Origin of the sequence: Pedobacter sp. BAL39 (assembly GCF_000170795.1) — a bacterium.
Classification (GTDB): domain Bacteria; phylum Bacteroidota; class Bacteroidia; order Sphingobacteriales; family Sphingobacteriaceae; genus Pedobacter.
On record NZ_ABCM01000002.1, the window covers coordinates 403700 to 461370 of the forward strand.

The window sequence follows — 57671 nt, forward strand, 5'->3', positions numbered from 1 at the left end:
GCCCAGTGAATATTCATCAGATCCCGGAGATACCGGATAAAAGCCCAGGGAAGAAAACATATACCATGCGCTCATCTGGCCGCAATCGTCATTTCCACCAAGGCCATCAGGTGTAGACTTATACTGCATTTTCAGGATCATACGTACCCTTTCCTGCGTTTTCCAGGGTTGACCTGCCCAGTTGTAGAGGTAGGCAACATGATGTGCAGGCTCATTTCCATGTACATAACCACCAATTATCCCTTCCCTTGTAATGTCTTCCGTATCGGCAAAGAACTCATCCGGCAAGTGCATGGTAAACAAGGTGTCCAGACGTTTTGCAAATCTGGTTTTTCCACCCATCAGTTCAATCAATGCATTCGGGTCCTGGGGAACGAAGAAACTGTAGTTCCAGGTATTTCCTTCAATAAAGCCCTGTCCATGAGTGCTCTTGGTGTCAAAATCCTTCTTAAATGTACCATCGGCCATCTTTGGGCGCATGAAACCAATACGTTCGTCATACACATTCTTCCAATTCTGCGAGCGTTTGGTATATTCCTCATAAACTGATGTTTTGTTGAGTTTCTTAGCAATCTGTGCAATTGCCCAGTCGTCATACGCATATTCCAGCACGTTTGATACCGAAGTACCGCTTAGTTCCGCCGGAATGTATCCTAAGTCAATATATTTACCTATTCCCTCGTAGTCACGGTGATTTGAAGTTACGATACAAGCTTCCAGTGCTTTCTCCGGATCACCGTTATAAACTCCTTTAATGATCGCATCTGCAACCACCGAAACACTGTGATAACCGCTCATACACCAGTTGTCATTTGCGTAGTGCGACCATACCGGAAGCATTTTTAGTGCACTCTGGTCGTAATGTGCCATCATGGATTTTACCATGTCATTGTTCCTCGAAGGCTGCACAATGTTGAAAAAAGGATGCAGCGCTCTGTAAGTATCCCAAAGTGAGAAGGTGGTGTAATTGGTGAAGCCATCAGCAGTATGTACATTCTGGTCCAGTCCTTTATATTGTCCGTTTACATCTCCATAGGTTGTCGGATTGATGAATGCATGATACATAGAGGTGTAAAAATTTACCTTATCATCTTCTGAAGCACCAATATTGATTTTGTTCAATTCTTTATTCCATTCCGCCTGGGCCTGCGCTTTCACTTTTTCAAAATCCCAGCCTGGAGTTTCAGACCTCAGGTTCTCCAGTGCGTTATCCTGACTCACCGGTGAAATCGCAAACTTAATCTTCACTTTTTCATTTTCGGTAGTAGCAAAGTCAAAGTGCATGCGGATGCGTTTACCGGCAATCTCAGGGAAGTTATTGTTCTGGTCAAACTTACGCCAGAACCCTCCATATACTTGTTTTTTATCGAAGTTCTTCTGACCATAACCTTTAAAAGGTTTAGAGAAAGTCATGGCGAAATATACTGTTCTTGTTCTCGCCCATCCGTTAGTCTGGCGGTATCCTGTAACCAGGGTATCATTCACCACACGCACATAAGTCCAAACGTTTTTATCATCGTAGTTATAAATGCCCGACATCAGGTCCAGAATGATGTGCGACTGGTCGGACTTAGGGAAAGTATACTGGTGCATACCCACACGTTTACTGGCAGTCAGTTCCGCCACGATGTTGTCGTCATCCAGTTTCACTTTATAATAACCAGCTTCCACCACCTCATTGTCGTGCGAATAAACAGACCTGAACCCACTTTTAGGGTCTGCTGCCGTCCCTGGGTTCATCTGCAGTTTACCCTGGGTAGGCATGATTAAAAAATCACCAAGATCAGAGTGGCCCGTGCCGCTGAAATGGGTATGACTAAAACCTACAATATTTTTATCCTCATACTTGTACCCCGCACAGTATTTATATACATCACCGTTATATTTTCCATTCAGCTCATAAGAAAGCGTATCAGTATCGGGGCTGAGTTGTACCGACCCGAACGGAACAGTTGCTCCGGGAAAGGTATGTCCCATTTTCTGGGTGCCAATGATCGGCTTTACATATTTAACTAAATTCTGCTGCCCAAAGGTGACGATACTCGGGAACAGGAGACAAAGCATCAGGGTTTTCTTCATGGTTTTGAGTTGATATCTTTTTTGTACGGTGTCTAAGATAGAAATAATTGATAAAAAAACGGACTAATTGTTCTGCTATAACGTTTAACCCTCCATTTGTTACCTCCTCCTTTTTACAAGGAACTGACTCCGTAATGAGTAATGTATCATTAAAAACCGTTATTTTTGCATTTGAATAAATTGTAATGAGTAAACACGGTAGAATATTGGTAGCCATGAGTGGCGGGGTTGACAGTTCAGTTGCTGCAGTAATGCTGCATGAGCAGGGTTACGAAGTTATTGGACTAACCATGAAAACGTGGGACTATGCAACTTCAGGCAGCAGCAGTAAGGAAACAGGATGCTGCAGTCTGGACAGCATCAACGATGCGCGTACATTAGCTGTAAATTATGGCTTCCCACATTATATATTAGACATCAGGGATGAGTTTGGCGATTATGTCATCGACAATTTTGTAGATGAATACCTTGCCGGACGCACCCCGAACCCTTGTGTGTTGTGCAATACGCACATCAAATGGGAGGCACTGCTTAAGCGTGCCAACAAGCTGGACTGTGAATTTATCGCTACAGGACACTATGCCAATGTCAGGCAGCACGATAACGGCCGCCATGTGATCTCCAAGGGGCTTGATGAGAACAAAGACCAATCTTATGTACTCTGGGGTGTATCACAGGAAAACCTGGCGCGTACGAAGTTCCCTTTGGGATCGTTCGCTAAGTCTGAAATCCGTCAGATGGCCCTGGATATGGGACAGGAAGAGCTCGCAAAGAAAAGTGAGAGTTATGAAATCTGCTTTGTGCCAGACAATGACTACCGCTCATTTTTGAGACATAAGGTGGGTGATCTGGAGGAACGCGTGGCTGGCGGAAATTTCATTACCAGTGATGGTATGGTGGTTGGTCAGCATAAAGGTTATCCTTTTTATACCATCGGACAGCGTAAAGGACTGGGTATTGCTTTTGGAGAACCGATGTTTGTCACTAAAATTCTTCCTGAGAGCAACACGGTGATGTTGGGAAGAGCAGATGAGCTGGAACGTGGAGAAGCATTGGTAAGGAATCTGAATCTGATCAAATACGAAAATATCCTGAATCCAATGGATGATGTGATCACAAAAATCCGTTATAAGGATGCAGGTACCTTAAGCACCATCGTTCAGGAAAAAGATAAAATGCGTGTAGTGTTTGATCACGCTGTGTCGGCGATCGCTCCCGGACAATCGGCAGTGTTTTATGAAGGCAACGACCTGCTTGGAGGTGGCTTTCTTTGCTAATAATATTAAACGACTAAAAAAAGATGCCTGGATACTTAAGTAATCAGGCATCTTTTTTATCGCTATATTTTTAGATTAAGCAGATTGATATGGATTTGCGGTCAGAAGAAGTGGCTAACCAGGTTCGTTAGAAATGGTGTATGGCGCCGCTGTTTTGATGCGCTTTCCCTTATAACGTTCAAAGTAGTAGTCTACCCTACCCAGATTAATCCCTGCAAATCCGACCTGGTTGATGGTGGTAATTTTACCGTCCAGATTTTGTACATCCTCAGGAACAGGCATAAAAGTGTGCGTATGGCCTCCGATGATCAGGTCGATGTTTCTTGTGTTTTTAGCCATCCGCTGATCAGAATCCTTGTCGTATTCATATTTGTAGCCAAGGTGAGATAAACAGATGACAAGATCGCATTTTAGGTCATTCTTAAGGACTGCAGCGGTATCATTTGCGGTCTTAATTGGATCAAGAAATACCGTATCGCCGTAATTTTTTGTACTCACGAGGCCTGACAGCTTAATGCCGATGCCGAATATACCGATCCTAAGACCTTGTTTCTTAAACACCTGATAAGGCACCGTGGATTTATTCAGCAAGGTGTTTGAAAAATCATAATTGCTGCAGATGATGGGAAAGTCCGCATGCGGCAGCTGTTTATGAAAACCTTCCAGCCCATTGTCAAAATCATGGTTTCCCATGGTTGCAGCATCATAGCCCATAGCAGCCATCAGTTTGATCTCCAGCTCACCACCAAATTTATTGAAATAAGGGGTGCCCTGGAAGATGTCTCCCGCATCCAGTAACAGCACATTCCTTTCTTCAGCCCGAATTTTACGTATCAATGCTGCACGGCGTGCTGTGCCCCCAAGGCCTGCATATTTCGACCCATCCATTGGAAAGGGCTCTATACGGCTATGCACATCATTAGTATGAAGGATGGTCAGCTTCAGCAGATCACCCGATGCCAGTGCCTCCAGCGGATTGAGCTGCAAAGCGGCGGCAACAGCAGCCACCCCACCTGTTCTCAGGAAATCCCTTCGGTTAGTCTTTAGTAATTCTTCCATCTAGTTTGGGGTTTATTGTTTTTCCTGCAGCCTGGTTTTCTTTGACATAGGTGACGAGTGCATCACGCATGCGCACTCCGAGTACCTCTGTTGATAAGGGGTGTTTGAAGCTCTGTACATTATCACCACCAAGTGCCAGGTAATCTGAGGTTAATATCCTGTAGTTCTTATTCCGATCATAAGGTTTTCCCTGAATGGTCACATCGGCAGGTTTTCCATCTACGATGCGCATCCGGATACCTGCAACCGGCTGACCATCTGTGGAGGCAATAAAATTGAGCAGATTTTCTACATCCGCAGGTGCCAGCTCAAACACCATCATTTCATTATCAAAGGGCATCACCTCAAAAATATTTGACAGCCTGATGTCTCCGGCAGGAATGTCTACCCGTAGACCGCCCTTTGTCGAGGGCATGGCGAAGTCAATGTTCTTGTCGTATTTCAGCGCTTCATGAAACATGGCATCTGAAAAGAAATTCCTCAGCAGGTTCTCCACGGGTACATCTGTTTTCGACATGAGTACATCCGCATGGCCGATTACCGCATTCATTTCCTGGTCTACCTGAACTTTATAGGGCATATAGCTTTTGATCAGGCTGCTATCTTCCTGCTGGTCCTTGTCTATATGATATTCTGCGCGACTGCTGCTGGTTAGCAGATAACTGCTCTGGCATGAGGTCAGAAAGAGTAGCGGCAGAAAGACGATTAGGGACGAAGTATTACGAATCGTTTTGTTACACATCATTATCCTGCAAAGTTAAGCGATCTGTGCCAGCTTAACATTAAAAAAAAGAGAAATCCTGATTAAAAAAACTTCCAAAGGTAGATAGAAAATCAATCCTATCTTTTCGTTGAAACTAATCATTCAGTCAGGTAATTGCCAAATGAAAATCCTCGCAGATATCTTTTTAAGAAATAGAAAACAGTCTTTTTGGGGGAAAAGTATGGAGGTTGACAAGGTACTCCTCGCCCTTTGAGGCATATTCAGCAGGCTTTTTTATGGTTTTTGTATAGCCCTATACCTTACACGAGCTATCTGAACACCTTGTGAATACCTTGTCAACACCTTGTCAACACCTTGTCAGTAGCGAACAAGACCCGAACAAGGGGCGATCAAATGCCGAGATTATTTCTTCATTTACTGCAGAAAAGGATTTATCGTAAATCAAGATAAATCCTTTTCTGATTCGCCTGCAAAAATATGTTCCAACGGAAATAAACGCAGGTGGTTACTGAGTTCCTTAAAGATTTTTTGTCAGCTCAGCGCTCATTGGTGTCACTTTTGAACGGAAACGATGTACCAGCTGGCCTTTTTCGTTGATCAGGAATTTCTCAAAGTTCCAGTTGATGTCACCTTTAAAATCAGGGTTTTCTGCTGAGGTAAGGTATTTAAACAAAGGATTGATGTCATCACCCTTCACACTTACCTTTTCGCTCAATAAAAAGGTAACACCAAAGTTCTTTTTACAGAAATCCTGGATTTCAGAATTGGTAGCCAGCTCCTGTCCGCCGAAATTCCCTGCAGGAAAACCAATCAGCACCACTTCTTTGCCATATTGCTGGTGTAATTTTTCCAGGTCTTCATATTGTGGCGTATAACCACATTTCGATGCTGTGTTTACGATTAAGATCTTCTTTCCCTTAAACTTTGAAAGTTTAACCTCCTTACCGTCTATGGTCTTGAAGCTAAAATCATATACGCTTTTAGCCGGCGGTGTAAAAAAGAGGCTCAGCATAATTAATAATGTATTCATAGTTATCTTTTTTTATGTGAATATACGAAGGTAGGCAGAAATAGATTCCCTGTATATAATTAAAAGGTAAAGATTGTCACCATTATGGCACCAAACCGCATGTGGATATTTTAAGAGTCCAATTGTTAATAACTCTTCATTTAGGGACTTATATGGTGTTTTGCAGCACATTAAACCCGGCTTTTCAAAATTATTTCCATATAAAAAACAGCAGGTATTTTGAATTTCGCCTTATTTATAGCTTTATTTGCAGAAAAACGTTCTGAATGGCGAAGAATTTATTAATAGTTGAGTCACCCGCAAAAGCTAAGACCATTGAAGGGTATTTAGGTAAAGATTTCCTTGTTAAATCAAGTTACGGACATATTCGTGATTTGGTAAAGGGAGACATGGCTATTGACATAGCCAACAATTTTGCCCAGACCTACGAAGTGCCGGCAGATAAAAAGCAGGTGGTAGCAGAACTTAAGAAATTAGCAAAAGAAGCAGAGATGGTATGGCTCGCGTCCGATGAGGACCGCGAGGGAGAAGCCATCTCATGGCATTTATATGAGACCCTGGGTCTCAAGGAAAACAAAACAAAGAGAATTGTCTTTCATGAGATCACGAAGCCGGCTATATTGAAAGCTATAGAAACACCGCGCACCATCGATTATAACCTTGTGAATGCGCAGCAGGCACGCCGTGTACTCGATCGTCTGGTAGGCTTTGAGCTTTCTCCTGTCTTGTGGAAGAAGATCAAACCTTCACTTTCTGCAGGACGTGTACAGTCTGTCGCAGTGCGCCTGATTGTTGACCGTGAACGAGAAGTAAATAAGTTCAACGCGTCGGCGGCATATAAAGTGGTTGCACAGTTTTCTACCGGAAATGGTAAAGAAACAGTAAAGGCAGAGTTGCCCCAGCGTTTTGAGCAGGAAGCAGACGCAGAAAAATTTCTGAATGACTGTATCAAAGCAGGATTCAGCGTTGATGCACTGGAAACCAGACCAGCGAAAAGGAACCCTGCTCCTCCATTTACGACTTCTACCTTACAACAGGAGGCCTCACGTAAGCTGGGCTACTCCGTGTCACGGACCATGCAGGTGGCACAACGCTTGTATGAAAGCGGACGTATTACTTATATGCGTACCGACTCCGTCAACCTGTCAGAGACCGCTTTGTCGGCAGCAGCATCAGAAATCAAAACTGCTTATGGTGATAAATACCACCAGATCAGGACTTATAAAACGAAATCTGCGGGAGCGCAGGAGGCACACGAGGCCATCCGCCCTACCTATTTCAACCACCATACTATCCCTGGTGACAGCGCTGAGCAGCGTCTGTACGAGCTGATCTGGAAACGTTCCATTGCTTCCCAGATGAGTGAGGCACAGTTTGAAAGAACAACGGCACAGGTTGCCATCAGTACGCGTCCGGAGCATCTTGTGGCTGAAGGAGAAGTACTCAAATTTGATGGCTTCCTGAAAGTATACCTTGAATCCAGTGATGAAGAGGAAACCGATGATGCTTCAGGCAACAACATGTTACCTCCGTTAAGTAAGGGACAGGAGCTTTTCCTGAGAGAAATGAATGCTACAGAGCGTTTCTCACGCCCTCCAGCAAGATATACCGAAGCCAGTTTGGTGAAGAAACTGGAAGAACTGGGAATTGGCCGCCCCTCAACTTATGCGCCGACGATTTCCACTATTCAGAACCGTGGTTATGTGGTGAAAGAAGACCGCGACGGTCGTCAGCGTTCCTTTGGTGCGATTGTACTTGCCAATGGTGTTGTGACCAAACAGATAAAAACAGAAATTACAGGGGCAGAAAAATCCAAGCTCTTCCCTACAGACATTGGTGAGGTGGTCAATGACTTCCTTGTTGAACATTTCAAAGGCATTGTCGATTTTAACTTTACTGCGAACGTAGAGAAGGAATTTGATGAAATTGCACAAGGGCTTCAGGAATGGACGAAGATGCTCCACTCCTTCTATACACCTTTCCACGTGGAGGTAGAAACTACGCTGGAAAATGCAGAACGTGCAAACGGCGAACGACTCCTTGGAGTAGATCCTGTATCGGGTAAGAACGTTTACACTAAAGTCGGTAAGTTTGGCCCACTGGTGCAGATCGGCGAAAATGATGACGAGGAGAAACCGCGCTATGCCAGCCTTGCAAAATCACAATCTGTGGCGACAGTAACGCTTGAAAGTGCGCTGGAACAGTTCAAACTACCCTTCCAATTGGAAGATTATGAAGGTAAAGAGGTTTCTGTAGGTGTAGGACGCTTTGGTCCTTATGTTAAATGGGGCGACAGTTATATTTCTATTCCTAAAAACGAAGACCCTCTGTCTGTCGACAGGGACCGTGCCATTGCCATTATCGCTGAGAAGATGGAAGCCGATGCGCCGGTTGCAGAGTATGAAGGGTTGCCAGTTACCAAAGGTAAAGGCCGTTTCGGGCCGTTTATCAAATGGAATGACCTGTTCATCAACGTACCTAAAGCGTATAACTTTGATTACCTTTCAGCCAATGACATCAAAGAACTGATCACTAAAAAAGTGGAGAAAGAAGCCAACCGCTTCATACAGCAATGGACTGCAGAAAAGATTGCCATTGAAAACGGACGTTGGGGTGCCTTTATACGTTTCGGTAAAGACATGCTGAAGCTCGGGAAAAATCCTGCAACAAATGAAAAATATAGCCAGGAAGAGCTTGCTGTCATCAGCCTGGAGGATGTGAAAAAATTAATTATAGAGCAGGTGCCAAATGCATTTGAGCCTAAAACAAAGAAAAAGGCAGCAGCAAAAAGCAGTACAACAGCGAAGAAAAAACCTGCAGCAAAGAAAAAATAGACACAGTCTGATTTTTAAGGATATTAAGATATGAAAAAAGACCTCCCTGAAAACATAGTGGAAGATGTAGCCATCGCCGTCGTGCTCATCAGTGAAAGTCCAGGTGTTAAAAACTGGACCGTGTATCTTGTTAACCTTAAAAATCAACTGATCAATAACGTACTGATCAGCTCCAAAGGTTACGGTGAAAAAGATGGCAAGCAGGTGAAAACATCCGTGCTCAGGCATTTTCTTGGCGACATCAACGCGGCGTCCTGCTCAGCGATAGAAGCAATAGACCCGGAAGTGTTTGGCCTAACCAATGAGTACTGGCTCAGTTATTACATTGACGGGGTCATTTATGATAAAAAGTTCATCTTTCTTCCGGAAAGTATTGTGGATGAAAACCTCATTCGTATTCCTCTTGTCAACATGCCTGGCGTGATGATCAAATAAAAATCAGGCTATAATTACAGCATTTCCAGCGCTGTTCTGATCTCTTAACAAAAACCGTTTAATCAAAATTATAATGCCGATATCTTTTTCGATAGCCGGAAATCTGACTTTGGAGAAAACTGTTTGACTTCCGGACATTTTTACCTATTTTTCGTACACATCTATTTACTATAAAAAACGTGCATGAAATTTAACCCTTCTCTGTTTATTCAAAAGAATAAAACTGGCATCATTGCGGCCATCTTTATCCTTCTCGTTCTCGGCGTATCGGCAGTCTTTCTTTTCAAGAAAAAAAGGCCTGACGATTACAACCAGGCTTATTCAAAATATATCGAATCCTACACCTCAGGTACGATCTCCAAAAAGAGCCTGATCAGGGTGCACCTCACCAATCAGGTGAAAACAATGAGCGACATCGGTGTGCCGGACAACCGGGACCTGTTCAGCTTCTCCCCTTCTATTAAGGGTAAAAGCTACTGGATCGATGCCCAGACTGTTGAGTTCCGTCCGGACGAAAACATGGAGCCTGGCGAAACCTACGAAGCGACTTTTAACCTTCAGAAAGTAACAGAAACTGAAGAAGCACAAAAGGAGTTTGAGTTTAGCTTCAAGGTAATTAACCCGGGCATGCTGCTCACTCAGAACGGCCTGGTGTCACAAAATAACACGTCCTTGGATTTCATGAAGGTCAGTGGCGAGGTGACCACTTCTGATGCTGAAGAAGGCAAGCAGATCGAGCAGTCTTTAAAGATAGATTTCGACCAGAACTTAAAAGTTAAATGGCAGCACAACCCTGCAAAAAACAGCTCTTCCTTTACTATTGATAGCATCCGCAAAGGGAAATCAGAAAAAATGCTGAAACTTAACTGGTCCGGTAAATCCATAAATGCCGACAATAAAGGTGAGGAAACATTGCAGGTCCCTGCAGTCGGCGTATTCAAGATTTTAGACATCAGAGCAGTACAGGATCTCGAAGATTATGCTTTGGTGCAATTTTCTGAACCCGTCAATGTGGCTCAGGACCTGAATGGCTTACTCAGCCTTGGGGAGCTGACAGACCTCCGGTTTACCATTGACGGAAGTCAGGTGAAAATATATGCACCAACACCGCTTGAAGGTAATTACACATTGACGGTCAATGAGGGCATTGAAAATATCAATAGCAAAGTCCTTCAGACCGGTAAAACGGCTAATGTGGTCTTTGAGAATAAAAACCCATCGGTAACCATCGCCGGCAGTGGGTCCATCATTCCGAACTCCGGCAAATTGGTACTGCCTTTTGAGGCAGTAAACCTGAAGGCGGTAGATGTGACCATCATCAAGGTATATGAAAACAACATCCCTCAGTTTTTCCAGACCAACGGCTACCGGGATGGGTCTGAACTTCGCCGCGTTGGAAAACCAGTGCTGCAGAAGACTATCCGTCTTGACGAAGACCGTTCGCTGGACCTGCATAAAAAACACCGTTTTACCCTGGATCTCGATAAGATCATGAAAACTGAACCCGGTGCCATGTACCGTGTGACAATTGGTTTCAGGCAGGAATATAATGCATTTAAATGTGCAGAAATACAAGATGATGCTGCTGAGTCGGACGGTGAATATTATGGTTACGGAGAAAAAATTGATGAGGATGATGACTTCTGGGAGCGTTACAACAGCTACTATCCGGAGCGCTACAGCTGGTCGGACCGTGATAACCCCTGCACTCCATCCTATTATACCAACGACAAATGGGCAAGCAGAAACCTGATCGCCTCGAACATCGGGCTGATTGCGAAACGTGGCAACGATAACAGCATGCTGATCATCGCTACTGACCTGCTTACGGCCAAGACCATGAGTGGCGTCACCCTCGAGCTCCTGGACTACCAGCGTCAGGTGATCCATACGATTCAGACAGATGGAGATGGCATGGCTGCATTCGATCTTAAAAGAAAACCTTTCCTGCTCATTGCAAAACACGGTGACGAACGTGGTTACCTTAAGCTTGACGATGGAAGCTCACTCCCGCTAAGCCGCTTTGATGTGGGTGGAGATGTGGTACAAAATGGACTTAAAGGTTTCATCTATGGGGAACGTGGCGTATGGCGTCCCGGAGATTCTGTATTCCTGTCATTCATCCTTGAGGACAAACTCAAAAAACTTCCTGGTGCTTACCCAGTGACCTTTGAATTATACAACCCACAGGGCCAGCTGGTAAAAAGAACCATCAATGGTAAACCGCTGAATGGTTTTTATGCCTTCCGTACCGCTACAGAGTCCACGGCACCTACAGGAAACTGGCTGGCGAAAGTAAAAGCCGGTGGCTCGACATTCTCCAAGACGATCAAAATCGAAACGGTGATGCCCAACAGGCTGAAAATCAACTTCGACATCGGTAACAGGCCATACCTTGGCATCGGTGCCAGCTCCACAGCTTCCCTAGCTGCGAACTGGTTGTTCGGAGCGCCGGGGAAACACTTAAAGGCCAAAGTAGACGTCAACCTGAATACAATGGAGACCACGTTTAAAGGTTTCAGTGGTTATCAGTTTGATAATCCTACCGTTTCATTTGAATCGCAGGTGAAAACGATCTTCGAAGGCACGCTAAACGAAAACGGCACAGCTGTGGTAAATACCAACCTCAATGAAAACAACAGTGCACCGGGTATGCTTAGGGCAAACTTTACTACCAAAGTTTTTGAGGCAGGTGGTAACTTCAGCATCGATAATTTCAGTATTCCCTATCATGTTTATGACAACTATTACGGTGTAAAGACACCCGAAGGAGACAAGTTAAGTGGGATGCTGGTGACCGGCAAGGACCATGAAATAGATATCGTTAATGTTGACCGCAATGGAGCCTTACTCAAAGGATACAAAACGGTGGAAGTGGAACTTTATAAAGTACAGTGGCGCTGGTGGTGGGAACAGGACAATGAAAGCTACCTGGCCAATTTTACCCAGAATTCCTATAACAAGCTCATCAAAAAGGCTAATGTCGCCCTTAGCAATGGTAAAGGTAAATGGAACCTGCGCATCGACGAGCCAGAATGGGGTCGTTACCTGATCCTCGTCAGAGGCAGCAATGGTGGCCACGTAACCGGTAAATCCGTGTACATAGACTGGCCAGGATGGGCACAGCGTGAGCAGGGGAACAACCCAACGGAAGCTTCCATGCTTTCCTTCACTGCCAATAAAACGAAGTTTAAGGTTGGCGAGGAAATTGTTCTGACCATTCCTTCAGGGAAAGGTGGACGTGCGCTGATCTCCATTGAAAATGGAAGTAAGGTATTGAAAACCTTCTGGACCGATACCGAAGCCGGCCAGACACAGGTTAAGTTCAAAGCAGAAAAGGACATGGCTCCTAACGTTTTTGCCAATGTGACGTTATTGCAACCGCACGCACAGACCGCGAATGACCTTCCGATCCGGATGTATGGTGCCATCCCACTATTGGTTGAAGATCCCCAAACGATCCTGAAGCCGGTCATCAGAATGGCCGACAAGATCAAACCGGAAACTGAAAGCAGTCTTACGGTTTCAGAGCAAAATGGCAAGGCCATGACCTATACGATCGCCATCGTAGACGAAGGGCTGTTGGACCTGACGCGCTTTAAAACTCCTGACCCACATGGGATCTTTTATGCACGTGAAGGACTGGGCGTGAAAACCTGGGACCTGTTTGACTATGTCCTTGGTGCCTGGGGCGGCAACCTGGAAAGGATCCTGAGCATTGGTGGTGACGGGAGCATCAACAAAAACCTAAACCCCGCAAAGGCCAATCGGTTTGTACCTGTGGTGAAATACATGGGGCCTTTTACGATTGCTAAAGGTGAAAGTAAAACCCACCGCTTCAAGTTGCCTCAATATATAGGTGCCGTACGTGCCATGGTGGTTGCAGGACAGGACGGTGCCTACGGTGTCGCGGAAAAATCGGTACAGGTTAAAAAACCACTCATGTTGCTCGCAACACTGCCGCGGGTAATTGGGCCTGGGGAGCGTTTTACGCTACCTGCAACGGTCTTTGCGACCGAGAAGAACCTTAGGAAGGTAACCCTTCAACTTCAGACAACGAACTTACAGGTGGCGGGCAGCAAGGTTCAACAGCTACAGTTTAACCAGCCGGGCGAGCAGATGGCTTATTATGAAATTACCGTACCTGAAATCACTGGAGTTGCCAAATTAAAACTTATCGCTAAAAGTGGCGCAGAGCAGACGAGTTATGATGTAGAGTTAGACATCAGAAATCCAAACCCTTACGTTACTAATGTATTATCGGCCATCGTCAACCCTGGAGAAAACTGGTCTACAGGTTATCAGCCTGTGGGTATGGCGGGTACCAACTCAGGTAGCCTGGAACTGTCGTCCATTCCTCCTGTTAACCTGAAAAAACGACTGTCCTACCTGATGCAATATCCCCATGGATGCGTTGAACAGACGACTTCCAGCGTATTCCCTCAGTTGTTCCTGGACAAGCTGAGCCCGATGACCGAACAGCAGAAGGCCAATAAGGAACGGAATGTTAAAGCGGGCATCAACAGGCTAAAGGGCTTCCAGACTACCGACGGAGGTTTGGCTTACTGGCCAGGCAGCCCTTCTTCCGATGAGTGGGGCAGCAACTATGCCGGCCACTTCCTCGTTGAAGCACAGGAGGCTGGTTACACCCTGCCTGTAGGCATGATCGATGAGCTGTTGAGGTACCTCAAGGTTAAGGCCGCTAACTGGTCGCCAAACAGTACCAATTTCTACGGAGGTGACCTGTCGCAGTCCTACCGCCTGTACGTGCTGGCGCTGGCTAAAAGACCGGAGATGGCCGCGATGAACAGGCTCAGAGGTTTCCAGTACCTTTCGGTAAGTGCCAAATGGCGTCTTGCTGCAGCCTACAAACTGGCCGGGCAGACAGAGGCCGCCAATAACCTCATCAAAGGACTGACCTTTACAATTGAGCCCTATCAGCAATTGGGTGGTACCTATGGCTCAGACCTGAGAGACCAGGCCATGATCCTGGAAACCATGACGCTGCTTGGACGTAAAGCTGATGCAGCAAAGCTGATTCAGCCGCTGGCAACCAGGCTGGGTCAGAATGAATGGTACAGCACCCAGACCACGGCTTACAGTCTTCTTGCGGTGGCTAAATTCTGTGGTGCCAATGCAGGCAGCAACTCGTTGAAATATGACTTTACCATCGACGGAAAGAAAGGATCGGTGAATACCAAACAGTTCCTGAGCACCAATAACCTGACTTTCAAAGGCTCCTCAGTATCGGTCAGCAATACCGGCGACCGGGTCTTGTTTGCGAGGATCATCCTACAGGGACAACCTTCGGCGGGTCAGAATGATTTTCTGCCTAACAATGCAGATGCGCTCGATATGGATGTTAATTATAAACTTTTGAATGGTAAAGTACTTGATCCTTCAACCCTGAAACAAGGCACTGATTTCTATGCGGAGGTGACCATAAAAAACCCTGGTAAGATGGGCTATTATGAACAGATGGCACTGACACAGATTTTTCCGTCAGGTTGGGAAATCATCAACACGAGGCTGAACGACAATGAGAGTATCATTGCATCGTCTCCGTATACTTACCGTGACATCAGGGATGACCGTGTGTTTACTTATTTCAACCTGCGTGAGTTTGAGGCCGTAACCTATAAGGTATTGCTGAATGCGTCTTATATTGGCAAGTATTATCTGTCGGCCGTACAGTGCGAAGCCATGTACAACAACAACATTACAGCTACTGCTTCGGGTAAATGGGTTCAGGTGATCAAGTAAGATGTTGAAAAAGTTTCCTTACGAACCAAAACTACTGGTCAGCGATGTATGCTGTGTAATACTGCTGCTGTGGTTTTGGTTCGCTTTACCGGCAAGATTATTTAAAAGCCCCACTTCTTATGTCATTGAGGCCGCTAACGGGACACTGCTCAGCGCCGCTATTGCCAGTGATGGACAGTGGCGTTTTCCGGCAGTAGACAGTGTGCCTGAGAAGTTTGCCAGTTGCATCATCGCGTTTGAGGACAAGCGTTTTTACCACCATCCGGGTATGGATGTCATGGCAATGGGACGTGCAATGCGCCAGAACTTCATGGCCGGTGCTGTTGTTAGTGGCGGCAGCACGCTGACCATGCAAGTGATACGCCTTTCAAGACGTGAGTCCCGCACGTTTACACAGAAAATTATTGAACTCCTCCTGGCCTTCAGACTGGAACTTAGTCATTCAAAGACCGAAATCCTTTCGCTGTACATGGCCAATGCCCCTTTTGGGAGTAATGTGGTAGGCCTGGAAGCCGCTTCCTGGCGCTACTTTGGCCGACCCGCAAATTCATTGTCATGGGGAGAAATGGCCACGCTTGCCGTACTGCCCAATAGTCCTTCGCTGGTGCATCCGGGAAAAAATGCTGCCCGTCTGATCAAAAAAAGAAACGACCTGCTGGATAAAATTGCGTCGATGGGCATCATCGACCCTGCTACAGCTAATCTGTCTAAGCTGGAGCCTATTCCAGGCAAACCACAGCCGCTGCCGCAGCATGCACCTCACCTGCTCAACAGGTTCAAAGAAGAACGCAGACAGCTGAAGGTAGCGGGAACAAGGATGACCTCCACTGTCGATTACGACCTGCAGCTAAAAGTAAATGCCATCCTCAAACGATACCAAAACCGCTACCGGGCAAATGACATCAACAACATTGCAGCACTGGTCCTCAATATTGAAGATGGCACTGTTGCAGCCTATACCGGCAATCACTATCAACCAGAAAATAAAGAGCTGGAAAGTCATGTTGATATGATTAGGGCACCCAGAAGTCCGGGAAGTACCCTAAAACCACTGCTGTATGCAAGCATGTTAAATGATGGCTTTATTCTTCCTCAAACGCTCATTCCTGACATACCAACGCAGATTGGTGGCTATTCGCCGCAAAATTACGACCTCGGATATGATGGTGCCATTCCTGCCGACAGGGCGCTGAGCCGTTCGCTGAATATCCCGGCAGTGAAGATGCTGCAAAATTATAAATACCCGCGTTTTTATGATAAGCTGAAAAAGCTGGGCATCAGCACGCTGAACCGGCCTGCTGACCATTATGGGCTCTCCCTTATCCTTGGAGGAAGTGAGGTGACGATGTGGGACCTTGCGAAAACTTATATGGGCATGGCGAGGAGCCTGAACCACTACAATGATTACGGGGGCAAATATAATCCTCGCGATTATGATACACCCCGGTATTTCGAACGAAAAAGAGACCAGCGGTTTGACCAGTATCAAACGGAGCGCAACGGCATCTTTGACTATGGTGCGATATGGAATACTTTCAACGCTATGGAAGAACTCATGAGACCCGGTGAGGAAGGATTATGGGAACAGTTCTCCTCTTCGCGCCGCATTGCCTGGAAAACAGGAACCAGTTTCGGCTTCAGGGATGGATGGGCCGTGGGGCTCAACCCTGCTTACGTGGTTTGTATATGGGTGGGCAATGCCGATGGAGAAGGTCGCCCAGGCCTGACAGGAATCGATGTCGCCGCTCCTGTACTCTTTGATATCTTCAAGTTACTGCCTGATAAAAAATGGTTCTCCACCCCAGGTAATCAACTTAAAAAAATGCGGGTATGCCGCCAGAGCGGATATAAGGCTGGGGAATATTGCGCTGAGGTCAAAACCATACTCGTCTCCCCGGCTGCGGAGAAGACCGCGCTCTGCCCCTACCATAAAATGGTCCATCTGGACCACAGTGGAACGTACCGGGTAACGGACCATTGTGAATCTCCATCGCTGATGCAGCACCGGTCCTGGTTTATATTGCCTCCCGCGATGGAGTATTACTATAAAATCAAAAACAGCGATTACAAGTCGTTACCACCCTGGAAACCAGGCTGTGGGGATCAGAATAGCGGGTATGTGATGGACATGATCTATCCAAAAAATAACTCCAGCATTTATGTTCCAGTTGAATTTGACGGCACACGTGGAAAGGTCGTCTTTAATGCGACCCACCGCAATGATAGGGCTAAAATTTACTGGCACATCGACGATGAATTTGTAGCGACCACGCAGGGTTACCATCAGATCGCCATAAGTCCGTCAGCCGGAAAACACACACTTACACTGGTAGACGAGGATGGGCAGCGTCTGGTTCAGGTATTTACGATCCTGGATAAAGAGAAAAAGATCAATTAATCTTTTAAGAGCAGTCTTCTTTCGATAGCACCGAGGGTGATGAGGTATTGCGCAAGCATATAGGTTGCCAAAATGCAACACTCAGCGCCTTTAAAAGGAATCACAAATTTGTCCAGGCTCAGCAATGCATCAGATAAGGTAAAGATGACTGCGCCAATGAGGATGAGGTTAAAACTTATGTTATTTACCCTAAACCGGCGAAATGCAGCCATCATGACCAGGACACTAATGACAATAAGGTATGCAAGTACAGGTAGTTTCATTGCCCCCAGATGAGACCTGATGAAGAGGTAAAAGGACACGCTACAGGTCGCACACAATAAAATCGCAAGCCTTGCCCCTTTTTTATCCAGCTCAGGTGCAGAGCTAAAGTCAAGATAAAAAGCACGGATGTAACAGATATGGCTGAGGAAAAATGCCGCGAGGCCATAGCTGAAATAATTTGCGCCACTATCGTTGCAGAGCAGGAACAGATCTCCTACAAGTGCAAGAAAAAGCCCGCTGAAGATTCTTTTATGAAAGCGTCCTTTGAGTTTCGTTTCCCCGTACAACCCAGCCATCATCAGCATGCAGATCAATGGTTTTGTGGCCGATATTAAAGGACGCAGGTCGGCAAGTACCGCAATCACCTGAATTGCGAATACGGTAAAAAAGCCCAGGTGAAACAAGGGGTATTTCTTTAACATGAATGGTGGGATTTATCCAAAAAAAAACAGCAAACATGTTCAATAAAGAACATACTTGCTGCCTATGATAGATTATTCTAAAATCTTCAATACATCGTATTTTGTAAAAGAAAAAAGCTAATTAATAGCTTTTCTCTGTACGGTTGTTGCGTTTGAAACCACCACCAGCACCACCGGTACCTGGTTTTTCCTGAGCTTCAGCAACTTTGATACGATTACCATTGTAATCGCCACCGTTCATGCGTTTGATTGCTTCTTTTGCCTCTTCTTCTACTGGCATTTCCACAAAACCAAATCCACGACTTTGCCCAGTCTCGCGATCTTTGATAATCCTAAGTGATTTTACTTGACCGAAATCACCAAATACGGCTGTTAATTCATCTTCCCCTACTTCTAAAGGAAGGCCTGTAATAAATATCTTCATTAATGTTTAAAAATTTACACAAAGTTACGCATTTTCTGGTTAATTTCCAATGCTAGTGTCAGTTATAAGTATAATTATCAATTAATTATTAGAACAGCGAATGTCTCATATTGTTTTGGCAGCAGTATATTTTTTTCAATTAACTCATCCTTAAGGTTTGGATGGACTTCACCCATTCTTTTTTTGTGCATACGGGGCAGTAATGCTGGCCTGTGGTAGCTATGAGCTCCGTGTGGCCACAAAAACTGCAGGAATAAAAATCCTTTCTTTCGATATTAACCATCTTTTGGCAGAACAGCTCCGGCAGGATGGGCAGACCATACTTCACTTCCTTATCGGGATAATAGAAAACGCTGATGCTGCCGGAAGTCTCTATAATGGCCAGTTCCACCTGCCCGAGGTGAGCGATACTCTTGAGGCGGAGTTCCGAGAAAAATTCATCCTGGGCAAGATTTTCCTTTTCAAAATTATGGATGGCAAAGCGGCCGTGTTGGATCAGGCAGGTGCAACTCCCTTCCAGGAGGATTTCAATCTTTTTATTTTTATTCACCAGATAGGCGGTCAGCCGGTAAGCAATCACGACCACCAGAAATACCAGTATGGAAGAAAGCAGTCCCACCTCACTATAGAACATGGGATCTCCAGCTGCAGAGCCCAACCCAATGATGACCACCAGCTCGAATACGGACAACTGTTTTACGCCCCGCTTTCCGAGCGTCCGTAGGCTCAGCAGAATCACCAGGTACATAACCAATGTGCGTATCAGGATCTGGGGGATGAACGTCCATTCCTGCTCCCCGATCAGCATCTTTTCAAAATCAGCTCCGGCAAACATCAGCTGAGCTTAATTTTAAATAAATCTATCGTACGCTGCCAGGCAAGCCCCGCCGCCGCCTCATTGAATCTTGTAGGCGAAGTGTCGTTATTAAAAGCATGATTGACACCTTCGTAGATGAATAGCTGATAATCTATATGGTTGTTTTTCAAGGCCTCTTCGTAGGGCGGAATTCCTGAATTAATGCGTTCGTCGAGGCCACCGTAATGTAACATGATGCTGGATTTGATCGCTGGCACATCTTCTGTCTTTGGCTGTGCACCATAGTAGGAGACTGCAACCAGCAGTGTGGGATCATTTACCGCTAGTTTATTGGCCATCCCCCCTCCCCAGCAAAAGCCCAGACATCCGGCTTTGCCATTTCCGTCCTTGTGCTTCCTTAGGAAGTCAAGCCCATCCAGATAATTCTGAAGGTTTTTATCTGCATCAAGTCTACCGATCATCTCCCTGGCTTTGTCCTCGTCTTGCGGTGTACCTCCCAACGGGGATAAGGCATCCACGCCCAGGGCAAGAAATCCAGCTAGCGCGACCCGCTTTGTCACCTCAATGATGTGTGGGTTCAGCCCTCTGTTTTCATGGATCACCAATACTGTTCCTAAATTCTTCTTTCCTTTAGGCTTGGCCAGAAAGGCTTTTACCTCGCCATCATCTCCTTTATAGCTGACCATTTCCGTATCAAGCTCCTGATCATCTACCCTGGCCCCTCTTGCATAATTGTTTTCCAAAAGAGGAAGTATGGTCATTGCCATTGCCGTGCTTCCCGCCAGGAGGGCGAGTTTTCTCATAAACGCTTTCCTGCTGATGCTACTGTGGGTATACGCATCATAGAGACTGATAATTTTCTGATCCATTATGTTAAAATAAAATTGATGTTGAAGCAAGTGATGTTAGCCTGTTTATCCTGGTAAGGATAACCCTGAAAACAATTCAAATGTTTTAATTTTATCACTGAAGAATTCGCTCATCCCCTGTTATTGCCTTAAAGTTAACGCATAGCAAATTTTGTCTTTTTTCAAATTATATCATTTTGCCCGGAAAGAATTCTGTATTTTTAAAAATTCTAAAAGACGGGAACACCCAAAGAAATTATAAGAAAATTGTAAATTTTGTTTTAAAAAGTAATATATTCAAACTTGGATGACTTCAATGTTTTGTTTTCTGTGTTTATGATCTTAGATTTGGGAAGTTTTTATTTGTTTGACAAAATTGTCAAAATTAAAAAGACTTGGCGAAAGAAATTATTAAAGACAGAGCTATTAATTTCTCTTTAAAAACCATTTACAAAAAGAAGCTCCGTGATCTAAATATATTAGTACTAGCATGCGCAAAAAATTACACGATAGGATAGCAGCTTTTAAAGACGCTACAGCAATCAAGGAAAGAGGCTTATACCCTTATTTTCGGGCCATTGAATCAGGACAGGACACAGAAGTTGTTATAGATGGGAAGAAGGTGCTGATGTTTGGCTCTAACTCCTATCTTGGACTAACCAACCACCCAAAAATTAAAGAAGCTGCAAAACAGGCCATCGACAAATATGGCACTGGCTGTGCTGGTTCCCGTTTCCTGAACGGAACACTGGACATCCATATCGAGCTTGAAAGAAGACTTGCCGCTTACGTAGGCAAAGAAGCTGCTGTGCTTTTCAGTACTGGTTTTCAGGTAAACCTCGGCGTAATTTCATGCCTGCTGGATAGAAATGACTACCTGATTCTTGATGAATATGACCATGCATCCATTATTGATGGCAGCAGGTTGTCTTTTTCACGCTCTATCAAATATGCGCACAACGACATGGATGACCTGAGAAAAAAACTGAGCCGTTTACCCGAAGATGCTGCAAAGCTGATCGTCGCTGACGGTATTTTCAGTATGGAGGGTGACCTTGTAAAATTACCTGAAATTGTGAAAATCGCCGAAGAGTTTGGTGCAAATATCATGATGGATGATGCACACAGCCTGGGGGTTATCGGCATTAATGGCTCAGGTACGGCTTCACACTTTGGCCTCACCGACCAGGTTGACCTGATCATGGGTACCTTCAGTAAATCACTTGCTTCGCTGGGCGGTTTCATCGCTGGTACAGAAGAGACAATAGAATATGTAAAACACCGTGCAAGATCATTGATGTTCAGCGCAAGTATGCCTCCTTCTGCTGTGGCGAGTGTAATTGCGGCACTTGACATCATCGAGTCAGAACCAGAACGTATCGATCAGCTTTGGGCAAATACCAATTATGCAAAAAAGCTTTTACTAGAGGCAGGATTCGACATTGGTCATACCGACAGCCCGATTATTCCTGTGTACATCAGAGATAATGATAAAACATTTTTGATCACAAATATCCTCAGCAATAATGGCATCTTTGTGAATCCGGTTGTGTCCCCTGCTGTCCCATCTGATGCGTCGCTGATCAGGTTCTCTTTAATGGCAACTCATACTTTCGAGCAGATTGAAGAGGCTGTAGATAAAATTGCGGCGGCAGCCAAGGAAGTAGATCTGAAACCTTCTCAGGTAGCTATATGAAGAAGATCGTCGCTGTAAACGACAAAACACAGTTAGCTGCTTTTATTGATTTTCCTCACGACCTGTATCAGGGAGATCCAAATTATGTTCCGGAACTTTTCATTGCTCAGCGCGACTTGCTCACGCCGGGCAAACACCCTTTCTTTGAACATTCTTCATTGCAGTGTTTTCTTGCCTATGAAGGTGACAAAGTGGTAGGAAGGATTGCGGCTATACAAAACAACAACCACAATAAAATATACGAGGCCACTGAGGGGCACTGGGGATTCTTCGACTGCATTAACGACCAGGAAGTTGCTGACCTCCTATTTACTGCAGCAAGGGAATGGCTGAAAGCACGCCAGCTGACCTCTATGATGGGCCCCGTGAACTTCTCGACAAATGAAGTCAACGCCCTATTGATACAGGGATTTGACGGGCCTCCGGTAGTGCAGATGCCTTACAATCCCCCCTACTATCTTCAACTGATAGAAAATGCGGGCTTTTCAAAAAAAGTGGACCTCCGTGCTTACAAGTTTTTTGCCGGTGATTATAACGATCGGTCTATGAGGCTTGTTGCTGCGCTGGAATCCAGACTGAAGCGCAACAAGATCATCATTCGTAAAATCAACATGAAGGATTTCAAGAATGAAGTAACGAAAGTTCGTGAAGTATACAATAAAGCCTGGGATAAAAACATGGGCTTTGTGCCGACAACAGATAAAGAATTCGAATACCTTGCAAATGACCTGAAGCTCATCATTGATCCTGATTTTGTGTATGTTGCTGAACAGGAAGGTAAACTTGTTGCGTTCTCTCTTGCAATCCCGGATATTAATACTGCCCTGATCAAAATAAAGAGAGGCAGGTTATTTCCTTTGGGATTATTGAAGTTGCTATGGTACAAACGTAAAGTCAAAGGCTTAAGGATCATGGCTCTTGGAGTCGTTGACGGTTATCGTAAGATGGGTATAGAGGCCTGTTTGTATGGTTCGATTATCAAGGCATTTCAGGACAAGAAATTCGAATACGCCGAAGCATCTTGGATGCTGGATCACAACGACTTGATGAACAGCGCTATTGAGCAGATCGGCGGCAAATTATATAGAAAATACAGACTTTTTGAGAAGTCAATATGATAAAAAAAGTACTCATTACCGGCGCTACTGGTTTTGTGGGCTACCACCTGATTAATAAAGCGCTGGAAGCAGGACTTGAAGTACATGCGGCCGTCCGCCCCGAAACGGACAGGTCGCATTTATTGGATCTCCCGATCCACTACGTCAACCTGGATTACCAGGATCCCGTCCGGCTTAAAGAACAACTGGAAACAGGGCAATACCACTACATCATTCATGCAGCCGGCATCACCAAGGCTAAAACATTGGAAGCCTACAATAAGGTAAATGCAACCTATTCGAAAAATCTTGCCCTTGCAGCAAAGGAGGCAGCAATTCCGCTTGAGAAGTTTGTTCTGGTCAGCAGTCTCGCAGCTATAGGACCGATTTCAGATCTTTCAAAATCAATTGCCGCAGACGCTGTTCCTTCGCCGGTTACCAATTATGGACGCAGTAAATTATTAGCAGAACAATACCTGGCGGACATTTCGGGGCTTCCTCTGATCACGATCCGTCCTACTGCCGTGTACGGGCCGAGGGAGAAGGACCTTTTCATCATCATCAATACGATCAACAAAGGGATTGATCCACATATTGGTCGCTTTGGGCAACAACTAAGCTTCATTTACGTGAAAGATCTTGCTGCAGCAATTGTCGCTGCACTGAGCTCCGGCTTAACCGGCAGGAGTTACAACATCTCCGACGGAAGAGGTTACAGTAGATATGCGCTTGCCGACGAGGTAAAGAAGACCCTACACAAAAAAGCCTTTCGCATACATTTACCGGTATCATTTGTAGGGATGCTGGCCTCAGTAATGGATTTTATTTATAAAAACCGAAAAGACACGCCGGCATTGAATAAAGAAAAAATGGCTGAGCTGACCGCTGTCAATTGGGCGTGCGACATCGAGGCGCTGGTAGAGGAATTAAACTTCAAGCCCCAATATGATCTGGAAAATGGGGTTAAAGAAACGATACGCTGGTACCAGGCAAACCATTGGCTGTAATCCTACTTTTCATTTTCCATCTGTTTGATAATCTTGTTGACTTCAGTTTCCGTTGCCCGTAGTTTTCCCTGACAAAAGCCGATGAGCTCGGATGCCCTTTTTACTTTTTCAGCCAGTACATCTACAGAAACAGCCTCTGTTTCTAATTCCTGCGTGATCTCCGCCAGCTCTCTGTAGGCAAGCTCATAGGTTAAATTCGTTTCCATCATTCGTTGATTTAGATTTTACTGTTGTTTTTAATATTGCAGATGCGAGATGAACGGTAAGCTCCGTTCCCGGTTCTATAGCGGATGCATCGCTCGTGATCTTACCATCTCGCATCAGCAATGCAAAACCCTTATTGAGGATGTTCTTTGGACTCATCATTTTCACGAGCGACTCAAAATGAGCTATGTTTGCCTGTTTGTTCTGAAAGTACATCCTGCTGTAGGTCTTCATATTGATCACCAGGTTTCCAAGGTCTTTCTGTTTATTGGCCATTAGCACCCTTGGGTTGCTGATGAGCATATTTGAACGGTTCATGAGCAGACGGTGGTGCTCATGGAGCAGATTTTTACTGGTATTGATGGTCAGTTGATTGAGCTGTCCTAACCGGTCTTTCTGCAGGTTGATCATTTGAAATGTCCGGATCAGGACAGTTTGCTGCATATTCAGCAGCTGCTCTTCAAAATGTCTGTTGTGGGCAATCAGCAACTCGGCAGCCTTGGTAGGTGTTTTTGTAGAGGTATGGGCCATCAGGTCGGCAATGGTCTCATTTTTCTGGTGTCCAATCCCTGTGATGATCGGTATCGGAAATTTAGCGATCGCCCTGTTCAGCTCGTAATTGTCGAACATTACAAAGTCCGACTGCGCGCCACCTCCCCGGATGATCACCAGTGCATCGTATTTTTTTTGAGACTCAAATACCGCAATTAGCCTGGATAAAAACTGGCGGGCATTGCCCTCGCCTTGTACCAATGTGAAATAATCATCGACATCAAAATGATACCCGAAAGGATTGTGTTCCAATGTATGTTTAAAATCCTGAAATCCTGCGGAGGTGTCCGAAGAAAGTACCGCAATCCGCTGCAGTACCCTATTGAACCGCAATCCTTTATTCCTTGTAAAATACTGTTCCCCATTACGCTGTATAAAATCGCCATTTTCCCTTACAAGGCGTTCCAGCGTTTCCTTCCTTTGCTGTTCAAACTTTCCAAGTGTGAAACTGGTGTCGATATCAAGAAGGTTCAGCTGAAGACCAAACGAAGGATTATATTGCACGGACACCTGGACAAGCACATTGATGTCATTCTTAAACTGCTGACCTGTAGTTTTCTCAAAATTGCGGATGTGCAGCGAGGCATTGCCCCATGCTCTGCCCGCAATACGGGCAACTACCCGCGAGGAGCCACTATCTTTCTCTATAAGTTCGAAATAATGATAATTGCTCTGTACCTTATAGGTATAATTGCTGATATCAGCAATCACCCAAAAGCTCATGTTTCCGAATACCCCATCTAGTGTCTGCTGTATCTGAGCTGTCAGTGTTGATAATCTTATGGATGGGATATTTGTCAATGGGTTCAGTATTGAAGAAAGCCTAAAGTTAGGAATTCTGGAAACAAATTCGGCGCTGGTAAGTTTATATTGTATAAGGACGTAGAAATAAATATGAACGGAAATACAAAAATACTGATCGGAGTATTGGCAGGAATGGCTGCGGGTGCTGCATTGGGACTGCTACTTGCTCCGCTAAAGGGGAAAGATACCAGAGATGAGCTTAGTTTGTCAATTAAGGATGCAGGTTATGAACTGCAGGACCTGACGCAGGGGCAGCTCGAACAGCTGGACAACATCAAAGAACATGTGAAACAATCCATCAGCAACCGGTTTAGGGACAATAGTGATTTTGAAGACCATGTAGAGCACGTATAACAGGTTCCGCTCCTACCACTTAGTTCAGGGCTGATACACACCAAATCTAAATAATCTATACAATGGGAAAGATATACAACTACGATGACATCAACAATCTCACTGACCTCCGCAATATGAAGGCAGAACTGAAGATTAGCTGCCGGCTGCAGGAAACAAAAATCAAGGATGATGTTAAAGAGTACATACACCAGTTTACGCCCGGTTATCTGGTAAGTAAGTACACCAGGAAACCAAAGGAAAAAGTTACCAATGCCTTCAGTAAAGTCAAATCATGGTTTAGTCGCAAGAAGAAAAAAAGTGCGCAGGAAATCGCCTATGGCACACTCAGTGTTACCCCGCTTGGATCGACGATTAGCCGGTGATGCACTCCGGATTTCAGCGCGTAATTTTCCCGCTGATGGCCTACCGGGAAGCCGAAACATACCGGGTATTGATAGTCTCCGACTTTCTCCATAACGATTTCGTAAATGGATTTCCCGAACTCCTCGCCTGCGTCGTCAGGTTTTACTTTAAAGCCACCGATGATGAGTCCCCTTAACCTGGCGAGCTTCCCGCTTCTTTTAAGGTTCCACAACATACGGTCAATGCTGTATAAATATTCACCGGTATCTTCCAGGAAGAGGATCTTGCCGGCAGTATCCAGATCAGAACTACTGCCCGCGAGCGTTTCTATGATGCTTAGGTTTCCTCCAACAAGTTGTCCTTCAGCACTACCCTCACGATTTGCAGGACTGGAGGGCGCAGTATAGGTGATGCGCTCACCGCTCAGCGCCTGACGGATGGACAAAATCGTTTGTATTTGTACAGGATCCGCATTGAGCCAGTCAGAAGGAAAGCTATTACACATTTTGGCATGTATTGACGCAATACCGATGTGGCTATTCAGGTGGCAATGCAGTAAAGTAATGTCACTGAAACCGATGATCCATTTCGGATGCTGCCGGAACCTCGAGAAATCCAGCCGATCGATGATTCTTACTGTACCATAACCTCCCCTGGCGCACATAATGGCATGGACAGCGTTATTGTCCAGCATCATCTGAAGGTCTTCTGCACGTTGTTGATCAGTCCCGCCAAAGGTAAAATCACGACGGCCAATGGTTTCGCCAATAACTACCCTAAATCCCCAGCTTTGTATCAGCTCCACTGCGGGCCTGATTTCGGCCAAGGTAATGAAACCTGCCGGACTGGTGATGCCGATGGTGTCCCCCGCTTTTAAATACGAAGGCAGCCGTATGTCCGAAAGAGGTTCCTGTTTTCTGTGGGAAAATCCAGATGTATAGAATGGTATACTTACCGTTGTAGTGGCAAGCATCAAATTTAGAAATCGTTTACGGTCCATCATCTACTCCAACGTTATCGTAATTTTTTCGGTTCAATTTAGCTATAAAAAGCCGCTTTATGGCCTGAGAAATTTATATTAGCATGATGAGACTGGCAGAGCATCATCATCTCTTGCAATGTACTGTGTTTCTAAAGAACTAACCGGAATATGAACAAATATTTGATCGTGGCCTGCTGCTTTCTGCAGTTGCAACTTCATGCACAAAGTAAGCGCATCAGCTTTCTGCATCACATCAATACCTCCAGGATTGATATCGGTGTGGATGGCAAGTACTTCAGCAGTTTTGTCTTTTCAGACTCACTGGAAAAGCCGGTATTGTTTCCTATTCATGCTGCCAACGACGCGGTTATTACCAGAGGTTTTCCGCTGAACCCCCGGGAGGACGAGCGCATTGACCACCCACACCAGGCGGGGTTATGGTTTACCTACGAGGATGTAAACGGTATTGATTTCTGGAACAACTCCTACGCTATTCCCGCGGAAAGGAAATCACGTTATGGCTGGATCAGATCGGTACAGGTGACGCAGATGAAGGAAGGAAAAAGAGAAGGGCGACTGAGTTACACGGCAAACTGGGAGCGCCAGGACCGCCGTATATTGCTGGAAGAACATACCAGTTTTATATTTTCCGGCACTGACAAATCAAGAACGATTGAACGCATCACTACCCTGACCGCAAGCAATGATACCGTTCGTTTTAAAGATGTGAAAGATGGACTGCTGGGGATCCGCGTTGCCAGCGAGCTGGAAATGCCCAGCGACGAGGTCATGGAAATGACAAGTGAGCGTGGCAGCCTGACCATCGCCAGTCCTGATCCGGCGGTAACCAGTGGCAGCTACCTCAACAGCATCGGTAAAGCCGGTGATGAGGTATGGGGAACACGGGCAAACTGGTGTCGCCTTACGGGTACAAAAGATGGCTCTGCAGTGAGCATAACCATTATGGATCATCCTAAAAACCCGGGCTACCCTGGGTACTGGCATGCACGTGGTTACGGTCTTTTTGCCCAGAACCCTTTAGGACAGCATATTTTCAGCAATGGAAAGGAAACAATGAACCTCACTCTTGCTCCCGGTAAGTCAGTAACCTTCCGGTATCGGATCCTCATCAACAACACAAAAATCCCCGGAGCTGTTGAACTGAACAAACTGACCGATGAATTTGCAACAACCAATAATCACCCTTATGATTAATCTTTTTACCCTATAACACACAAAGCAATGAAACCAAAACATGTATTATTAATTGCAGCCTTGTTGCTGACCGGTAAGCCGGCGCTCCTCAAAGCGCAGCAGTGGCAGCAACTATTCAATGGAAAAGACCTCAGCGGATGGAAACAGCTGAATGGAAAGGCAAAATATGAGGTCCGCAATGGAGAGATTATCGGTACCACTGTAAGTGCTGAACCCAATTCTTTCCTATGTACAGATGTCGATTACGGCGATTTCATCCTGGAAGTAGAGCTGATGGCAGACCCTTCGATGAATTCAGGAATCCAAATCCGCAGTGAAAGTAAATCAGACTATGAGAACGGACGTGTACATGGTTACCAGGTGGAAGTAGATCCTTCCGACCGGCAGTTTAGTGGTGGTATCTACGATGAAGCGAGAAGAGGCTGGCTCTACCCTATGGACATCAACCCAAAAGGAAAACTGGCTTTTAAAAATGGATCATGGAACAAATACCGGATAGAATGTATTGGAAATAGCATCAGAACGTGGGTGAATGGTGTTCCTGCGGCAAATGTGGTGGACAATATGACCCCAGCCGGATTCATCGCCCTACAGGTACACTCCATTGGCAAAGACGAGATTGCCGGAAAGCAGATCCGCTGGCGTAACATCAGGATCCAGACCAAAAACCTGAAACCTTCAAAGGCAGATAAGATCTTTGTGGTGAATATGGTTCCCAATGACCTCAGCGCTCAGGAAAAAGCAGAAGGTTACAGCCTGTTATGGGATGGCCGTACTACTGAGGGATGGCGTGGTGCCTATAAAAGCACTTTCCCGGAATCAGGGTGGTTGATTAAAGACGGAGAGCTGAGTGTGGTGAAGTCTGACGGCAGTGAGTCTACTCATGGCGGCGACATTGTTACCGAAAAGCAATACGGTGCTTTTGAGCTGAAGTTCGACTTCAAGCTGACTCCCGGCGCCAATAGTGGGGTGAAATATTTTGTCACCTTAACCGAAGGCAATAAAGGATCAGCAATAGGCCCTGAATACCAGGTACTCGACGATGAGCGTCATCCCGATGCCAAGCTTGGCAAAAACGGCAACCGCACATTGGGGTCTTTGTACGACCTCATGACCAGTAAAAAAATCCCTAATGCGCAGCGCAAAATCGGGGAATGGAACCGTGGACTGATCCGTGTGTTTCCGGATAATAAAATAGAATACTGGTTAAACGGTTACAAGATACTGGAGTATGAGCGCGGCACACCGGAGTTTACGGCGCTGGTTGCGGGCAGCAAGTACAAAGACTGGAATAATTTCGGCATGGCGGAAAAGGGACATGTCCTCTTGCAGGACCATGGCGACCAGGTATTTTTTAGAAGTTTGAAAATAAAAACACTTAAATAAGTTTCATCATGTTATCATCCAGAAGAAAATTCATTAAACAGTCGGCCATTGCAGTGGCTGGTACTTATGCCGGCACCATGGGAATGTCGGCGAAAAGTTATGGAAATATCATCGGTGCAAACGACCGTGTACGGGTAGGTGTGGTCGGTTTCTCCGACCGCTTCGCGCAATCACTCCTGCCCTCGTTTCTTAACCACCACAAGGAGCTTAACTTCGATATGGTAGCGGTATCGGATTTATGGAATTACCGCCGCGGATTGGGCGTCGACCTGTTGAAGAACAAGTTTGGCCATGACATTACCGCATGCCGCAATAATGAGGAGCTCTACGGGCTCAAAGACATTGATGCCGTGATCATCAGTACTGCCGACTTTCAGCATGCGGTACACGCCATTGAGGCTGTACAGGCCAAGTGTGATGTCTATTGTGAGAAGCCTTTTGCGGAAACAATGGACGATGCCAAAGCTGCGTTAAAGGCGGTGAAAGCGTCTAATCAAATCCTTCAGATTGGCTCACAACGTAGAAGTGGCGGCAATTATGTAGCCGCCGAAAGGTTCATCAAAGACGGTAAGTTTGGCGACATCACGATGGTTGAGCTGAGTTGGAACGTAAACCAACCGGGCCGCTGGAGGCGTCCTGAACTCGTAGCAAAACTAAAACAGGAAGATACGGATTGGAAGCGTTTCCTGATCAACAGGCCTTTTGAAGCATGGGATCCGCGTAAGTACCTGGAGTACCGTTTATTCTGGCCTTATTCATCGGGTATGCCCGGACAGTGGATGTCGCATCAGATTGATACTGTCCACTGGTTTACTGGCCTGAAACACCCAAGAAGCGTTGTTGCCAATGGCGGAATCTACCAGTGGAAAGACGGCAGAAGAAACTGGGATACCACCACTGCGGTATTCGACTATGGTGCTGCTGATGACCCTCAGAATGGCTTCCAGGTGGTGTTCACTTCAAGAATGCACAATGGAGACGAAAATCCTGCGGAAATCTACTACTCCAATGGTGGTGAGCTCAACCTGATCACCAATATGGTTTCTCCAAAAGGAGGTCTTTCAGCCGGTGCTGCCAAGGCAATGCAAATGCAGCCCAATCTCCTTCCGGAGCTTAAACTGACGGATACTGTTGAGAAAGTTGCTGCTTCAGCAAATACCGGTGGAGATAAGCTTACCTCTGCACACATGCGCAACTGGATGGAGTGTATACGCAGCCGGAAAACACCCAATGCTCCTGTGGAGGCCGGTTATTACCATTCCATTGCCAATATCATGACCAATGCGGCGGTACGGACAGGAAAAAAGGCTACCTTCGATGAAAAGGGACAACGGGTAATGGTTGATGGCAAAGAGTTTAAATATTAACTGATGTACAGGAGAACATTCATACAAAGCGGCAGTCTGCTGGCAGGTTCATTACTCTTGCCTGATCAGATGCTGGCTGCATTTGGAACAGCTGACAGAAAGATCAGGGTTGGTGTAATTGGTTGCGGCGACAGAGGCAAGGGGCTGATCCACATCTCCAGAGAACTGCCGGAGGCCTTCGAGGTAGTTGGCATCTGTGACGTGCTCAGCTTCCGTTTCGACGAAGCAAAGAAGCAAAGCCCGCAGGCAAAGTGGAAGACTTACAAGGATTACCAGTCGCTGTTGGACAATAAAAACATTGACGCGGTATTTATTGCGACGCCTTTGAACATGCACTTTCCCATTGCCGTTGCTGCGCTTAAAGCAGGCAAACATGTATACCTTGAAAAAACGATGACCTATAACATCACCGAGGCGCTTGACCTCGTGAAAATTGTGGATGCCCATCCAGACCAGGTGCTTCAGGTAGGCCACCAGTACCGGTATGCCCCGGTGTATTATCGTGTTAAACAAATGATCGAAGAGGGTTATCTTGGCAAAGTAACACAGGTAGAGAGCCGCTGGGACAGAAACAACAACTGGCGCAGGCCCGTTGCTGATCCTGCGCTGGAGCGGCAGATCAACTGGCGGATGTATAAGGCTTACTCCGGTGGACTGATGGCTGAGCTGCTGTCGCACCAGATCGACTTCATCAACTGGGCATTTAATACTAATCCGGATGAGATCATGGCCACCGGTGGCATTGATTTCTATAAGGATGGACGGGAGACGTTCGACAATGTACAGGTGATGTTCAGGTATGCCAAAGCTGGCATGATCGGTAACTTCGGCACTACACTGGCAAATGAGCGTGACAGTTATCAGTTCCGGATAAAGGGTTCCAAAGGAACAGTGTCGCTCCTGGTCAATGAGGCGATTTACTATCCTGAAAACAGCATGCGTAAAGAACTGGAAACGGTTGACGGTGTGACCGGTGCGACCAAGATGGTATGGGATAAGAATGGTGGCATTCCTATCCCTTCAGAAGGGCCTCCACACGACAGCACTTACTACGCATTGAAAGACTTTCATAAATCTATCATTAATAAAACCAAGCCGGACTCCAATGTGAATACAGGTGCAAAGACTGCAATATGCGTGCATCTCGCAAACAAAGCTTTGTACAACAATACCATTGAACGCTGGGATAACAATTTGTACTAACGAATGATGGTCACCGCCCCCGAGATGGACTTTCGTCCATTTCGGGGGTTCACCAGGTAGTAGTAGGTGCCTACGGGTAAATCATTCCCTTTATACCTGCCGTCCCAACTTTTTACCGCCGCAGCTCCGGAGGCGCTGAAGACCTTCTCTCCATACCTGTTGAAAACGTCGATGGTAGCATCAGGATAGCTTTCCAGATAAGTGATGTTCCAGGTGTCGTTGATGTTATCTCCGTTCGGGCTGAATGCATTGGGGATTTCCGGGTTCTTAAGTACCGTGACCTTTACACGAGCGGTGGATATACATCCACCCATACTGGTTACTGTTAATGTATATACGATATCTTCTTTTGGACGGGCAACCGGGTTACTAATGTCATCACGACTTAATCCGGTCGCAGGACTCCACTTGTACGTCAGCCCGCTGCCATTACTCCTCCCCTCGAGCTGCACCTGTCCATCTTCAAGAATGGTTACATCAGGACCTGCATCTGAAGAGGCCAAAGGATATACCGCGACGGTCTGTGTCGCAGTTGCCGGGCATCCCTCAAGGGGCTGATAGGTATAAGTAATCGTAAAGGTCCCTATACCAGCGACTGCGGGATTAAAGTATCCGTTGGCGTCTACACCTGTGCCGCTATATGTTTCTGTACCACCAGTGACCACCCCTGCAGTTTCGCGTCCCTCTCTTAAACGATATGGAGCTCCACTGGCACATTGGTCGGGAATCGGCTCAAAGGCAAGCACAGCCTTTGTCTGTTCAATTTCAATATATACAGGATCACTGGCTACGGAATATGCACAGCCGAGGTGAACTACCTGCCGCCTGAAATAGGTGCTGACGTTAAGTACGCCCGGATCGTAATCCGAGGCATTTGCAGCAGCAATATCCAGATAATCAACTCCATTGGCAGATGCCTGCCATTGATAACTTAAGCTACTGAAACCGCCGGTTGCTGTGCTTCCGGTGATGACGTCCGGATCACCTTCAGCGCAGAATTTGCTGAGCTGTGGGGCAGTAATCATATTATTGCTGATGACAATGTCATTGATGGTCACATCCTCCGCAGCAGACGCGGTGCCACTAAAGTTTGTTCCGGGTATGGTTGCCCGGGAACCTGTCTCATAATTGGTGTTTGAGCCTGCGAAAGCATTCAACAGGGGAGTGATGCGTCTTTGCGGCTGACTGAGGGTACGTGTAGGATCTAAGAATAAAGATTGCGCATGTGCATCGTAAGTTCCCGGGCTTACCATACAATCCACGCGTACATACATGGTAAGCCTGACCTCATCTCCCGGTGAGATGTTGAAATCCCCGACCCGCGGGCGGTTGTCGTCATTACTCAGGTTAACCAATACCGTGGAGGGCCCACCGGCATTACCAGTGTAAGTGGCTATTGCCGATTGGAAAGCAAAACCCGACGGAAGTTTTGCTTCTACTTGTACTCCTCCTGCATTTCCGCCTCCAGGCACATTTCTGGCGATGATGGAATAGCTGAGGATGCTGCCCCTGACCACTGGACTTCCGTTATTTACAAAGGCCATGACGGTGTTTAGCTCAGGATAACATCCAGATCCACTACCCTGGAGGTATGGAGGAAGGTCGCTCAGTGCAAAAAAATCTGACCTCCCTGTAGTTCCCCCTGCGGCGTTGTGCGGTGTATTTTGGGCAGACACTCCCGCCGACCCCGGACGCACATCAACGGTCACCGTTGATGCCGGCGTAGCGTAAAACACCTGTCCGCCGCCACCGCCACCACCAGGGCCATGCTCCTGCCCTGGATCTCTGTCCCTTTCGGTATTTCCGCCTGCACCACCCATTGCCTGAATGTTAAGGTGTGATGCAGGATCGGGACTATTGACTTTAATGAATACAGTTCCTCCGGCTCCACCGCCACCCGCACCATCAGGCGCGGCTCCTGCAAGGCCCACTTGTCCTTTACTTCCATTGGAGAGAATTGTTCCCCTACCTTTTATACTTCCTGCATTTATAAGCACAATACCGCCACCAACACCGCCTTTGACGCCATCAAGTGCGTCATTGGCGTCGCCACCGCCACCACCACCGCCCATAATCAGACGATTCAGGTCCTGTAATCCTCTGTACAATAGACTGCCAGGACGACCTCCATTTGGAAACAGATGATTTTCATCGCTATACCTTACGCCATTGCCTCCAACGCCACCAAAGCCAGCATTGGCTCCGCCGCCACCGCCTGCATTATGATCATTGCCACCGCCACCTGCATTTGCAGGAGCGCCTTTCCCGACGGATCCGTCCGGAAGTCCCTCAACGATATTATCGACCAGGTTGAAACCGTCCCACATGTAACGTGGTGTGCCAGCAATGCCTTCCCCTTTACCGGTGCCCCTGGGGTCATTTGAGGGCTTTACATATAGATAATCGATATTCAATCCTGATTCACCCCTTGGTGCGTAACCGCCGCGAAAACCTCTCGCCGAGGCATCAACAACATGACCATTAAAATCCATCGTGCCGGAAACGTCAAAAGCAATGACACCTCCTGCAATACCGTTGAACGGTGGCGTCTTGACGTCATTGGACAGAATGAGGTTGGAGTATTGTGGTACACGAATCACCTGAAATGTTCTTTTACCTCTCGTAGCTGTTGGAGGTTCGTTATAATAGGAATTGACCGCACTGTTGCCCATTGGATTCACTCCTTTGAAGGTCAGCGCTCCACCTGTTAAAGGCACATCACTTGTTGCAATGACATATTCAAACACTCCGGTATTTCCAAGGCTGGTGAATCCCGTCCCTCCAAGGCCGTCGGGTCCGGAGCTGGCATTGTTTGCGCCATACCGATTGTCATTACTGTAGGCAATCTGAGCATCCTGCATCTGAATGATGAGTAGCAAATCGCCCTTCTGAATGGCTTTTGTACCAAAGTTATTTCCATAAGGGTCGTCTGCGGGCACCGCCGCAAGTGGCACGGCAACCGAGCCGGCATTCAATATAAAGGTACCGGCGACTGGAAAATAACTATTGATGGACACATTTGTATTGGCAGGGCCATCAAGCCCCGGGGTACCGCAAATCTGCGCATCTGCAAGATTATAGCAAAAAAAAAGCAGAAATATAAAGATGCTGCAGGCCTTGATTAGCTTCATTAAAAGGATTTATATAAACACCACACAATCTATACAGTTGTTTTCAGTTACGCAAATAACTGGCTGTAAAAATTTTAAAGGCATAAAAAAAGCCGCTTTACCATTAAGGCAAAGCGGCTTTTTTTACGATGGGTCAAGGCTACCAGAACGCGGAATATAAGGCTACGATAAGGGCCATAATAATCAAGGCGCCTATAGCAAATGAAGTCGATACCCTAAACATCTTGGTGTCTACTTCAAGACCATTAGGAACAACTCCTTTTTTATTCTCAACGATGCTAATGATATACATACCGATGATACACACGGCAAATACAATGACCATCCTATCCATAAATGGAATTTCGAATACTCCTGAAGAGTTGGCTACTGCCCATCCGAATTCATATAAAGGAGAAAGATCGACCCATCCTGGAAGGAACTTCAGGATGACCGACACGATAAAACCACCAACGGTAGCAAACAATGCCGCATTTGAAGTTGTCTTTTTCCAGAAGAACCCTAAGATGAACATGGCAAAAATACCAGGAGATACGAATCCTGTATATTCCTGGATATATTGGAAGCCTTGTTTTCCTTCGCCCATTAGCGCGTCGCCAATGATGAGTGACAACACAACAGCGATCAGCATAGAGACAACGACAGTAATCTTTCCAACATTCACCAGCCTGCTTTCACTCGCTTCATTATTAAATGCCTTTTTGTAAACATCGAGTGTAAAGATCGTGGCGATACTATTTGCTTTACCTGCCAGTGAGGCTACAATTGCAGCGGTCAATGCCGCAAATGAAAGTCCCTTCAATCCGATAGGAAGCAATCCCAAGAGTGCAGGATACGCTTTATTGGGATCCTGAACACCTGAGGTGGTCAAGAGATCAGCGCCGCTGATTCCAGGAATCTTCTCTTTGATGATGTAATATACCGCAATACCAGGGATCACCACAATTACAGGCATCAGCATTTTCAGAAAGGCCGCAAATAAGAGACCTGACCTTGCTACAGGAAGCGAGGCCCCAAGCGCACGTTGCGTGATGTATTGATTACAGCCCCAGTAACTGAGGTTAGCGATCCACATACCGCCAATCAGTACGCTTAACCCAGGTAAATCCATGTAATTTTCATTGTCTTTTTTGAAAATCAGGTGGAAGTGTTCAGAAGCGCCATCGGTAAGCATAGAAAAACCTTTTACGATACCACCGTCATTAGAAATCAGGTTCAACGCAATGTAAGTAGCAACCAAACCACCAAGCACCAGGAAGAACACCTGGATCACATCCGTATATCCAATTACTTTCATGCCACCAAGTGTGATGATGATGGCAAAGATCGCACAACCCAATATACAAACAGTGATTGGAAGATCGGAAATACCGCTAATGGCGAGGGCACCCAGATATAGAATAGACATGAGATTAACCACAATGTACAGCATCAGCCAGAATACGGCCATGATCATCGCAACCTTTTCATTGTAGCGCTGACTCAAAAACTGGGGCATGGTGAAGATCTTATTCTTCAGGTATACCGGCATGAAAAAGATGGCAACAATAATCAATGTTGCGGAAGCCATCCATTCATAAGCAGAAATGGCAAGTCCGAGCTTAAAACCAGAGCCACTCATACCGATCATCTGTTCGGCTGAGATATTCGATGCAATGAGGGAAGCTCCGATTGCCCACCAGGTAAGCGAGCCTTCTGCCAGAAAATAATCTTTTGAGTCGGCTGAAAGGGTCTTTTTCTTTCGATAGATCCAAAAGCCATACGATGATACAATTATAAAGTATACAAAAAATACAATGTAATCGTAGGTTGCAAGTTTGTTCATTGTTTATATCGGTTTTTATTGAGCGACTAAAATATAAATTTATTAGTTATAACCGTCATAAAAACAGTTATAACTAATAAATTTTAACAATTTAAAGCTTAGCCGGCTTTTTACTTGTTCAGGGAGTTGATCCAGGCCGCAATTTTCAATCCGTCGGCTTTGGATACCTGAGGCATTGGAGGCATCTCTGTTGAATAACCAGGCCAGTTTTCCGGCTTAGGGTTATGGATCAGCTGCACAATTTTCTCATTGGAGTATTTGCGTTTGGAGATGTCCGTGAATGAAGGTCCGATTTGTCTTTTTGTGGTATTATGGCAAGCCAGACAGGTGCTGCTGGTCAGCAGTCCTTTGACTTCAGCGTAAGTAGGTGCCTTTACCGGAGCCTTCACAGCCGCAGTTGCAACTGGCTTAGCTTTAGCTGCAGTTGTTGTAGTTGTTGCAGCTTTAGCGGTTTTTGTTACTTTTTTAATTACCGTTTTAGGCGTAGCCTTTGCTGTGGCTACGGCAACTGAGTTTCTGGTACTTAGTTCATTTGCCGACAGCTTTGCGCCTGCAGGAATGTTGTTTAGTGTATAATAGGCAACCGGATGTAGCAGCTCAGCAGCACTTTCCTTCGCACGTACACCATCAACTGTAATGGTATGGATATAATACTGACGCAGGCCATCTACTACAATCCTAGCCTTAAGACCATCTGCAGATACCTTTACACCTTTAACCTTAAGTTTTTCAGTGTTCACCGGAGGGGAACCGTATACTGGATGATATTTGTAGATGAAACTTTCTACATCATAAGAAGCTAGGTCATTTGCAGATTTAAGGTCAACCGGCTGAGTGAATTCTACCTCGAAGCCGTCTGGCATCGCGCGGACAGCTTTCATCTCGAAAGGTGTTTTGTTATTATATACCAGTCTTTCCAGACCTTCATTGGCATCACCTGCGGAACCCCAACCCCTGTTTGTTTCTCCAACAAACAAAGATCCGTCAGTGCCCCATGCCAGTCGCAATACTCCCGAACGGAAACCACTGCGGAACAAAAATGCAGCACCCTGCTCTTCGCCATTCACTTTTTCAAGGAACACCCTCGAGATGATACTCATCCCCTGGTCGCCAATCAGCAGCTGGCCTTCAAAAGGGCCAAAATGCCCTGCAGGGATCTTCACAGGTTCTGAAGTGGAGATACCGAGGATACCGTAAGGCAACCATACCGCAGGCAATCGCAGGTCTTTAAACTCTTTTTTCATTTCAAACAAAGTCTTAAATTGCTCATCGACCCTGTTTTCTGGTTTGATGTATCTTCCATTGGCGTCTTTAATCCGGCGCTCATCCATTCTTGAATAGAAATAGTCGGAGCTCAGTTTCAAAGGCGAATCCTGACGGTCTGTCCAGCGCAAACTTGCGGGATGTCCCAGGAAATCACCTTCATTCACTTTCCAGATACCGCCAGATCCAACCCAGTCGCCTTGATTCTCCGTATAGTAGAGCTGGTCGTCAATTACGTTCAGACCTGCCGGTGAGCGCAATCCCGCAGCCCAAGGTTTCATTTTCCCATCTTCAGTAATTTTCATTGCCCATCCGCGCATCGGCACTTTACTCTCTGCGCGCCACCACTCTTCGTTACCGAACGCTACGTTGCCGGTTACGAAGAAGGAACCATCAGGAGCGATTTTTGGACCAAAGCTATATTCATGGTAATGTCCGCTCAAAGGCCAGGCATAGATGGTTTCATAGACATCCGCCTTACCATCCATATTTCTGTCGATCAGTTTGGTCAGCTCTCCCCTTTGCGCTACATAAAAAGCACCGTCTTTATAGGCAAGACCTAGAATTTCGTGTAATCCTGAGGCAAATTTGCGAAAGTATGGGCGACTGCTGGTAGGATTTTCTACGACAAAAACCTCACCACGTCTTGTAGAGATACCAAGATCTCCGTTTGGCAGCGTTACCAGTCCGCCGACTTCAAGCACCGGTCCTTCCGGCACCCTTATTTTCATTATTTTGAAGAAATCTTCTTCCTTTGGCGTTTCCTGAGCAAAGCCGACGGAAAAACTAAAGCTTAATGCCAGCATCGCCAGCGTTTTAAAAGTATATTTCATGATGTCATGTATTTTGAGATGGTGATCATTCGGCCATAATGGTCTCCTGTCCATCCTGTCATCCGGATTAAAATAAAATTGAGTAGTTTAATTTGTCACGCAGCAGTACGACAAGCTCTTTCCTGCCATTGATGTCTCTGATGACGGGTTTATCCTGTGCGTTGTCAAACCTCAGGTAGAAGGACTGATCGTCAATTGCGTATAGTCCCTTAGCCACTTCTTTGATGTCGGCGGCATCTGCAGCAAGCAATACATAAAGGTTTTCTACAGGTTTATCGATACTAATCTGTCTGTTCAATCCCTCCACATTGTCAGATACCTTGATGGCATCCGTTACCGTGGAACCATACATCTGGTATTTAAATTCAGGACGCTCCTGAGCATCCATTACATATCCTTTAGTGCGGAATGAGGTTCCTGTGGTATCAGCAATCCAGGCTGATTCAGCAGTTGCGAGTTTCGCAATCGCAGGAACAGGTTTTTTTGTGTACAATGTCAGTGCACCGCGGGCTCTTGACGAACCGTCACCCCTATCATGCCACATCGGTGTAGCATCAATAAATTCTCCGCGCCACGACTGCAGCAACAAACCATTGTCGAGGTCATAGCTGTAATGAACCTGCTGGGGTGTGCCTACAGATATGGCGTGTACTACTCTCAAGCGACCTGGAAGGTCGATAAAACTGCGGATCATGGCATTAGACGGCGCGTCGATATAAATCGGATCAGCATCATTTCTTCCGCCATTCATCAGGTCACGGTCAGACACTTTTCCCATTTTGATATTCCTGAAGGCCACAGCACCGTGGTCACCCTGAATGCGTAAAGCGCCCAGAGGTTTTTCAGCGCTATTGGCTCCTCTTGTCGGACCAAAAAGTTCGACATTTTCATGAATCAATACCCCATTGAGTTCCAGACTGAGGATTCTTGCATTTTCTGTCTTTTTTCCGGAGCCATCAAAACGTGGAGCACGGAAGGCAATCTTAATGTGTTGCCACAAACCTGGTGCTTTACTGGCGTTCTGTCGTGGCGCGTATCCGCCATATCCCTGTTGTCCCTGAGGTTTTGCATCGTCCCAGCGTTCGTAGATTCCTCCGTTATTTGAAGAGAGCGGATTTTTTATGCCCCATGAATCTTCCAGCTGGACTTCATAGATCCCTTGCAGGTAGATTCCTGAGTTTGCACCCTTTGCCATCAGATAGTCCAGCTCCAGAAGCAGGTCGCCATGCTCCGCGGTAGTAAGCAGGTCGCTGCCGTGGTTTCTTTTAGTAGGGATGTTGACCAGGATGCCTGTACCTTTTGTAGTATTCAGTGCATTTGTGGCATTAAGATCAGCAGTTACGCCGCCAGCCAGGGACCATGTCTGCCCTGGGTCTTTAAACTGGGAAAGGTCATTCAGGCTGATCTCCGACTTGTCGGCCAGCTGTTGCCCGTCAACCAACGTTGTTCCCAACAGCCAGATAAAAGCTGTTGTTCCAAACTTTAAATAATTCAAATTCATTGTGGTGTTTTTGGTTAAAAAAAATTAAAAATAGAAATTACAAATTATAATAGAAGCATCATCAAATAATGATTCTGTTACAAATTATCATTCCACGCTTTAAATGATCTTAGACATAGATTTTTTGCTAAAACCATTTATAAGCGCTGAGAAAAATACAGAAAATATTTAATTTATCACTCGTTTGTAAAAATGATCCAGAGAAAATCTAACTAAATAGCCTGATCAGAAACAAGAAAAGTAGCGGATGTAAAAAATGATTTAGGACATTGCCTAGGCAATATGTTCTTTTGGAGTATTTTTATAGAGGAAATGAAGGTAGAAAAATGCGAGAATGGTCACAGCACTGCAGCAATAGAATGTTACAGGAATCATGCTGATGTCATCAATAAATAACCAGCCTGCAAGCAAGGCGCCCAGGCCAATTCCAGCCTCCAGTGCAATATACATGGTAGCCATGGCCTTGCCGCGATACATCGGGTCACTCAGGTCTACTGTCCATGCCGTCGCACTTGGTGATAACATCCCCGTGGCGACGCCATATAGTGCGGAAGCCGACATCAGCATAAAAGATGAGCTGGAGCAGGCGATGAGTACAGTTGATAGTGCCAGCAGCAATAACGAAAGACGGATGATCACTGTCCGGCCGAATTTATCGGATGCCTTTCCCGCAACAAAACGGATCAGCAGTGATGTAGCGGTGAATACCATAAAAAACAAACCCTTGTTGCTTGTGCCCAGGTGACTGCTCCAGTCTGATATCACAGTGAGGATCGCTCCATAGCTGATGTAACTCATGAAGATGATCACGACAGCCGGGATCACCCTCCATTCGATAATGTCCCTGCGGTTGATTTTCAAATGATTGAACATAAACTTCTCCTTACCCGGTAATGTCTCCTTCATATTCGCAAGAATGACAATAGATGCCAGCGCGAAGACGGAAGAGCAATAGAAAAGAATGTTGATGGAATAATGATCTGTAATGGCACTGCCAATTGCAGGGCCTATGGCAAGTCCCGTGCTAAAGCAAAGACTGTGTACGCCCATCGCTTCGCCCCATCTTTCTGTCGGCACGATATCAGCAACATATGCTGCCGTCGCAGTGGGCTTAAAACCTGTTGAAAAACCATGAATCAAACGAAGGAAGAGAAACCCTGCAACAGTCGTGAGCAAAGGATATAAAAAGCCACATACAAAACATACGAGGGAGCCTACTGCCATGACCGGAACACGCCCGATAGTATCGGTAAGCTTACCGCTAAACGGCCGGGAAATGCCTGCCGTTAGGGTAAAAAGTGCGATGATCAACCCTTTGTATTCGGCACCACCCATCTTACTGAGGTAGGCCGGAAGTTCCGGGATGAGCATATTGAAACTCGCTGAGAAGAGGAATGAACTAAGGCAGACAAGACCAAACTGAAGGGTATAAATGGTACTGGGTGTTTTCGGCATCAATGTTACGATTGAGCACTCAAAGGTAGTGACTAATTCGGGTAACTGGCAATTTTTGCCCCAATACTTTTTACGGTTTCAGCATCCAGTACAATTCGTACCTCATCCTTTTCAGCATCATGCTCGTACATTGGAAAAATGCCTGGATCCAGCTCATCAACTGGTAGCGCTTCCCACAGACCTTCCGATCGACCCATGGTTATCGCTCCCACGAGCGCCCCGTGGTAAATAATTTTGTAGGTACCAGCTTCCTCCGGCTGTACGGTAAGTGAAAATGTACTGTTTTGAATATCGATGACGATGTTAAAAGATTCCATGGTATTTTTTAACAGATAACACCAACATCAAAGGAATGTTTTAATTCTGCTTCCCTCCCAGGTTTACGACCAGTCCAATGGTGAATATCGAGTTTCCCGCCGTAAGGAACTTCCGGTTCTTCAATCCGAAATTACCACTTGAGGTGTACTGCAGCTGTATCGCATCACTGAGGTGCATGCGCGTAAAAAACACAGGCTCAATAAAAAGATTATCTTCTAGCGGCTGCCCAACGCCATTACTCAGGAAACTGTCCATATCTATATGACTGATCCTTAAGGCTGTGCCATAGTTCAAAGGATATTCCCTTCCAAATAACCTCAGGTTATTTTTCTTTTTTGAGCTGTAATTCAGCTGAATGAAAGTTTTATTGTACTTCACTAATTCTGTGTTGGTCAATGTAAGGATGTCGTTTTCATTATAATCGCGAAAGTTCCGGTCGGTGCGGCCGCTTCCAAATCCGGCGTAAATCTCAATGATCCTGTTATTGTCCGGACCAAACGTGTCAAAATATCCCAGGCCAACTTCTCCAAGCTTGTGCCTGTAGTCTTTTCGGGTTCTTTCGTTGTTCATCACGGATGCGCTCACTAAGGCGCCGAAATGGTTGGAGAACGCATATGCACCATTCAGACTACCATTCCCTTTTAATGAAATGTGTCCTCCTCCGCTAAATTCTCCCTTCGTACTCAGCATAGGGGTATTGGGCACATTGGGCATATAAACGGAAGAACAGGAAGCAGACAATAAAAGGATCGAAATCAAAAGGTACTGTATATGTTTATTCATAGTTAGGCAATCAAGATGAAACGGGTACAGCCATACGCTGCCCTGGATTTGCATAAAATCAGTTTTGAAACGCAATTTTTCGTCCAAAAGTCTATAAACTTATGAATTTCATCTGGTAAATGTTTATCCAGGATAACAAGCTATATACAGGATTCCCCATTTACCAGGGCTGAAACCGCTGTAACAGAGCTGTTACCTCCAGGCATCAGCCAATACTTTGAGGTGGTATTCTCCTCATAAAAAAGTTAACATAGATGGAACAACCAATTGCTAATGCAAAACTGACCAGGGTAATGACGTCTATCAGGACATTATTGATGTCCATTCCGGTAATTTTGTCCGCATAATATTTCACGAAAGAATCCGGCAGATGGCTTTCGCCTAATCGTGTTTTGACCTCCCAATGCCAGTCTGTTACAGGGCAGTAACCAATCCCGTACCAGATCCCAAGAATCAGCCAGCAGCCGAGCGTCAGGGCAACACCATACAAATGAAGCCTCCTCGTCACCGGAAATACCCAGGCAAAGAGGTTGAAGCCGATGATCAGCAAATGCAAGGCCGTATAAAAATAGTCCAAAACTAACAATGACATCATCTGATCAGCTTTCCTTTCTCAAAATTTCCAGTGGAGAATGGTTGAATATCTTCCTGCTGTTGTAAAGTCCCGTTAGCATCACCAATAGCGTGACAGCAATGAAGAAAGCGATTACGGGAAGTACATCTGGACTAAAGCTTGCCTTTAAACTGAAAGTCGCAATCGCCCAGGCTCCGGCCATTGCCAGGACAATCCCTGTCGCCGATGCCAGCATCCCGAGAAATAAGTACTCCAGGGCGATAATGATGTTCAGCTGTCGCCTGCTGGCACCCAATGTACGGAGTAGTACGGTTTCCTTTTGACGTTGTCCTTTACTCGCCATAACGGCCGAGAGTAATACGACCCATCCTGTGGCCATGCTGAAGCCTGCCATAAAACGAATCACAAAGCCTATTTTCCCAAGTAGGTCGTCCAGGACCTGAAGCACCAGCCCCAGGTCAATCATCGATATGTTTGGAAATTTGTTGACCACATCAGCCTGATACTTTGCAGAGGCCTCTTTCGAAGGCACCCGGGTCATCAGCACACTAAACTGAGGTGCTTTCTCCAATACACCTCCCGAAAATACTACCCTGAAATTGGTCTGCATCCTGTTCCAGTCCACTTCCCGCAGGCTACCTACAACTGCGGGGATAAGCATCCCCTGCACATTAAAAAGGATGGTATCTCCAATATTTACATGGATGCGTTCTGCATATTGTTGTTCCAATGATACTATCGCCGTACTGCCGGGTTTAACTGATCCGGTCCATTGGCCAGCCACCACTCGTTCGGCGGAAGTCAGCTGCTGCTGATAACTGGCCCTGATTTCTCCACGAAAAGCTCTGCCCTGCGGTCCTTCCCCACGTTGTTCCGGCTGGTCTTTTTTTCCGGCAAGGCTATCTGCAATTGCCAGCTCTGCAGCAGTTTTACCATTCACCTCCTCTATCCTCATGGTAACGATGGGCACCTGGCTCATTACAGGAAGCTGATGTTGCCTTGTCATCGTTGCCAGTGCTTCCTTTTGAGCCGACTGAATATCAAATAACACCATGTTAGGTTGATTTTTACTGGACGAAAAGGAAACCTTATTGATCAGGATGACCTGCACAAAATAAAGCAGGGCAATAAGTGTTGTTGAAAGGCCGATAGCAACGATCAGCATCACCGTCTGGTTGTTCGGGCGATAGAGATTTGCAAATCCCTGTCGCCACAAGTAACTCATTGAAGGGCGCATGGCCTTTCTGGTGAGCCACATCATTGCCTTCGATAAGCCATATAATGAACCAAAGGCGACGGTTATCGCCGCTATGAAAAACAAGGCCTCAATCCAGCCACCAAGCTGCAGGTAGCTGAAACCGTAGATAAAAAGAATGATGAATAGGTATACCACCCACGAAACAGGGTCTGATTTGGATTTTGAAGATTCGAAAGAGGCCCTGATGGCATTCAGTGGCGAGATCCTGCGTACCTCCAGCAGCGAAGGTAAGGCAAACAGCAAAGCAATCACGACACCAAGCACGAGCCCCTGTCCTATGGCGCTCCATGAAATGCGCATCTGTATCTCTATCGGAATGAAGTCTGCAAGTAGTGCGGGCAATCCAAACTGGATGAGGGTACCCAGTGCAGCCCCCGCAAGAGCACCGATGAACCCAACGGCAACAATCTGGATCAGGTAGATGATAAATGCCTCACGTGCATTCATGCCGAGACACCTTAATGTCGCAATCGCCGATAACTTTTCTTTGATGTATACCTGAACGGAACTGCCCACTCCGATGCAACCAAGCAATAAGGCTACAAAACCCGAAAGTGCCAGAAACCGGTTCAGGTCATTGAAGGCTCTGCCTGTACCTGCTTTTTTTGTCGCCACCGTTTCATGGTCCAGTCCTTCTTTATCCATTAAAGGACCTAGCTTTTTTAGCGTAGCTGTAAGTAAACCATCATTGTAGAACTTATAATAGTAACGGTAGGTGATCCTGCTGCCGATTTTATGAAGACCCGTTTTTTCCAGGTATTTCAAAGGGATGTAAACTACAGGTGCAACAGCACTGGTAATCCCGCTTTGGCCGGGTACGCGCTCAAGGCTTCCGGCAATGGCAAAGTTCAGCGCACCGATTTTGATGGAATCTCCAACCGCCGCACCGTACTGCATCAACAGTGTCTGATCTACAAGTGCATTTCTGCCCTGCTGAAATGTGCTGGCTGCATTGGCAGGGCTCGTACCGATCTCTCCGTAAAAGGGATATGCTCCTTCCAACGCGCGCACCTGTATCAGCCTGCTTGCACTATTTTTCAGGAAATATACCATCGAAGCAAAACTACGTTCCTTTGCCCGCCGTTCGCCAATTGTATCTAGTACCGCATCCGTGCTACCCTTAACCGGTTTACGGCTTTCGATAATCAGGTCGGCACCGGTAAGTTCCTTCGCTTGTTCGTCTATATCTCGTTGAAGGTTGTCGCGGAACGCATAAATAGCCACCAGTGCGGCAATGCCCAGGATGATGGAAGAAATGAAAAGCAAGAGGCGCGACCGGTTTCTCCGACTGTCCCTCCAGGCCATTCTAAAGAGCCATGAATAATTGGTCTTTCTATTGAAGTGCAGCTTTGTATCAGACATAATTAACCGCTGAATCTGAAATAATTACTCCACCTTTTAACTTGATGGTCCTATTCGCTTTTGCCGCAAGTTCGAGGTCATGTGTGACGATGATGAGCGTAGTTCCGGCAGCTTTGTTCAGGTCAAAGATCAGCCTGACAATTTTTTCACTAGTTTCCGTATCGAGGTTTCCTGTGGGCTCGTCAGCAAATAAGATGTCCGGTTGATTAGAAAAAGCACGTGCAAGCGACACCCGTTGTTGTTCACCTCCGGAAAGTTGTATCGGGTAATGCGACGCGCGGGCGCTAAGGCCAACTTTATCCAGTAACTCCATCGCCTGTTCCCCTGCGTTTCTGATGCCCCTGAGCTCAAGCGGGACCATTACATTTTCCAGGGCAGTTAGCGTGGACAGCAGCTGGAAATTCTGGAATATAAACCCGACATGCTGATTTCTCAGCGCTGCACGCTGATCTTCTGAGAGAACACCCAAATCCATATCGTTAAGCGCAACCGTTCCGTTGCTGGCCTGGTCGAGTCCGGCACACAGACCAAGTAATGTCGTTTTGCCACTTCCTGAGGGGCCAGTGATGGCCACGGTGTCGCCGGCCGTCACACTAAAGCTGACCTGATCCAGAACAGTCAGCGCCTGGGCCGCGCTTTGATAAATTTTACTTACATTTCGGACATCAAGAATCGTTTTCAAAGCTTATTGTTTTTTATATTTTTGAGGAATAAGATCAGGGATAATGACGGTGTTGACTGTTAAATATACAATATTGCCTGGGAAACATTTTTCTATTATCACCAAATCCATAAGATATGTTACATAATTGCCACATAAATGCCCGTATTTTGACAGTCATCTGTGCAACACTCCTCAGTTTCAGCTCCTGCGTCAACAACGACTCCAAAAAACAGAAAGACGAGGAGCATCCTGTTGACGGATCCGCAGGGAACAATGAAAAAACTTTAAAAAAGAATATCCTGTTTTTCGGAACTAGCCTTACTGCAGGCTATGGACTGGATGCAACCGAAGCTTATCCTGCATTGATACAAAAAAAAATTGATGATGGCGGTTTGCCCTACAAGGTCATCAATGCCGGACTAAGCGGCGAAACTTCGGCAGGTGGAAAAGGCAGAATCGACTGGCTGCTGGAGCAGCCGGTAAATATCATGGTACTCGAGCTGGGTGCCAACGACGGACTTCGGGGCCTTCCACTGAAAGAAACGGTCAAAAACTTGCAGGACATCATTGACCGCGTGAAAGCTAAATATCCGGAGGTGAAACTGGTGATGGCAGGTATGCAGATCCCCCCAAATATGGGTGCCGAATATGCGACTGAATTCAAGGGTATTTTTCCGACCCTCGCAACAACAAATAAGATGACGCTTGTGCCATTTTTATTACAGGGTGTGGGCGGTGTATCCCGTTTAAATCAGGAGGATGGCATTCATCCGACTGCTGAGGGACAAAAAATTCTGGCAGACAATGTCTGGAAGGTACTCAAAGACTTATTATAACTATGGAAATCTCAATCAATACACCGGCGTTGCTGTTTCCTGCAATCAGCCTCATTATGCTTGCTTACACCAACCGCTTCCTGGCGCTTGCTGCTTTGGTGAGAAGTCTCCATGCCAAATATGCTGAGGGAGATAAGGAAAGTATGTTGCATGGCCAGATTGGCAACCTTCGCTACCGCCTGAGGCTCATCAAAAATATGCAGGCTTTCGGTGTACTGAGTTTCGTGACCTGTATCCTATGTATGTTATGCATCTACCTTCAAAAACCGGTATTCGCCGAAGTACTTTTTGCCATGAGCCTGCTTTTTTTTACCGTATCCTTACTCATGTCACTGCTGGAAATTCAGCTCAGTACAAAAGCATTGGAAATAGAGCTTAGCGGAATGGAAGACCTTGAAGATCCGTCAATTGTAAAATATATTAAGCGAAAAACAAGTCGTGAAGGTGTTTCTAAAAAATAAAGAATAACTCCTGCATATCCGATAAATTATCAACTAATAATACATTTTCCTTAATTAAATCAAACAAAACTGTGTTTGCGGGGTTTTTTAAGTACAAAATGGTAAAGGATAGCAAAACAATAATTATTTCAAACCGTTTGCCCGTCAAGATTACGGAGATCAACGGTGAGTATATGCTCAGTCCTAGTGAAGGAGGATTGGCAACTGGATTAGGCTCGGTTTATAAGCAAGGAAACAACATATGGATAGGCTGGCCCGGAATTGAAATTCCGGAAGAACGACAGGCAGAGGTCACAGAAAAGCTGGCACAGCTTAACCTCATCCCCGTATTTCTCACAGCCGAAGAAATCAACCTTTTTTACGAGGGTTTTTCTAATGAGATCTTATGGCCTGTATTTCATTACCTCGTGACTTATGCGAACTTCGATCAGGTTTACTGGGATTTCTATAAGAGTGTCAACAAGAAGTTTAAAGATGTGGCAGTCACGCATCTCAAACAGGGTGATACCCTGTGGGTGCATGACTACCAGTTGCTGATGCTGCCCTGTCTCATCAGAAGAGAGCAGCCGCAGGTGACCATCGGTTTCTTTCAGCACATCCCCTTCCCTTCTTATGAGATCTTCCGGCTGATTCCATGGCGTGAAGAACTCATTGCAGGAATGCTGGGTGCAGACTTACTCGGTTTTCATACGTTTGACGATGTACGGCATTTTCTTAGTGCAGCATCAAGGTTGTCAAATGGAAAACTCGCGGACAATGTCATCATCTATAAGAACAGACAGGTGGTTGTCGAAGCATTTCCAATGGGTATTGATTACGAAAAATTCGAGAGCTTAACCAAACATCCAAAAGTAGCCAAGTATGCGGATTCATTTAAAATCAGTCAGCAGCGGTTAAAAATCATTCTGAGTATCGACAGACTGGATTACAGTAAAGGAATCATCCAGCGCTTACAGGCGTATGAACTGTTACTCCAACTGCACCCTGAATACATTGAGAAGCTGGCGCTATATATGATCGTTGTTCCCTCCAGGGATACAGTACCTAAATACAAGGAGCTTCGGGACAACATTGATCAGTTGGTAGGTAACATCAATGCGCGTTTCAGAACAATGAACTGGGTGCCCATCCATTACTTTTACAGGTCCTTTTCTGTGGAATTTCTGTCGGCCATGTACAGCAGCGCAGACATCTGTCTCGTGACGCCAATGCGTGATGGTATGAACCTGGTCAGTAAGGAATATGTGGCCTCCAGGATCAAGAATGATGGGGTATTGATCTTAAGTGAGATGGCGGGCGCCTCCAAGGAATTAAATGACGCATTAATTGTAAATCCTAATAATATCGGCGACATCATGCGTAAGATACTCACAGCCATCAACATGACGGCAGATGAGCAGCAACAGCGCATGACCGCCCTGAGAAAAACAGTCAAAAAATTTAATATACACCTTTGGGTGAGAAACTTTATGAATAAATTACAGGAAGTGAAAGAGATGCAGGAGTCGTTGAAGACCAAACATGCCGTACAGGTAGTGAAAGATGAAATTGCTGATGCTTACAAAAAGGCAAAAGAGCGTTATATATTTCTGGATTACGATGGTACGCTTGTAGGATTCAACGGAGATATCGAAAAAGCCGCTCCTGATGAAGCTTTATATAATTTACTGGAACGCCTGACTGCAGATCCGCTCAACAGGGTCATCATCATTAGTGGAAGGCGTTACCAAACCCTGGAGAGCTGGTTTGGGCATCTTAAACTGGACATGATTGCCGAGCATGGTGCCTGGCAGAAAATCAATGCGGAAGAATGGAAAAGGCTGCCCCTACTTACCGATAAATGGAAACAGGAAGTGAGTGCCGTATTGGAAACCTATACGGACCGGACTCCCGGATCATTCATAGAAGAGAAAAGTTACTCGCTGGTTTGGCATTACCGCAAAGTCGAAAATGGCCTTGGGGAACTGCGTGCCAACGAGATCATCAACCACCTGCGCCTGGTTATCGCTGAAAAAGGATTGCAGATGATGCCAGGAAACAAAGTGATAGAATTTAAAAATGTTGAGGTGAATAAAGGTAAGGCAGCCCAAAACTGGTTGTACGGCAATGATCCGGATTTTATACTGGCATTGGGAGACGACCACACCGACGAAGACATCTTCAAAGCGCTGTCTACGGATGCATACACCATTAAGGTAGGTAGTAACATCTCGGCTGCAAGGTTTTACCTGAAAGACTTCATAGAAGTCCGTCAGTTGCTCAGTACCTTGCTGGAGCCGTCGACCACACTGATCGGTTAAATATAGGTGTTGATCAGCCGGGATTTTAGTCTCGTAAAAATGCCCTTAGACGATTATCGTACTAAGGGCATTTCTTATTGGGGGAATTCTTATTTGGGCATTCCTGGTTATGCGCATTCCGCAAACCAGTAGGCTACAGAAAAACGGGCCGGTCCAGTTTAATAGCAATGCGATGTGCAGCGTTCATGAGGCCAACGTGACTATAAGCCTGAGGGAAGTTGCCCCACTGACTGCCATCTTTCTCGTCTACATCTTCACTAAACAGCGAGAGGTGATTTCCGTATTTAATGATGGCTTCAAATTCACGTATGGCATCATCCAATCTTCCTACACAGGCAAGCGCCTCCACATACCAGAACGCACAAATCAGGAAGGTGGTTTTTGGCTTGCCAAAATCATCGGTATGAAGGTACCGGTAGAAAAGCCCTCCCTCGGCTTTTAGTTCTTTCTCTAATGCGATGAGGTGATCTTTTGCCCGCTGTGACTGAGGGTCGAGATAGTTCATGAGAATGAGCTGAAGTGTGCTGGCATCCAGGTGCGGGCTGCCTACTGCATGGTTATAAGCTTTCTTCTCCGGGTCGTAACAATCTTCAATGTGTTTCGAAGCTTTTTCAATCAGGCGCTCTGCACGTTCCTGAAAAGCTTTATTGCCAATGGTTATGGACATCTTCAACGCTGCATTGGCGCCTGCCCATTGGAAGAGGTTGGTATAACAGTGGGTATTCGCAATATTTCTAAACTCCCAGATACCTGCATCCTGCTCATCAATGGTGCGTTCAATTTTACCGAGCAGGCTATCCAGCCAGATTGATGAATCCTGACGTTCGTCAATGATGAAACGCCTGTCGTGATACAGCGGCAGCATGGAAATCAATACCTGTCCATAAATATCATTCTGAATGTGTTCGTAAGCCTGATTACCCACCCTGACCGGCTGGTTCCCCAAATATCCTTTCACATGTCCGAGCTGGCGTTCGGTCAGAACTCTCTCGCCTGCAATTCCAAACAGTGGCTGATAGCGTTTATCGTCACTAAAGGAGATGTCGGTCACATAACCGAAATACTTCTCCATTTCCTCGAAATGGCCAATGTGGTTCAGCGCGGTAATGACATAGTAGGTATCCCTCATCCAACAGTAGCGATAATCCCAGTTACGTGTGCTTCCGGGTGACTCAGGGAGACTGGTGGTACTTGCCGCAATGATTGCGCCGGTATCTTCATATTGGTGGATTTTCAGCACGAGCGCAGATCTGATCACCATGTTCTGATAAAAGCCGTCGATTTTGCTGTGCTTGATCCAGGTCCTCCAATATTTGATGGTTTCTTTCAGGAAGCGATCTGCGGTACTCTCCAGCGGGGCATCCAGCTGGTGTCCGTAGGTCAGGACAAGGTATTTCGGTTCTTTTAAAGCGAAATAAGTCTCATCCTCAATGTAACTAATGGGGATGTTTGTGCTGAGCTGCATATCTTCTTCACATCCTTTAAACTGAATGTGGTTGCTGCCCCGGTACCCTTTCTGATGGCTTGCTCCATAATTGCAGACAGGCGTGCATTTCACCCTGATTCGGGGATTTCCTTCCAGGAGTTCCACCTTTCTAATAAGCATTAATGGTTTAAAGTAGCGATCGAACTGACGAAAGCGTGGTGCAAAATCAGTAATTCTGTATTTTCCCTCAGCATAAGAGATTTCTGTACAGATGATGTTGGTATTCTCCAGGTAATATTGATGAGAGGTATAAGGCTCTTTTGGGAGAATTGAAAATGATCCCCCTGTTGAAGAATCATCGATCAGTCCTCCGAAGATAAAACTACTATCGAATCTTGGCCAACATAACCAGTCAACATTTGTATTTTTATTTATATGGGCAAGGTAAGCGCAGTTTCCAATAATTCCAGTTTGATAGGTGTGTCTCTCCATGTAAAAGCTTTGTGATGAAATGATAGTATCTGTTAATCTTTTGAAAACAAGCATGGGGGCCTTTTGTTGTATTTTTTTAGTTTCAGTGCGTGATTTTTTTTAGCTTCAGCTCCGCATCCAATGAAATAGCTTACAATGAAAGGTAAAACTCAAGACCACACAAACTGGAAAGAAAGACTACATGAAGTGATCTACGAGTCCAATACCGTTGCAGGGAAAACCTTTGATGTTGCACTTCTGATTGCAATTGTGCTGAGTATTTTGGTGGTGATGCTGGATAGTGTGGCGGCTTACCATAATAAGTATGGAGGTATTTTTACGGCTCTGGAATGGGGATTTACAGTGTTGTTTACCATCGAATATCTACTTCGGCTGATGGTGATCCGGCATCCCTTACGGTATATCAAAAGCCCTCTGGGGATCATTGACCTGCTGGCGCTGATTCCCTCCTACCTGAGTATAATTTTTATCGGTGCGCAGTCGTTGCTCGCCCTGAGGGCATTGAGGTTGCTGAGGATATTCAGGATATTCCGGCTCGGCCGTTACCTTTCCGAGATGAATTTCCTGACACAGGCCATTGCAGGTAGTCTCAGGAAGATCAGTATTTTCATGCTCACCGTATTGACACTTGTGGTCGTGCTTGGCTCGGTGATGTACCTGGTTGAGCACCGTGAGAACGGCTTCTCCAGCATTCCGGAAAGTATTTACTGGGCCATCGTCACGATCACAACCGTTGGCTATGGAGACATTTCACCGGTAACGCCTACCGGAAAGTTTGTCGCCTCCATCATGATGTTGATTGGTTATGCAATTATTGCGGTACCGACCGGGATCATCACAACGGAAATGGCAGTCGCCGCGCGAAAAAAAGGGCAGCATTTACAGGTTTGCCCAGGATGCGGCAGAGAAGGACATGATGGAGATGCCAACTATTGCAAATACTGCGGTACGATGTTGTAATCGATCAGAATTCAACCTTACTGAACCATTTGTCGTGGATCTCGGTGTAGACACCGTTGTCTTTAAGTCTGCTTAATGCCGCATTGAACTGTTTTGTAAGTTCAACATCACCTTTTTTCATGGCAATAGCATAATGAGAATCCGTGTCAGGCATGAACATGCCAATTTTAAGCTTCGGGTTATTTTGCAGAAAACCTCCGGCGATTGGCGAATCGTCAATCAGCATGTCAATCTTTCCAGCCTGTAATTTGCGGTATAATTCCTTGTTCGTTTCCGCATGAACCATGTTATTTGCTGGAAATTTCGTGTGTACATGTTTTTCTGCTTCTGTGGCAATCCTCACACCAATGGTTTTGTTCCGGAAATCATCAACGCTGTTCAGGCTGCTATCGGCAGGTATCACCGCACATAGCCTGAAATGAAGATAAGGGTCGCTAAACTCAAGAATGTGCCTCCTCGAAGGTGTGACTGTCACAGCAGAACAGATGATGTCCAATTCTCCTTTAAAGAGTTTTTCAAGGATGTTCTGCCATAATGAAACTTCATATTCGATCTCATAATCCAAATCTGCTGTTATTGCAGCCAGGAGGTCTACTTCAAACCCCTCAAAACGTTCAGAGTTGTAATCCGAATGCATCGGGAAAGGCGCGGCAGAGTCTAAACCGACTTTCAATACTTTTTTTGGAGCCATATTTTGGGAAACCTTTTTTTCAGACGCCGCTAATTTACACAGTTAAATCAAATAATCGGCAAAACGATTGTAAAGAACCAGTGGAAATGACAAATAAAGGTTGGAAAAAACCGACAATCATCCCATATTCCCCAACTTTGATCATATTTTAACAAAATAATAGAAGGGAATGAGCAAAAGACCGCTGGACTGCTGGTTATCAGCAAACTAGAGTTATTTTTTAGGAAGCATTTTTTTTTTGCTACCTTCATCCTATATTTTAATCTTAAAAATTGAATTTTATGTTTCCAATGATCATCCTACCAGTTTTAGTCGTTGTTATTATTGTTACAGCGTTTTATTTATCCTTTATCAGAAAGAACAAGGCGTCTCACTAAAATTGATCACATACGAATGTCGCCCTGTGCGGTAGTCAGCTACCGGACGGGGCGTTTTTATAATAAATTATAACCAGGACCTTTCGTTTAGGACTGTCCAATTTTATGAAACATGAATATAGGAATCATCGGCCTTGGAGATATGGGCAAGCTCTATGCAAAATGCTTTTCTAAGGCTGGATATGCTGTCTTCGGAACAGATTTGCCAGAGCGTTATGAAGCGCTAATGGAGGAACTAGGTCCACTCGGGATCACGGTCCTGCACGATGGCAAGGAAGTTTCTAGAATTTGCGACATTATTTTCTATGCGGTAGAGTCGGAAAAAATCAATGAGGTTGCTGCGTTATATGGTCCCTCTACAAAATATGGAGCCATAGTTTCTGGTCAGACCTCCGTAAAAACACCGGAGATCCGTGCTTTTGAGCAATACCTCCCAAAAGACATCAATATCATTACCTGTCATTCACTGCATGGCCCTGGGATTGACCCAAGCGGTCAGAAGATGATCGTGATCCCCCACCGATGCAATGACCAGGCTTATCAGCGCATGACGGATGTCCTGATGGCTTTAGGATCGGATTTAATCGAGATGGTCGATTTTCAGATGCACGACAGGATTGTCGCGGACACGCAGGTGGCTACACATGTCGGCTTTGAAAGCATGGGCACCGCCTGGAAATCCGCGGGCTTTTTTCCCTGGGAGAACGCGTCTTATGTGGGCGGCATTGATAACGTCAAGATCCTGACGACACTAAGGATATTCAGCTACAAGGCACACATTTACGCCGGCCTGGCGATCTTAAATCCCTTTGCGGGGGAACAGGTGAAACGGTATGCACAATCGGAATCCGAGTTGTTCAAGATGATGATCATGGAAGAAAAACAGGCATTCAGGGACCGCCTTCATCGGGTAAGGGACTTTGTTTTTCATGAAAGCAGAAAACCGCTGATGCTGGATGATCAAATCATGCAGGAATTTTCTCTTTCGGCAAACCCGGAGATTCGCAGGCCAAACTCGCACCTGAGTTTATTGAGCATGGCTGATGCCTGGTATCATCTCAACACAAACCCTTATGAAAATCTAATCTGTCAGACCCCCCCTTTCAGATTGCGACTGGGTATCGTAGAGTATCTTTTCAGAAATGAAGAGCTCCTGGAGGAGTCTATAGAAACCGCGCTATTCGACAAAAGCATCCGCGCAGATGACCTTGAGTTCCACTCTGCTGTCCGTGAATGGGCATCCATCATCGGCTACGGAGACATGAATGGCTATAAGCAACATTTCGATCAGACCAAACTGTTTTTCAGCGGAAGGTTGGAACAAGGACGTGAGCAGAGTACTGAAATGATCCGCAGATTGAGCTCGAAATAACCACGGCTCCCCGGTTTCAATACCTGAGGCTTGTCCAATGGATCAGCATTCCCTGGAAAGATCCTCCAAAATAACCGCACAAGTCAAACTGATCCTGAAAGCCATCATTTAGTGCAAATTGATGGCTTTCATCATCCGACAACAACCGATCGTCAATTCTGATGTTCGGGGCTCCTCCTGTATACTCTTCAATTATGATCCTTTGAAGATCCACACATTTTAGGATCGGTGCAAACTGAAATTCATTTATGGAATCTTTATAAACGACCATTTTTAGCTCCTCATTTTTTTTCCAGAGCCCAACATCATTTCTCCTGATGGTATGTAGCTTGGGCAGGAGAAATTCCGTGTAGTCATCTCCGTCCCAGGGTGTTCCGAATTTCTCCAGGTGCCGCTGTTGGTATCTGACATATTCTTGTTCCATATAAACCGAAAGACCAGTCAGGCCTTTCCATATTTTTTCGATGAAATAATTGGCATTGCCATTAATAGAGGTATCAAAACCCAGTTTTGTCATGATAGAATCGTGAAATGAGTCCGGCAATTTATGAAATCCATACAATTAATAAAACAATATAAATACTCTTTTGTTAAAATATTACACTTATAAAATACCTTATGAAAAAATTATTATTTACTACAAGTCTTTGTGTTGCAGCGTTTTTCAATACAAATGCACAAATCTCCAAAGGAAATGTGATGATCGGTGCAAATATCACGAACCTTTCGTTTGGCCTCGATAAGCCGAACGAATTTAGTTTCGCATTGAACCCTAAAGCCGCCTGGTTTGTCCAGGATGGACTTGCACTGGGTGGAGACGTCTCCTTCGGTTTGCAGACAGCAAAAAATGCGGGAACAAGTATTAACTATGGCGTGGGTGCACTGGGTCGGTACTATGGTGCCACGGGTGCAAATGAAGTGGTTAAAAACTCCAGATTTTTTGGTGAAGCTACAGTCGGTGTTTCCGGAAGAAATCCCGCGGTCGGTGAATCGACAAATGGATTAGGTTTTAGCTTTGGCCCCGGATTTACGTATTTCGTTACCGAATCTATCGGCTTGGAAACATTGCTAAAATATAATGGAGTAGTTGGATTTGGAAACAGCGCCTATGGTCATAATCTTACCTTAGGTGTGGGTTTCCAGATTTATCTTCCTGGAAAAAGCACGGCACGAAAAGTACAGCGTGATATGAATTAGGCGCTG

Annotated in this window: 44 protein-coding genes (1 of these 44 cut by a window edge); 20 read left to right on the forward strand and 24 right to left on the reverse strand. The window is 45.7% G+C overall.

Going from position 1 to position 57671, the window contains the following annotated elements; genetic code table 11:
• A protein-coding gene (locus PBAL39_RS04005; RefSeq protein ID WP_008238563.1) for a GH92 family glycosyl hydrolase crosses the window boundary here: on the reverse strand, window positions 1-2079 show its 5' portion. It extends 204 nt beyond the left edge of the window; 2079 of the gene's 2283 nt are visible here — the first part of the coding sequence; its start codon is at window positions 2077-2079; the stop codon falls past the left edge of the window.
• 185 nt (window positions 2080-2264) lie between these two features.
• On the opposite strand from PBAL39_RS04005, the gene mnmA reads away from it, so the two are divergent.
• Window positions 2265-3356, forward strand: a complete 1092-nt coding sequence (gene mnmA, locus PBAL39_RS04010; protein WP_039866034.1) for a tRNA 2-thiouridine(34) synthase MnmA — start codon at window positions 2265-2267, stop codon at window positions 3354-3356.
• A 114-nt stretch (window positions 3357-3470) separates the two neighbouring features.
• Here mnmA and PBAL39_RS04015 read toward each other — a convergent pair whose 3' ends face one another.
• The 3 genes from PBAL39_RS04015 to PBAL39_RS04025 form a co-directional block, all read right to left on the reverse strand.
• Entirely contained in the window at window positions 3471-4415 is a 945-nt protein-coding gene (locus PBAL39_RS04015; protein ID WP_008238565.1) for a bifunctional UDP-sugar hydrolase/5'-nucleotidase, read from the reverse strand.
• Window positions 4393-5160, reverse strand: coding sequence for a 5'-nucleotidase C-terminal domain-containing protein (locus tag PBAL39_RS04020; RefSeq protein ID WP_157273885.1), 768 nt, complete (start codon window positions 5158-5160; stop codon window positions 4393-4395). The genes PBAL39_RS04015 and PBAL39_RS04020 overlap by 23 nt, the downstream gene beginning before the upstream one ends.
• 496 nt (window positions 5161-5656) lie before the next feature.
• A complete protein-coding gene (locus PBAL39_RS04025) occupies window positions 5657-6169 on the reverse strand; it encodes a glutathione peroxidase (protein WP_039866035.1) in 513 nt (170 codons plus the stop codon).
• 266 nt (window positions 6170-6435) lie between these two features.
• Here PBAL39_RS04025 and topA point away from each other — a divergent pair, with 266 nt between their 5' ends.
• From topA to pbpC, 4 genes are all read left to right on the forward strand, one after another.
• Window positions 6436-9003, forward strand: a complete 2568-nt coding sequence (gene topA, locus PBAL39_RS04030; RefSeq protein WP_008238576.1) for a type I DNA topoisomerase — start codon at window positions 6436-6438, stop codon at window positions 9001-9003.
• 30 nt (window positions 9004-9033) lie between these two features.
• A complete protein-coding gene (locus tag PBAL39_RS04035; RefSeq protein ID WP_008238577.1) occupies window positions 9034-9438 on the forward strand; it encodes a hypothetical protein in 405 nt (134 codons plus the stop codon).
• Between the two features lie 183 nt (window positions 9439-9621).
• Window positions 9622-15201, forward strand: coding sequence for an alpha-2-macroglobulin (locus PBAL39_RS04040; protein ID WP_008238578.1), 5580 nt, complete (start codon window positions 9622-9624; stop codon window positions 15199-15201).
• 1 nt (window position 15202) lies between these two features.
• Window positions 15203-17599, forward strand: coding sequence for a penicillin-binding protein 1C (gene pbpC / locus PBAL39_RS04045; RefSeq protein WP_008238579.1), 2397 nt, complete (start codon window positions 15203-15205; stop codon window positions 17597-17599).
• Here pbpC and PBAL39_RS04050 read toward each other — a convergent pair.
• From PBAL39_RS04050 to PBAL39_RS04065, 4 genes are all read right to left on the reverse strand, one after another.
• Window positions 17596-18285, reverse strand: coding sequence for a lysoplasmalogenase (locus PBAL39_RS04050; protein ID WP_008238589.1), 690 nt, complete (start codon window positions 18283-18285; stop codon window positions 17596-17598). The genes pbpC and PBAL39_RS04050 overlap by 4 nt on opposite strands.
• A 121-nt stretch (window positions 18286-18406) precedes the next feature.
• On the reverse strand, window positions 18407-18709 hold the full coding sequence (locus PBAL39_RS04055) for an RNA-binding protein (protein WP_008238590.1): 303 nt from the start codon (window positions 18707-18709) through the stop codon (window positions 18407-18409).
• Between the two features lie 139 nt (window positions 18710-18848).
• Window positions 18849-19544, reverse strand: coding sequence for a DUF421 domain-containing protein (locus PBAL39_RS04060; protein WP_008238592.1), 696 nt, complete (start codon window positions 19542-19544; stop codon window positions 18849-18851).
• Window positions 19544-20395 (reverse strand): dienelactone hydrolase family protein, encoded by an 852-nt coding sequence (locus PBAL39_RS04065; RefSeq protein WP_008238595.1) that lies wholly within the window; start codon window positions 20393-20395, stop codon window positions 19544-19546. The genes PBAL39_RS04060 and PBAL39_RS04065 overlap by 1 nt, the downstream gene beginning before the upstream one ends.
• 469 nt (window positions 20396-20864) lie before the next feature.
• On the opposite strand from PBAL39_RS04065, the gene PBAL39_RS04070 reads away from it, so the two are divergent.
• Genes PBAL39_RS04070 through PBAL39_RS04080 form a run of 3 tightly spaced genes read left to right on the forward strand, consistent with a single transcriptional unit; the run spans window position 20865 to window position 24174 of the window.
• Window positions 20865-22070, forward strand: coding sequence for an aminotransferase class I/II-fold pyridoxal phosphate-dependent enzyme (locus tag PBAL39_RS04070; RefSeq protein WP_008238597.1), 1206 nt, complete (start codon window positions 20865-20867; stop codon window positions 22068-22070).
• Window positions 22067-23188, forward strand: a complete 1122-nt coding sequence (locus PBAL39_RS04075; RefSeq protein WP_008238600.1) for a hypothetical protein — start codon at window positions 22067-22069, stop codon at window positions 23186-23188. Before PBAL39_RS04070 ends, PBAL39_RS04075 begins: the two co-directional genes overlap by 4 nt.
• The gene (locus tag PBAL39_RS04080; protein ID WP_008238602.1) at window positions 23185-24174 is read left to right on the forward strand and encodes an NAD(P)-dependent oxidoreductase; all 990 of its coding nucleotides are present in this window, start codon (window positions 23185-23187) and stop codon (window positions 24172-24174) included. Before PBAL39_RS04075 ends, PBAL39_RS04080 begins: the two co-directional genes overlap by 4 nt.
• Window positions 24175-24176: 2 nt before the next feature.
• Here the strand turns inward: PBAL39_RS04080 and xseB are convergent, their stop codons facing one another.
• Window positions 24177-24380 (reverse strand): exodeoxyribonuclease VII small subunit, encoded by a 204-nt coding sequence (xseB, locus tag PBAL39_RS04085; protein WP_008238604.1) that lies wholly within the window; start codon window positions 24378-24380, stop codon window positions 24177-24179.
• Complete coding sequence (gene xseA, locus PBAL39_RS04090; protein ID WP_039866036.1) at window positions 24358-25731, reverse strand: exodeoxyribonuclease VII large subunit; 1374 nt, start codon at window positions 25729-25731, stop codon at window positions 24358-24360. The genes xseB and xseA overlap by 23 nt, the downstream gene beginning before the upstream one ends.
• Before the next feature lie 93 nt (window positions 25732-25824).
• Here xseA and PBAL39_RS04095 point away from each other — a divergent pair, with 93 nt between their 5' ends.
• Together PBAL39_RS04095 and PBAL39_RS04100 are read left to right on the forward strand one after the other, a co-directional pair.
• Window positions 25825-26088, forward strand: coding sequence for a YtxH domain-containing protein (locus tag PBAL39_RS04095; protein ID WP_008238608.1), 264 nt, complete (start codon window positions 25825-25827; stop codon window positions 26086-26088).
• Window positions 26089-26150: 62 nt separating this feature from the next.
• Entirely contained in the window at window positions 26151-26453 is a 303-nt protein-coding gene (locus PBAL39_RS04100) for a hypothetical protein (RefSeq protein ID WP_008238610.1), read from the forward strand.
• Here the strand turns inward: PBAL39_RS04100 and PBAL39_RS04105 are convergent.
• Entirely contained in the window at window positions 26405-27406 is a 1002-nt protein-coding gene (locus tag PBAL39_RS04105; RefSeq protein ID WP_008238612.1) for an LD-carboxypeptidase, read from the reverse strand. The two genes, PBAL39_RS04100 and PBAL39_RS04105, sit on opposite strands and share 49 nt — an antisense overlap.
• Window positions 27407-27583: 177 nt before the next feature.
• Here PBAL39_RS04105 and PBAL39_RS04110 point away from each other — a divergent pair, with 177 nt between their 5' ends.
• From PBAL39_RS04110 to PBAL39_RS04125, 4 genes are read left to right on the forward strand one after another with little or no spacing between them, the layout of a single operon-like run.
• Window positions 27584-28630 carry a PmoA family protein gene (locus PBAL39_RS04110; RefSeq protein ID WP_008238613.1) on the forward strand — a complete coding sequence of 349 codons (1047 nt, stop codon included), beginning with the start codon at window positions 27584-27586 and terminating at the stop codon, window positions 28628-28630.
• Window positions 28631-28657: 27 nt separating this feature from the next.
• Entirely contained in the window at window positions 28658-30016 is a 1359-nt protein-coding gene (locus tag PBAL39_RS04115) for a DUF1080 domain-containing protein (protein ID WP_008238614.1), read from the forward strand.
• An 8-nt stretch (window positions 30017-30024) separates the two neighbouring features.
• Window positions 30025-31383 carry a Gfo/Idh/MocA family protein gene (locus PBAL39_RS04120; protein ID WP_008238615.1) on the forward strand — a complete coding sequence of 453 codons (1359 nt, stop codon included), beginning with the start codon at window positions 30025-30027 and terminating at the stop codon, window positions 31381-31383.
• A gap of 3 nt (window positions 31384-31386) precedes the next feature.
• Window positions 31387-32586 (forward strand): Gfo/Idh/MocA family protein, encoded by a 1200-nt coding sequence (locus tag PBAL39_RS04125; protein WP_008238616.1) that lies wholly within the window; start codon window positions 31387-31389, stop codon window positions 32584-32586.
• Here the strand turns inward: PBAL39_RS04125 and PBAL39_RS04130 are convergent.
• The 10 genes from PBAL39_RS04130 to PBAL39_RS04175 all read right to left on the reverse strand — a co-directional run bounded on the left by PBAL39_RS04130 (window position 32583) and on the right by PBAL39_RS04175 (window position 47571).
• Window positions 32583-35717 (reverse strand): T9SS C-terminal target domain-containing protein, encoded by a 3135-nt coding sequence (locus PBAL39_RS04130; RefSeq protein WP_008238617.1) that lies wholly within the window; start codon window positions 35715-35717, stop codon window positions 32583-32585. The genes PBAL39_RS04125 and PBAL39_RS04130 overlap by 4 nt on opposite strands.
• A gap of 139 nt (window positions 35718-35856) precedes the next feature.
• On the reverse strand, window positions 35857-37542 hold the full coding sequence (locus PBAL39_RS04135) for a sodium/sugar symporter (RefSeq protein WP_008238618.1): 1686 nt from the start codon (window positions 37540-37542) through the stop codon (window positions 35857-35859).
• A 110-nt stretch (window positions 37543-37652) separates the two neighbouring features.
• Window positions 37653-39638, reverse strand: a complete 1986-nt coding sequence (locus PBAL39_RS04140) for a membrane protein (protein WP_039866080.1) — start codon at window positions 39636-39638, stop codon at window positions 37653-37655.
• A gap of 67 nt (window positions 39639-39705) precedes the next feature.
• Window positions 39706-41139 (reverse strand): DUF1080 domain-containing protein, encoded by a 1434-nt coding sequence (locus PBAL39_RS04145; RefSeq protein WP_008238620.1) that lies wholly within the window; start codon window positions 41137-41139, stop codon window positions 39706-39708.
• Between the two features lie 273 nt (window positions 41140-41412).
• On the reverse strand, window positions 41413-42594 hold the full coding sequence (locus PBAL39_RS04150; protein ID WP_008238621.1) for an MFS transporter: 1182 nt from the start codon (window positions 42592-42594) through the stop codon (window positions 41413-41415).
• A gap of 32 nt (window positions 42595-42626) precedes the next feature.
• Entirely contained in the window at window positions 42627-42911 is a 285-nt protein-coding gene (locus tag PBAL39_RS04155) for a hypothetical protein (protein ID WP_008238623.1), read from the reverse strand.
• A 40-nt stretch (window positions 42912-42951) separates the two neighbouring features.
• Window positions 42952-43695 carry a hypothetical protein gene (locus tag PBAL39_RS04160; RefSeq protein WP_008238624.1) on the reverse strand — a complete coding sequence of 248 codons (744 nt, stop codon included), beginning with the start codon at window positions 43693-43695 and terminating at the stop codon, window positions 42952-42954.
• 205 nt (window positions 43696-43900) lie between these two features.
• Window positions 43901-44290, reverse strand: a complete 390-nt coding sequence (locus PBAL39_RS04165) for a DUF2784 domain-containing protein (RefSeq protein WP_008238625.1) — start codon at window positions 44288-44290, stop codon at window positions 43901-43903.
• Window positions 44291-44294: 4 nt separating this feature from the next.
• Complete coding sequence (locus tag PBAL39_RS04170; RefSeq protein ID WP_008238626.1) at window positions 44295-46889, reverse strand: ABC transporter permease; 2595 nt, start codon at window positions 46887-46889, stop codon at window positions 44295-44297.
• Window positions 46882-47571 (reverse strand): ABC transporter ATP-binding protein, encoded by a 690-nt coding sequence (locus PBAL39_RS04175; RefSeq protein ID WP_008238627.1) that lies wholly within the window; start codon window positions 47569-47571, stop codon window positions 46882-46884. Before PBAL39_RS04175 ends, PBAL39_RS04170 begins: the two co-directional genes overlap by 8 nt.
• 149 nt (window positions 47572-47720) lie before the next feature.
• Here PBAL39_RS04175 and PBAL39_RS04180 point away from each other — a divergent pair, with 149 nt between their 5' ends.
• The 3 genes from PBAL39_RS04180 (at window position 47721) to PBAL39_RS04190 (ending at window position 51150) form a co-directional block, all read left to right on the forward strand.
• Window positions 47721-48389: an arylesterase gene (locus tag PBAL39_RS04180; protein WP_008238628.1), complete on the forward strand. Its 669-nt coding sequence runs from the start codon at window positions 47721-47723 to the stop codon at window positions 48387-48389.
• 2 nt (window positions 48390-48391) lie between these two features.
• Window positions 48392-48850, forward strand: a complete 459-nt coding sequence (locus PBAL39_RS04185; protein ID WP_008238629.1) for a DUF2721 domain-containing protein — start codon at window positions 48392-48394, stop codon at window positions 48848-48850.
• Between the two features lie 98 nt (window positions 48851-48948).
• Window positions 48949-51150, forward strand: a complete 2202-nt coding sequence (locus PBAL39_RS04190; protein WP_008238630.1) for a bifunctional alpha,alpha-trehalose-phosphate synthase (UDP-forming)/trehalose-phosphatase — start codon at window positions 48949-48951, stop codon at window positions 51148-51150.
• Window positions 51151-51283: 133 nt separating this feature from the next.
• On the opposite strand, the gene PBAL39_RS04195 is transcribed toward PBAL39_RS04190, so the two are convergent.
• Window positions 51284-53068 carry a glycoside hydrolase family 15 protein gene (locus PBAL39_RS04195; protein ID WP_039866037.1) on the reverse strand — a complete coding sequence of 595 codons (1785 nt, stop codon included), beginning with the start codon at window positions 53066-53068 and terminating at the stop codon, window positions 51284-51286.
• Window positions 53069-53203: 135 nt separating this feature from the next.
• Between PBAL39_RS04195 and PBAL39_RS04200 the strand changes: the two genes are divergently transcribed.
• Window positions 53204-54028 (forward strand): ion transporter, encoded by an 825-nt coding sequence (locus PBAL39_RS04200; RefSeq protein WP_008238634.1) that lies wholly within the window; start codon window positions 53204-53206, stop codon window positions 54026-54028.
• Between the two features lie 4 nt (window positions 54029-54032).
• Here the strand turns inward: PBAL39_RS04200 and PBAL39_RS04205 are convergent, their stop codons facing one another.
• Entirely contained in the window at window positions 54033-54719 is a 687-nt protein-coding gene (locus PBAL39_RS04205) for an ABC transporter substrate-binding protein (RefSeq protein WP_008238635.1), read from the reverse strand.
• 489 nt (window positions 54720-55208) lie between these two features.
• Between PBAL39_RS04205 and PBAL39_RS04210 the strand changes: the two genes are divergently transcribed.
• Window positions 55209-56468: a prephenate dehydrogenase gene (locus PBAL39_RS04210; protein WP_008238636.1), complete on the forward strand. Its 1260-nt coding sequence runs from the start codon at window positions 55209-55211 to the stop codon at window positions 56466-56468.
• Between the two features lie 16 nt (window positions 56469-56484).
• Here PBAL39_RS04210 and PBAL39_RS04215 read toward each other — a convergent pair whose 3' ends face one another.
• Window positions 56485-56985: a hypothetical protein gene (locus tag PBAL39_RS04215; RefSeq protein WP_008238637.1), complete on the reverse strand. Its 501-nt coding sequence runs from the start codon at window positions 56983-56985 to the stop codon at window positions 56485-56487.
• A 101-nt stretch (window positions 56986-57086) separates the two neighbouring features.
• Here PBAL39_RS04215 and PBAL39_RS04220 point away from each other — a divergent pair, with 101 nt between their 5' ends.
• The gene (locus tag PBAL39_RS04220) at window positions 57087-57665 is read left to right on the forward strand and encodes a hypothetical protein (RefSeq protein WP_008238638.1); all 579 of its coding nucleotides are present in this window, start codon (window positions 57087-57089) and stop codon (window positions 57663-57665) included.
• Window positions 57666-57671 lie beyond the last annotated feature (6 nt).

What these genes read in the sequence shown, in the direction of transcription:
- PBAL39_RS04220 (WP_008238638.1), top strand. Translation starts at nt 57,087, where the DNA reads ATGAAAAAATTATTATTTACTACAAGTCTTTGTGTTGCAGCGTTTTTC.
- PBAL39_RS04200 (WP_008238634.1), top strand. Translation starts at nt 53,204, where the DNA reads ATGAAAGGTAAAACTCAAGACCACACAAACTGGAAAGAAAGACTACAT.
- PBAL39_RS04110 (WP_008238613.1), top strand. Translation starts at nt 27,584, where the DNA reads ATGAACAAATATTTGATCGTGGCCTGCTGCTTTCTGCAGTTGCAACTT.
- PBAL39_RS04140 (WP_039866080.1), bottom strand. Translation starts at nt 39,638, where the DNA reads ATGAAATATACTTTTAAAACGCTGGCGATGCTGGCATTAAGCTTTAGT.
- PBAL39_RS04150 (WP_008238621.1), bottom strand. Translation starts at nt 42,594, where the DNA reads ATGCCGAAAACACCCAGTACCATTTATACCCTTCAGTTTGGTCTTGTC.
- xseB (WP_008238604.1), bottom strand. Translation starts at nt 24,380, where the DNA reads ATGGAAACGAATTTAACCTATGAGCTTGCCTACAGAGAGCTGGCGGAG.
- PBAL39_RS04205 (WP_008238635.1), bottom strand. Translation starts at nt 54,719, where the DNA reads ATGGCTCCAAAAAAAGTATTGAAAGTCGGTTTAGACTCTGCCGCGCCT.
- PBAL39_RS04210 (WP_008238636.1), top strand. Translation starts at nt 55,209, where the DNA reads ATGAATATAGGAATCATCGGCCTTGGAGATATGGGCAAGCTCTATGCA.
- PBAL39_RS04160 (WP_008238624.1), bottom strand. Translation starts at nt 43,695, where the DNA reads ATGAATAAACATATACAGTACCTTTTGATTTCGATCCTTTTATTGTCT.
- PBAL39_RS04040 (WP_008238578.1), top strand. Translation starts at nt 9,622, where the DNA reads ATGAAATTTAACCCTTCTCTGTTTATTCAAAAGAATAAAACTGGCATC.
- PBAL39_RS04015 (WP_008238565.1), bottom strand. Translation starts at nt 4,415, where the DNA reads ATGGAAGAATTACTAAAGACTAACCGAAGGGATTTCCTGAGAACAGGT.
- PBAL39_RS04125 (WP_008238616.1), top strand. Translation starts at nt 31,387, where the DNA reads ATGTACAGGAGAACATTCATACAAAGCGGCAGTCTGCTGGCAGGTTCA.
- PBAL39_RS04185 (WP_008238629.1), top strand. Translation starts at nt 48,392, where the DNA reads ATGGAAATCTCAATCAATACACCGGCGTTGCTGTTTCCTGCAATCAGC.
- PBAL39_RS04170 (WP_008238626.1), bottom strand. Translation starts at nt 46,889, where the DNA reads ATGTCTGATACAAAGCTGCACTTCAATAGAAAGACCAATTATTCATGG.
- PBAL39_RS04100 (WP_008238610.1), top strand. Translation starts at nt 26,151, where the DNA reads ATGGGAAAGATATACAACTACGATGACATCAACAATCTCACTGACCTC.
- PBAL39_RS04095 (WP_008238608.1), top strand. Translation starts at nt 25,825, where the DNA reads ATGAACGGAAATACAAAAATACTGATCGGAGTATTGGCAGGAATGGCT.
- PBAL39_RS04165 (WP_008238625.1), bottom strand. Translation starts at nt 44,290, where the DNA reads ATGATGTCATTGTTAGTTTTGGACTATTTTTATACGGCCTTGCATTTG.
- topA (WP_008238576.1), top strand. Translation starts at nt 6,436, where the DNA reads ATGGCGAAGAATTTATTAATAGTTGAGTCACCCGCAAAAGCTAAGACC.
- PBAL39_RS04135 (WP_008238618.1), bottom strand. Translation starts at nt 37,542, where the DNA reads ATGAACAAACTTGCAACCTACGATTACATTGTATTTTTTGTATACTTT.
- mnmA (WP_039866034.1), top strand. Translation starts at nt 2,265, where the DNA reads ATGAGTAAACACGGTAGAATATTGGTAGCCATGAGTGGCGGGGTTGAC.
- PBAL39_RS04215 (WP_008238637.1), bottom strand. Translation starts at nt 56,985, where the DNA reads ATGACAAAACTGGGTTTTGATACCTCTATTAATGGCAATGCCAATTAT.
- PBAL39_RS04055 (WP_008238590.1), bottom strand. Translation starts at nt 18,709, where the DNA reads ATGAAGATATTTATTACAGGCCTTCCTTTAGAAGTAGGGGAAGATGAA.
- PBAL39_RS04130 (WP_008238617.1), bottom strand. Translation starts at nt 35,717, where the DNA reads ATGAAGCTAATCAAGGCCTGCAGCATCTTTATATTTCTGCTTTTTTTT.
- PBAL39_RS04155 (WP_008238623.1), bottom strand. Translation starts at nt 42,911, where the DNA reads ATGGAATCTTTTAACATCGTCATCGATATTCAAAACAGTACATTTTCA.
- PBAL39_RS04020 (WP_157273885.1), bottom strand. Translation starts at nt 5,160, where the DNA reads ATGATGTGTAACAAAACGATTCGTAATACTTCGTCCCTAATCGTCTTT.
- PBAL39_RS04080 (WP_008238602.1), top strand. Translation starts at nt 23,185, where the DNA reads ATGATAAAAAAAGTACTCATTACCGGCGCTACTGGTTTTGTGGGCTAC.
- PBAL39_RS04105 (WP_008238612.1), bottom strand. Translation starts at nt 27,406, where the DNA reads ATGCTTGCCACTACAACGGTAAGTATACCATTCTATACATCTGGATTT.
- PBAL39_RS04120 (WP_008238615.1), top strand. Translation starts at nt 30,025, where the DNA reads ATGTTATCATCCAGAAGAAAATTCATTAAACAGTCGGCCATTGCAGTG.
- PBAL39_RS04050 (WP_008238589.1), bottom strand. Translation starts at nt 18,285, where the DNA reads ATGTTAAAGAAATACCCCTTGTTTCACCTGGGCTTTTTTACCGTATTC.
- PBAL39_RS04065 (WP_008238595.1), bottom strand. Translation starts at nt 20,395, where the DNA reads ATGGATCAGAAAATTATCAGTCTCTATGATGCGTATACCCACAGTAGC.
- PBAL39_RS04070 (WP_008238597.1), top strand. Translation starts at nt 20,865, where the DNA reads ATGCGCAAAAAATTACACGATAGGATAGCAGCTTTTAAAGACGCTACA.
- PBAL39_RS04115 (WP_008238614.1), top strand. Translation starts at nt 28,658, where the DNA reads ATGAAACCAAAACATGTATTATTAATTGCAGCCTTGTTGCTGACCGGT.
- PBAL39_RS04195 (WP_039866037.1), bottom strand. Translation starts at nt 53,068, where the DNA reads ATGGAGAGACACACCTATCAAACTGGAATTATTGGAAACTGCGCTTAC.
- PBAL39_RS04025 (WP_039866035.1), bottom strand. Translation starts at nt 6,169, where the DNA reads ATGAATACATTATTAATTATGCTGAGCCTCTTTTTTACACCGCCGGCT.
- PBAL39_RS04060 (WP_008238592.1), bottom strand. Translation starts at nt 19,544, where the DNA reads ATGTTTGCCGGAGCTGATTTTGAAAAGATGCTGATCGGGGAGCAGGAA.
- PBAL39_RS04190 (WP_008238630.1), top strand. Translation starts at nt 48,949, where the DNA reads ATGGTAAAGGATAGCAAAACAATAATTATTTCAAACCGTTTGCCCGTC.
- PBAL39_RS04145 (WP_008238620.1), bottom strand. Translation starts at nt 41,139, where the DNA reads ATGAATTTGAATTATTTAAAGTTTGGAACAACAGCTTTTATCTGGCTG.
- PBAL39_RS04075 (WP_008238600.1), top strand. Translation starts at nt 22,067, where the DNA reads ATGAAGAAGATCGTCGCTGTAAACGACAAAACACAGTTAGCTGCTTTT.
- PBAL39_RS04035 (WP_008238577.1), top strand. Translation starts at nt 9,034, where the DNA reads ATGAAAAAAGACCTCCCTGAAAACATAGTGGAAGATGTAGCCATCGCC.
- pbpC (WP_008238579.1), top strand. Translation starts at nt 15,203, where the DNA reads ATGTTGAAAAAGTTTCCTTACGAACCAAAACTACTGGTCAGCGATGTA.